This is a genomic window from Nocardia sp. NPDC004123 (assembly GCF_053603795.1).
Window position 1 is genome coordinate 1 of record NZ_JBSGGG010000042.1, and the last position, 55,386, is coordinate 55,386.

A 55,386-nucleotide genomic window follows, 5' to 3' on the forward strand; every position below is an offset into this window, starting at 1 on the left:
TCTTCGGCACCAATGCGACGCGTCGTTCGTCCGGGTTCGTTTCGCGAACCACTCCGACGCGCGCACCGCGGGGCGCAGCGGTCTGTGCGCTCTGCGTTGTGTCCACTAGTCAAACTTCCTTCTCGTGGTGAGCCCAGGTCACCCTCATGTCGGGGCCGCTTCACCGGTCCAACGGCGGGCCGAACTTACTCGGTAGTAAGTTCGTGAGAATTCTCGCAACTGTACCTGGTTCGGCGTGAGCGTAGCGGAGATGCCCGTCACATGGTGTGGCGAGAAAACCGGACAACTCCATGCTCGACGGGGTTCGATCGGCGACAAGTGCGAAGAATTCCGCGTGCTACTCATCGGTAGGTGCGTTGCTGGTTGTACCCACATCGGGGGCGTGTAGGGGGTGTCGCACATCACTTGTACGCCGTAATGTCTGCATGGTGAGTGGCTGCATGTTCTGCCGGATCGTCGCGGGCGACGCACCCGCGACCAAGATCTTCGAAGACGACACCCTGGTGGCGTTCCTGGACATCCGGCCCATCACCCGCGGGCACACCCTGGTGATCCCCAAGCGCCACGCCACCGATCTCGACGAACTCGACCCGACCCTGGGCGCACAGCTTTTCGCCTTCGGTCATCGCCTGGCCAAGTCCATGCGCCGCGCCGGCCTCGCGGCCGACGGCGCCAACCTGCTGATCAATGACGGCAAGGCCGCCTTCCAGACCGTTCACCACGTGCACCTGCACGTGATCCCGCGCCACCACGGCGACACCCTGCGCTTCGCCAAGGGTTTCGTACTGCGCCGCCCGCACGACACCGAGCGCACCGCTACGGCACTGCGTTCCGGACTGGACCGGCTCGCCGACGAAGAAAGAGAGACCACCGCATGACCGACACGGTGCCGGACCGCGCCGAGATCACGGCCCTCTTGTCCGACCAGTGGGACGCCCTTACCCGGCTGGTGGACGGCCTGGACGAGAACCGCTGGCGCACGGCCTCACCGCTGCCCGGCTGGACCGTGTTCGATGTGCTCGCCCATGTGATCGGCACCGAATCGATCCTGCTGGGCGAGCCGACCCCCGATCTCGCGGTGGCCGGCGAGCACATTCGCAACGACATCGGCGCGCTCAACGAGAAGTGGATCGACTCGCTGCGCCCGCTGGCCGGTTCGCAGCTGCTGGAACGGTTCCTGGACGTCACCGGCCGCCGGCTGAAGATGCTGGAGCAGACCACCGACGAGGCCTGGGCCGAACTCGTGCCGACCCCGGTGGGCATGGCCCCCTACGGCCGGTTCATGCGGATCCGCCTGTTCGACTGCTGGATGCACGAGCACGATATCGCCGACGCGCTCGGTGTGGCCGTCGACGAGGGCGGCAGCCGCGGCGCGACGGCCTTCACCGAACTACTGACCGTGCTGGGCAAGGCTGCGGTCAAAGGCGCGGGCGCACCGGACGGTTCGCGTATCACCTTCGAGCTCACCGGTCCGGTGCCGCAGACGCTGCACGTGGCCGTCGACGGCGGCCGGGCGAGCCTGGTGGAAACCCTCGACGCCCCGGCGGGTCTCGTGGTGACCATGGACTCCGACCTGTTCGCCCGCCTGCGGGGCGGCCGCACCACCGCCGACGCGCACGCGGGGGAGATCGCACTCACCGGCGACACCGACCTCGGCGCCCGCCTGGTCCGCAGCCTGGCCTTCACCATCTGACCCGTGCGACTGTTCCTGTCCAGCTACCGTTTCGGCGCGCACCAGCGGCGACTGCTCGAACTGGTCGGCGATCCCGGATCCGTGGCCGTCATCGCCAATGCCTGTGATGCCTGGCCCTCGGCCTGGCAGGGTGCGGTCACCAGCGACCTGGTGCCGTTGCGCCGCCTGGGTTTCCGGCCCGATGTGCTGGATCTGCGCGACTACGTCGGCCGTCCGGCCGAGGTCGAGCAGCGGCTGCGCGAGTATCCGATGGTGTGGGTGCGCGGCGGCAACACCTTCGTGCTGCGCGCCCAATTCGCCCGCAGCGGAGCCGATCTCGCCCTGATGACGCTGCTCGCGGAGGACGCGCTGGTCTACGCGGGCTACAGCGCGGGCGCCTGCGTCATGACCCCCGACCTGCACGGCATCGAAGCCATCGACGACCCGGACGAGGTCCGCACCGCCTGCGGCATCGAACCACGCTGGGACGGACTGGGTCTGGTCGATCACCGCATCGTCCCGCACCTGGATTCCCCGACCGACCCCGAGGGGTTGTCGCGGAAGCTGGCGCGCGAGTACGTCTCCGCGGGAATCCCGCACTGGGCGCTGACCGACGACCACGTCGTTGTTGTCGACGGCGATCGGACCGAGATCCTGACCTAGCGGTCCTCGGATAGAAAAAGCCCGCGCACGCCGACGGCGTGCGCGGGCTTTTCTGCCCGACAGATGGTCAGTGCCCCTTATGGCGGATGCCGTGGCCGAGAGCGACGGCGGCCGCACCGAACGCGCCGATGGCCAGCGTCGCGAAGCTGGCGACATACGCGCCCTCGGTCGGGACCGCGGCGTGCGGGCCGAGGTGCAGGACGTGGGCGGTCAGGATGGAGCCCGTGATCGCGCCGGCGATCGAACCGCCGGCGGTGCGCACCAGCGAATTGATGCCCGAGGCGATACCGCTCTCGCTCATCGGCACGTGCTGCACGGCCAGGGTGCCCAGTGCCGCGTAGCCGATGCCGAAACCGGTGCCCTGCAGCACATTCGCCATGATCATGTCGAACTTGTGATCGTGCGAGACGGCCAGCCAGCCCATGGACAGACCGGCGAAGGCCGCGCCGATGGCCAGGGTGTAGGCCGGACCGATCTTGGCGGAGATGCGGCCGGTGTTGAAGGAGAAGAAGGTCATCAGCGCCGCGCTCGGGATGCCGTAGAGGCCGACCGAGAGCACGGTGCCGGACAGGCCGTAGCCGACCTTGTCGGCCGGGGTCTGAATGAAGTTGGACACCAGCGAGAATGCGCCGAACATGGAGAACCCGAGCAGCGCGGAGGCCACATTGGCCGACAGCGACTGTGGTCCGACCAGCAGCTGCAGGCGCACCAGCGGCTGTTCGACCTTGAGCTCCACGAACACCCAGATGGCGGCGAGCACCGCGGCGGCGGCGAACAGCGTGATGACCGAGCCGGAGCCCCAGCCCCAGCGCGGGCCCTCGCTGATGCCCAGCAGCAGGCAGACCAGCAGGGCGGCCAGCAGCGCGGCGCCGACGAAGTCGGGCTTGCCGCCGTGGCGGACGCCATTGTTCCTGGCGCTCACCTGGATCAGCACGGTGGCGATCACGCCCAGGCCCGCGGTCAGCCAGAAGACCGGGTGCGGGTCGGTGGTGTGGTCGGCGATGACGCCGGTGGCCAGCAGGCCGATGGTGCCGCCGACGCCCATGGTGCCGGACACGATTCCGATTGCGCTGACCAGTCTTTCGCGCGGGAAGGTGTCGCGGATGATGCCGATGGCGAGCGGGATCATGGCGGAGGAGATGCCCTGCAGGGCGCGGCCGATGATGTAGACCGGCAGCGAGGTGGCGAAGGCGCAGACGACCGAGCCCGCGATGAGCACGCCCATCGCGACCATGACCATGGGCTTCTTGCCGTACATATCGCCGAAGCGGGAGAGCAACGGGGTGGCGACCGCACCGGAGAGCAAGGCGGCGGTGAACAGCCAGGTGACACCGGCGACGTCGGTGTGCAGCTGCGTGATGAAGCGCGGCAGTAGCGGAATCACGACGGTCTGCTGGAGCGACACGACCAGGCCGGCCGCGCACAGCGCGAGCAATGTCAGGCCGAGGTGGGCCTTCGAGTGGTCTGCGGGTTTGGTCCCGTCGACCTGACCGACAGCGGTCGTAGTCATGCAGCGATCCTTTGGTTTACTTACCAAAATTAAGTAAATGGGTTTCGTAAGATAACCACATGCCGCGACCGGAAGCCACTCCCGCCAAACAAGTTGATGCAGCTCACATAGTGGAACTGGAGCGTGCGCTGGCCCGAGTCGCCTATCTGCTGACCCGGGTCCGCCGCCACGATCAAGCCATGGTGCAGTGCGGGTTCACCATGGATCGGGCCAGTGTCCCGCTGCTGCGGCTGCTCGCCGACGCCGGCGAACCCATGCGCCTGGGCGAGCTCGCGACCCGCCTCGATGTGGAGGCCCCGCACGTGAGCCGCCAGATCCAGCGCCTGGAGAAGGCGGGCTACGTCGAGCGCGTCCCCGACCCGGACGACCGTCGCGCGCAACGGGTCCGCCCCACCGCCTCCGGCCGGCGCGCCGTCGAAGCCGTGCGCCAGGTCCTGCGCGGCTGGATGGCCGAGGCCCTGACCGACTGGACCACCGAGGACCTCCAGGCTCTCTCGGTCCTCAACCACCGCATGGTGGACGACTTCCTCGACCACGCCGAAATCATCGGCGACCTCGGCGCGACCGCGCGAGACCGGCCCAGCCGCACCGCCTGACCCCGCGGCTATCGGCCCGCAGGCGCTCGCGCGGGTGCGGCCACGGCGCGAGCGCCCCAGGCGCACAACAGCATCGCCACCAGCGGCACCGCCATCGCGGCGGTGAGCGGCATGGCCTTGTCGAGCCAGCCGATGATCGCCGGCCCGGCCAGCAAGCCCACATACCCGAGCCCGAACACTCGCGACATATCGGTGGCGGCGGTGCGCGAGCCCAGGTTCCCGGCGGCGGTGAACACCTGTGGCACGCCGCCGGACAGCCCGATGCCGCACAGCGTCCACCCCAGCAGCGTGAGCGGCAGCCACCCGGAGGCCACCACCAACCCGAAACCGATGGCCGCCAGCAGCGTTCCCCAGCGCACGATGGCCACTCGCCCGAACCGCCCGCTCACCCGGTCCGTGCCGAACCGGCCGAGCGTCATGGCCAGCGAGAACCCGGTGAACGCCAGCGCCGCCGTCCCGGCCTCCACCCCGAGCCGCCCCTGCACCTGCAGCGCACTCCAATCCGCGGCCACCCCCTCCGCCATCAGTAGCGCGAACGCGATCAAGCCGAGTGCCAGTACTTTGCGCCCGATCCGTGCGCCCGCCGGTGACCCCGGCCTCGGATGCTCGCCATCCGGCCCACCCGGGGCAACGACGGCAGCCTCGGTGAGTCCGCGGGGCAGAGTCGATTCGGTCCCGGGCGTCACGGCGTCATCGACCGCGCCGCGGACGGGCAGGCCATCCGCGCGCGGGTCGACCGGAGTGCTCGGGCAGGGCTGGGCCGCCGCAGGGTCGGCTCGGTTGCCTTCGGCTGCCGACACGTTCGGGACCGAGTGGGTCGCGGGAACGGTGGGCGGGAGCAGGCGCGGAATCGCGATGGCCACCATGGCGAGGCCGAAGGCACTCGACAGGGCGAAGGTCGTGTGCAGCGGCCAGTGGGCGTGCTGGGTCGCCGCGCCGAAGGCGGAGCCGAGGAAGCCGCCGCAGGAGAAGAAGGCGTGGAAGGCCGACATGATGGGGCGGGCGTAGGCGCGCTCGATGTGGACGGCCTGGGCGTTCATGGAGACGTCGATCGCGCCATTGGCGACACCGAAGGCGGCCAGGGCCAGTCCGAGGGTGAACGGGGAGGTGGCGTGGGCGGGGCCGAGCAGGGATAGGGACAGCAAGGTGGCGGCGGTGGCGGTGAGGGTGCGGCTGCCGAGCCGGTCCGCCAGGGGTCCGGCGGCCTGCATACCCAGGATGGCGCAGGCCGCCATGAGCAGGATCAGCATGCCCAGCGTGGTGGGTGACACGCCGGTGCGCCCGGTGACGGCGGGGATGTGCACGATCCAGACGGCCGAGAGCATCCCATTGAGGCCGAACACCGCGAACAGCGCCAGGCGCGCCTTCCGGATCCGGGGAGCGGGCGTCGTAGCGGCCATCGGTACGACGCTACCGGGTGTTGTCCCGGCATCTCCCTGGTTTCCGCAACCCCTCGCGGCTTCGTCGGCGCTCGGGGCTGCGATCCGATTCATCTGCAGTACAACCTGTTTGATATCGAGTGTAGGCGGGGGCACCGACAGGTTATGGGCTCGCCGCGACCGCCCAGGCGCCCGAGTTCGCCACCTCGCGCACATACTCGGCGAAATCGCGCGGCTCCCGGCCCAGCGCCCGCCGCACCCCGTCGGACAGCTGCGAATTCCGCCCGTCGAGCACCGTGCCGAACAGGTAGTCCAGCAGGCTGATCTCTTCGCCGGGCACCCCGTAGGAGGTCAGCGCGGCCACGAAATCGGTTCGGGTGAGCGGAACGTAGGCGATCTCCCGCCCGGTCGCCGCGCCGATCTCCGCCACCGCCTCGGCGAAGGTGAGCGCGCGCGGGCCGGTCAGCTCGTACACCTGTCCGGCGTGCCGGTCGTCGAGCAGCGCCGCCACCGCCACCTCGGCGATATCGTCCGCGTGCACGAACGGCTCCGGCACGTCCCCGGCGGGCAGTGCGACCTCACCGGCCAGGATGAAATCGGCGAACGCGCCCTCGCTGAAGTTCTGCGCGAACCAGGCGCACCGCACCACGGTCCACCCCAGGCCCGAATCCCGCACGATGGCTTCGCATTCCAGCGCCTCGGGCTCGCCGCGACCGGACAGCAGCACCAGCGTGCGCACGCCGGCGGCGACCGCCTGATCGCAGAACGCCTTGATATCCGCGGGCGCGCCCGGAACCGCCAGATCCGGCTGGTAGGCCAGGTACACGGCATCCACTCCCCCCAGGGCCGCCGCCCAGGTGCCGCGGTCGGTCCAGTCGAACGGGATTGCGGCCGTACGTGAACCGGCCCGCACCGGCACGCCGCGCGCGCCCAGCAGGGCGGCCACGCGATGCCCGGTCTTACCGGTCGCACCGAGCACGAGAACGGTGTTTGCGCTGTTCGAGGTGTTTTCGATGATCATGTAACGAGTACACCGGGATTCGGCGAGCACGAACATGGTTGAGAAGCGCACGGGCATTTGCCATCGTCTTCGGTATGGATGCGTTGGCCAGCCTGCTCGAAGGACCACGCGCGCGAGCCGCATTCGTGATGCGCTCGTCGGTCGACCCGCCCTGGTCCCTGCGCATCCGCGACGAGGCACCACTGACCGTGGTGGCGGTGGTGCGCGGCGGCGGGTGGGTGACACCGGAACCCAAGGGCGGCAAGCCGACTCCGCCGCGACAGCTGCGCACCGGCGACATCGCGATCTTCCGGGGCCCCGACCACTATGTCGTCGCTGACGATCCGGCCACGCCGCCGCAGGTGCTCATCGAACCCGGCAATATCACCACCACCATGGAGGGTGAAGTGCTGTGCGAGGCACTGAGTCTGGGGGTGCGGAGCTGGGGCACCAGCGTCGACGCCGAGACCGTGCTGGTCACCGGCACCTACGAACACGAGTCGGCGGCCAGTCGCCGGCTGCTGCGGGCGCTGCCGCCGGTCGCGGTGCTCGGCCGCGGCGAAGTCGATGCCCGGGTGCTGGATCTGCTGGTCGACGAGGCCGCCAAGGACCTGCCCGCCCAGAGCGTCATGCTGGATCGACTATTGGATCTGCTGCTCATCGCCGCCCTGCGCGCCTGGTTCTCCCGTTCCGACGCGCCCGCCTGGTATCACGCCTATGGCGATCCGCTGGTCGGCCGGGCATTGCGCCTGATGCAGCACAATCCGGCCCACCCGTGGACGGTGGCGTCGCTGGCCGCCGAGGTCGGCGTCTCCCGGGCCGCCCTGGCCCGCCGGTTCACCGAGCTGGTCGGCGAGCCGCCGATGGCCTTCCTCACCGACTGGCGGCTGGCCCTGGCCGCTGACCTGCTGCACGAATCCGACGCCACCCTGGAATCCATTGCCCGCCGGGTCGGCTACGGCAGCGCCTTCGCCCTGTCCACCGCCTTCAAACGCCACTACGGCATCAGCCCCCGCGACCACCGCGCCACCCCTGACGAACGCTCCGCCTGAACGCTCAACAGCCCTCGCGCTGAATGCTGAACAGCTCTCGCCGACGGAGCGGCTAAGGTTCGTTCTCGGCATGCCCTCACTCGAAGGTTCGCGGCCGTCTCGATTCTGGACTGACTGGAGCGGGGGAGCGAAGCGGAGGAGCGGAGGGAGGGAAGAATCGAGACCTCGGGGCCGCGAACCCGCCCGGAGCGAAGCGGAGGGCAAAAATGACTCAGCATCAGAGCTACCCGGTGCTCTGGCCGGTGCCGACGCGCTGGGCCGACAACGACCACTACGGTCACGTGAACAATGTGACGTACTACTCGTACTTCGATACCGCGGTGAATGCCTGGCTGATCAGCGCCACCGGTACCGATATCCGTGACCTGCACGCCATCGGCGTGGTGGCGCAGACCTCCTGCACGTTCCTCGGCTCGATCAGCTTCCCGGACATGCTGCGGGTGGGCATCCGGGTCGCGCGGCTGGGCACCTCCAGCATCAACTACGAGCTGGCCGTCTTCCGCGACGCCGGCGACAGCCTGGAGCTGGCCGCCACCGGCACCTTCACCCACGTCTACGTGGACGAGCAGACCCGCAAGCCGGTGCCGATCCCGGCGGTCATCCGCGCGGCGGCCGAGCCGCTGGTGGTCACCGCGCCCGCGGAGGGCTAGACCCGGCCGAGCAGGGTCAGCGGATCCTCCAGCAGGGCCGCGATGCTCGCCAGGAAGCGCGAGCCCTGTTCGCCGTCGATCATGCGGTGATCGAAGCTGAGTCCCAGGCTGGTCACCCAGCGCACGGCCAGCTCGTCGCGATGCACCCACGGGCGCTTGCGGATGGAACCCAGGCACAGGATGGCCGCCTCGCCCGGATTCACCAGCGGCACACCGGTATCCACGCCGAAGACGCCGACATTGGTGATAGTGAAGGTGCCGCCGGTCAGGTCGGCGGGCGTGGCGGTGCCGCTCCGCGCCTTGCCGGCCACCCCGGCGATCTCCAGGCACAGATCGCGCAGCGTGAACCCCTGCGCGTCCTTGAGATTCGGCACCAGCAGCCCGCGTTCGGTCGCGACCGCGATGCCCAGATTCACGTAGTGCTTGGTGATGATCTCCTGATTGGGCTCGTCCCAGGCCGCATTGATCTCGGGGAACTCGAGGAGCGCCGCCAGCGTCGCCCGCGCCACCAGCGCCAGCGGAGTCAGGGTCAGGCCGGTGAAGCTGGGTGTGGCCCGCAGATGCTCGAGCAGCTCCATCGACGCGGTGAAATCCGCGGTCACGAAGGCGCTGGCCTGGGGAATGTGCTGGGCGCTGGCCACCATGGCCGCGGCGGTGCGCTTGCGGATTCCACTGATGGGCGTGCGGGTTTCGCGTTCGACCGGGGCGGCGCGTCCGCCGGCCGCCGGATGCATGGGCAGCACCTCCGGCGCGGGATGCGGCGCCGGCAGCGCGTCGAGGGTGGCGGGCGGCGGCGGGGTGTGGATCGGAATGTGGCCCTTCCCAAGGGCTTCGGGCCGCATCCCGTACAGGTCCTCCGCGGTGACCGCGCCCTGCGGCCCGGTCCCGATCACCGCCCCCAGATCGATCCCGATCTCGCGGGCCAGTTTCCGGGCGGCGGGGGTGGCGGCGGGCCGTCCGGCCGGGGCCGAGCTGCCGAGCCCCTCGGGGCCGTCCGAGCCCATGGCGCGCAGGCTCGAAACGGTCGATGCGTCAGTCGTTTTCGCGGCGGCCCGGGCGGCGCGGCGGGACACCGGCTCGCTGTCGGGGCCGTAGCCGACCAGCACCGACCGCCGTTCTGCGGGCGGCTGCGCGCCGGTCTCATCGCCTGTCTCCGGACCGGCGCTCGGCGCCGCGGCGGCACCGGTCCGCACCGCCACGCCGATCCGGATGAGCGGCGCGCCGACCGGCACCGTGTCGCCCGGTTCCGCCAGTAGTTCCAGCACCTGGCCCGTGTACGGGCTCGGTAGCGCCACCTGCGCCTTGGCGGTCTCGACCTCGGCGATGATCTGGTTCAGGTCCACGGTGTCGCCGACCGCGACGGACCACGACACCAATTCCGCGTCGGCCAATCCCTCTCCGAGATCTGGCAAACGGAATTCCATGACCTGCTGCTGATCTTCCACCGGGCTTCCTCCGTGGCTTGACCGTTAGGCGGCGAGCGAGCGATCGACCGCGGCGAGAATGCGATCGGGGTCGGGCAGGTGGTGCCGCTCGAGTTTAGCCGGGGGATAGGGGATGTCGAAGCCACCGACGCGCAATACCGGTGATTCCAGATGGTAGAAGCAGCGTTCCGTGATGCGTGCCGCGATTTCGGCTCCCAGCCCGGCGAATACGGGTGCCTCGTGAACCACGATGAGCCGTCCGGTTTTCCGCACCGAGGTTTCGATGGTGTCGAAATCGATCGGGGACAGGCTGCGCAGATCGATCACCTCGATCGAATGTCCCTCCGACGCCGCGATATCGGCCGCGGTGAGCGCGGTGGCGACGGTGCCGCCGTAGGCCACGATGGTGGCGTCCTCCCCGCTGGCGCAGACCTGGGCCTGGTCCAGCGCCGGTCCGCCATCCTGGTCCAGCCGGTCGAAATCGACCTCGGCCTTGTCCCAGTACCGGCGCTTGGGTTCGAAGAAGATCACCGGATCGTCGAGGGCAATGGCCTGGCGGATCATCAGATACGCGTCGGCGGGATTGCTCGGCGAGACCACCCGCAATCCCGCGGTGTGCGCGAAATACGTCTCCGGTGATTCCGAGTGATGCTCGACCGAGCCGATGCCGCCGCCGAACGGAATACGAATGGTGATGGGCGCGATCACCTTTCCGCGCGTGCGGGAGTGGATTTTCGCGACCTGCGAGACGATCTGGTCGAAGGCCGGGTACACGAATCCGTCGAACTGGATTTCACAGACCGGACGAAATCCGCGCAATGCCATTCCGAAAGCCGTTCCCACGATTCCGGATTCGGCGAGCGGCGTATCGATGACGCGGTTGTTGCCGAAATCCTTCTGCAGCGTGTCGGTGACCCGGAAGACCCCGCCCAGCCGCCCGATGTCCTCACCCATCAGCAGGACCTTCGGGTCGTCCTCCAGCGCGCGGCGCAGTCCGTGGTTGATGGCTCCCGCAAAGGTGGTCTTCATCGCCCCACTCCCTCCAGGTAGGCGGCGTACTCGCGGCGTTCCTCCTCGATCAGCCGATGCGGGGTGGCGTACACGTGGTCGAACAGCTCCGCGGGTTCCGGATCGGGCATGGTGAGGGTGGCGGTGCGCAGCCGGGTCGCCACCTCGTCGGCGCGTACGGCGACCCTGGTCTCGAAGGCGGTGTCCCACAGCTCTTCTCGTTCGAGCAAGCGCCGCAGGCGGTCGATGGGATCGCGCTGCTGCCAGATCTCGAGTTCGGCGGCGGTGCGGTAGCGGGTGGGGTCGTCGGCGGTGGTGTGCGGGCCCATCCGATAGGTGATGGCCTCGATGAAGCTCGGCCCGCCGCCGGCCCGTGCGCGCAGCAGCGCCTGCCGGGTCACGGCCAGCACGGCGAGGGCGTCGTTGCCGTCCACCTGCACGCCGGGAATGCCGTAGCCGAGGGCGCGCCGCGCGATCGGGGTGGCGCTCTGTATCCGGACCGGCGCACTGATCGCCCAGTGATTGTTCTGGCAGAAGAACACCACCGGGACACTCCAGCCGGCCGCGAATCCGAGTGCCTCGGCGATATCGCCCTGACTGGTCGCACCGTCGCCGAAGTAGGCGATGGTGGCGATCTCGGCGCCTTCGAGGTGCGCGGCGTAGGCGTAGCCGGTGGCGTGTAAACCATGCGCCCCCACCACGATCGAGGGATTGGTCATCTTGACCGCGTCGGCGTCCCAGCAGGAGTGGGCGACGCCGCGCCACAGCCGGGTGAGGTCCTCGGGCGGCACGCCGCGGCAGTAGGCGACGCCCGCCTCCCGATAGCTGCAGAACACATAGTCGTCGGGGGCGAGGGCGTGGGCCGAACCGATCTGCGCGCCCTCCTGGCCCAGCAGTGGCGGCCACAGTCCGAGCTGTCCCTGCCGTTGCAGGGCGGTGGCCTCGGTGTCGATGCGCCGGGCCACCACCATGTCGGTGTACATGGCTCGGAGCCGGGTGCCGTCGATATCGGCGACGAGCGGGGCGTGTACGCGATCCAGTACGCGATGACCGTCGGGCTGTACGAGCTGCACCGGGTAGGTGTTCTTCTCGGGCATGGATATCGCCTCCTGACACCGGGTTACACCGCTGTCGCCCGGGGATTGTGTCCCGTGAGCAACCGATGTGTGTCCTGTACCACACAGCATCCTCCGTTGAGCGATGTGTGCAAGCATGGCGCGCCCAACTGTGCAGAATGCTCGGTCGACGGCGGGTCGCGGGTGTCATACTGATCCCCATGAGCAGCAGGGAGCCCCTTTCTGCCCCGCTGGACGCTACCGATGCCCGGCTGTTGCTGGAGCTGGTGGCCAACCCGCGCGCGACCGGTGTCGAATTGGCCGCTCGCCTGGGTCTCTCGCGCAATACCGTGCAGGCCAGGCTGGCTCGCTGGGAGGCGAGCGGGGTGCTGGCCAGCTTCGAGCGCCGGGTCGATCCCCGGGTGCTGGGTTATCCACTGGCAGCCTTCGTGGCGGTGGTGGTGGATCAGCATCGGCTCGACTCGGTGGTTGCCGAACTGGCCGAGATTCCGGAGGTCACCGAGGTCTGCGGCATGACCGGGCCGACCGATCTGACGGTCCGGGTGGTCGCCGCCGACGCCGATGATCTGTACCGCCTGACCGGCAGCATTCTGAAGATCCCGGGGGTGGAGCGCACCAATATGGCGCTGGTGATGCGCTCGCTGGTCGGGCCGCGTGTCACGCCGCTGCTGGAGCGGCTGGCACTGCAGAACGGGTCCGGGGGCCACCCGCAGGATGCCGACCGGTTCTGACTGTTTCGGTGAATTTCAGTCCAGTTTCGGAGGATTGGCCGCTGACCTCGGGGTGACTGGACCGCGACGATGACCCGATGAGCACCAGCGTCACCAGCACTCCGGAGGTCGGGAGTCCGCGCACGGCCGGGATCGGGCAGCCGATCGGGGCCGGAATCGTCACCGCGCTCGTCGGATTCACCAGCTCGTTCGCGGTGGTGCTGGCGGGCCTGACCGCCATGGGGGCGACCTCGGCGCAGGCGGCGTCCGGGCTGCTGGCGGTCTGCGTGACCCAGGCCGTCGGCATGATCGTGCTGAGCCGGCGGTACCGGATGCCGATCACACTGGCCTGGTCCACCCCGGGCGCGGCCTTGCTGGCCAGTACGGGCGCGGTGTCCGGCGGCTGGGCGGCCGCGGTGGGCGCGTTCGCGGTGGCGGGCGGACTCATCGTGCTGACCGGTTTCTGGCAGCGGCTGGGCGCGCTCATCGCGGCGATTCCGGTGGAGATCGCGCAGGCCATGCTGGCCGGGGTGCTGCTGCCCATGTGCCTGGCGCCGGTGAAGGCGCTGCCGGTGAGCCCGGCCGTGGTGGTGCCGGTCATCGCGACCTGGCTTGTGCTGCAACGCTTCGCGCCGCGCTGGTCGGTGCTGGCCGCCTTCGCGGTCGCGGCCGCCGGCGCGGGTGTCGACATCGCCGTCACCCATCGCCGCATGGACCTGTCGGCCATGGTGCCGCGGGTGGAATGGACTGTGCCGCACTGGAGTTGGCAGGCGGTGATCGGGGTCGCGGTGCCGCTCTACATCGTGACCATGGCCGCGCAGAACATTCCGGGTACGGCGGTCATGAAGACCTTCGGCTATCAGGTGCCATGGCGCGCGGCCATGACGGTCACGGGCCTGGGCACCATGCTCGGTGCGCCCGCGGGCGGGCACGCCATCAACCTGGCGGCCATCAGTGCCGCACTCTCCGCCGCGCCGTCCGCGCATCCGGATCCGAGGCGCCGGTGGATCGCCGCGTTCACCGCGGGCTGCATGTACCTGGTGCTCGCGCTGGCCTCGGGTGCGCTGGTGATGCTGGTGGCCGCGGCGCCGAAGGGCGTGCTGGAAACCGTTGCGGGCCTTGCCCTCATCGCCACCCTGGCGGGTGCGCTGACCGCCGCGTTGACGCCCGCCGCCCACCGTTCCGCGGCCGCGCTCACCTTCCTGGTGGCCGCTTCCGGAATCTCGTTGCTCGGCATCGGCGCGGCCTTCTGGGCGCTGGTCGCCGGCCTGCTGGCGCGCTGGTTCCTGCCCCCGTCGAAATAGCGGGCCGGGCAGGCTGCCGGGTGCGGCCGGCGGTGGCTAGGGTGGGGTGGTTCGGCTTCAACGGGCGATGAATCGGCGAAGAGGAGTTGGCTTGAGTTCGGTGCTGATTTCGGTTGCGGAGCTTGCGGACCTGCTGGGCCAGAGCGGCGGCCGGGTGCGATTGCTGGACGTCCGGTGGGCGCTCGGAGATCCGGACGGACCGCAGCATTATCTGGACGGCCATATTCCGGGCGCGATATTCGTCGACCTGGAAACCGAACTCGCCGATCCGCCCTCGGCCGCCAAGGGCCGCCACCCGATGCCGGACCTGGCGCACCTGCAGAAGTGCGCGCGCAGCTGGGGCGTGTCCGACGGGGACATGGTGGTCGTCTACGACGCCACCGGCGGCATGGCCGCCGCGCGGGCCTGGTGGCTGCTGCGCTGGGGCGGCGTGGCCGATGTGCGCATTCTCGACGGCGGACTGCCGGCGTGGGAGCAGGCCGGGGGCAAGATCGTCGCCGGTGACGAAACCGCCCCGCAGCCGGGCACCGTGGTCCTGTCCCCGGACAATATGCCGACCATCGACGCCGATGGCGCGGCCGGCTGGCCGGGTCTGCTGCTGGATGCCCGCGCGGGCGAGCGCTACCGCGGTGAGGTGGAACCCGTGGACCCGCGCGCCGGGCACATTCCGGGTGCGGTGAGCGCGCCCACCGCCGAGAACCTCACGGCCGCTGGGCAATTCAAGCCGCTCCTCGAATTGCGTTCCCGTTTCGACGGATTCGGTTCCGGGCCGGTCGCGGTGTACTGCGGTTCCGGCGTCACGGCCGCCCACCAGGTCGCGGCGCTGGCCGTCGCCGGCATCGACGCCGCGCTCTATCCCGGCTCCTGGTCGCAGTGGTCCAACGACCCCAAGCGGCCGGCCGCCACCGGCGCCGAACCGGCCTGATCAGCCGGGTTTGACGGCGGTGAGGACGCCGGTCGCGAACGGGCCGGTGCGGAATTCGACTGTCGTGAAACCGATGTCGGTGAGCACGTCGCGGTAGCGGCGGATGTCGACCGCCGACAGCGGATCTCCGGCCCCGTCGCCGTCGTGGGAGTGCCCCTGGCCGCCGGCGCGGTGCGCGGCCAGCCGGGCCATGGCGCGAACGGCGAGCCCGCGCAGGCCCGAGGTCGGATGGGTGTCGGCGAGCAGCAGGCGACCACCCGGGCGCAGGACGCGGAAGACGCCCGCCAGGGCGGTCTTTCGCTCGGATTCGGCGATGTGGTGCATGGCGAAAGTCGAGGTCGCCACATCGAACGAGGCGTCCGCGTAGGGCAGCGACTGGGCCGCGCCGAGGTCGAAGCTGCAGTTGGGGGCGGCGTGGGCGGTCGCGTAGGCGATCATCTGCGGAGACGGGTCCACGCCGATCGCCCGGCCGTCCGGTCCGGCCTGCCGGGCCAGCTCATTGGCCAGCCGCCCAGGGCCGCAACCGAGATCGAGAGCGTGATCGCCCGGGCGGATGCCGCTGGTCGTGGCGAAGTACCGCGCCAGGCTGCCCGCGCGGCCCAGGAAGTAGACGTCGGTGAGCAGCTGATAGCGGCGCGGCCAGGTGATGAGGGCCCCGACGGGCCGGGATTCGATATCGGACACTTGCTCGTGCTGGGTCATGTGATCAATCATCGAAGGATGGGAATGCCCAGGCCAGACGCAGTTTCGCGGGATGTGTACGATTCCGGACAGTCGGACGGAATCCGTCCGGGAACGGCCCCGGACGCCGTCTCGGAGACCATGAGGCCGGACGCTGAGATCATGAGGCCGGAGGCCGAGATCATCAGGCCGGAGGCCGACCGCCGCGTCCGCCGCACCCGCACGGCACTGCACCGGGCGCTCATCGAGCTCATGCAGGACCGGCCCTATGCCCGGATCACGGTGCAGGACATCATCGATCGTGCCGATGTCGGCCGCTCCACCTTCTACGCGCACTACCGCGACAAGGACGATCTGCTGCTGGTCAGCTGTATCGAGCATGTGCGGGGCGAGATTTCGGCGCAGCTGGCCCGCTATCCGGGAGAGCCGCCGCCGCTGGCCCCCGTCGAGATTCTGTTCAAGCTGGTCGCGGCGCATCCGGACGTGTACCGGCCACTGGTCCGGCAGCGGGCGAACACCATTGTGCTGCGGTCGATCCGGCAGATGTACGCCGAACTGCTGACCGAGCACCTGGGCCCGCGGCTCGGGCCGGACCCCGTCGCGGCGGGCGCGACCATCACATTTCTGTCCTGGGGTCTATACGGATTGCTCGAATCGGTCATGGATCCGCGCCAGGAGCTCACCGCCGATCAGGCCTACCGCCACTTCGCCACGCTATGGGCAGCCGCGGGTGACCCGCGCCAGGGCGTCCCGGTCGGCGGCGGTGACCGGTAGTCCGTACCGGTTCGCGGCCATCAGGTATTTGCCCGCGTAGAAGCAGCGGTTCGCGCGGGCGGGCGGCAGCCAGTCGCCGGGCGTGCGATCGCCCTTGTCCTCGTTGGTCTTTCCGTCCACCGCGAGCAGGTTGTAGTCGACGTCGTTGGCGAAGCGCACGCGCTGCGGCAGCGGCCATCCGGCCGCGCCCAGATCCCAGGCGGCCGCCAGCGGATACACGTGATCGATCTGCACGGCCTTGGCCGTGGCCCGATCGAAGGCGATGCGCTGCCCGGTATAGGGATCGTCGAGCGACCCGGCCACCACCACGCAATCGTTCCCGGGCCGGAAGGTCACCCGGGTGAGCTGCCTGGCCAGCACGGTATTGCGGCTGTCGCACCCGTCGCGACCGCCGGGCCCGTCGTGATCATCGGTCCACGCCGGTCCGAACACGCATCCCTGCCCGCTGCCGCAACCACGTTCGTAACCGCCCGGACGCGGCCGGGCGGGCACGGTGCGAACACCCGCGAGCAGCCGTTCGAGCTGGACGCGGGTGGGGCTGCCCGGCGCCGGGGTCACCTGCCCGAGGGACTCGCACCCAAGGACCACGAGCAGGACGACCACAGCGCCGAGCAGCCGGAGCAGGAAGGTTCCGCCCGTGAGCCACACGGCAATACGTGTACCGCACCAGCCGATCGGTGCGTGCCGTCACGCGGACTTCGCACTCCCGTTGGGCTTACTAGAGCCAGGCGTGCGCGAGGATGTCGTCCGCGGCGGTTTCGGAGAGCTGCGGCGGAAAGCGCGTTGCCGCAATGGAATCCACACACGCGCCGTCGTGGCCGATGAGCCACGAACCGCCCCGCTCCTCGCATTCGGCGATCTTGGCGAAAACGGTGAGCAGGAACGTGATGGAGTCGCGCGGGTCCGCCGTGCGGGCGAGGCGCTGCGACTCGCCGGGTCGGGACAGATCCAGCCACACCCCGGACTGCCCGTCCAGGCGCATCCCCACGATCTTGCTCGTGTCCACGAAGGTGAATTTCCGCCGTTCCCACTGTGTCGTGGGGGTGAAGCTCTGCTCGAGCACTTGGAGCAGAATCGTCATCGTCACGGCCTCCCTACGGTCTCGAAAGTGCCACGGCTCCGGGTTGAGTCGCGGTGGATTGTCGGGTGCGCCCCGCGCGGCTGCCGTCCGGGCACGACAATGTAGTGCAACGGACACAGCGGACACCGACGCGTGCGGTGACCTGCGGATTTATCCAGTATGTTCCGTATCCGATCAGAAATAAAGAGGGGCCGGCCGGCTTGTCGGGGGTGACTGATTGGATGGGCGGATGTTGCACGGGCTGTGGTCGCCGGGGTCCGGGTTGGTGCTGTGGCACGACCCGGGCGAGGACACGGCCGGGTATGCGGAGGGTTTGCCGGAACCGCTCGGTTCGATCGTGCGCGGGGCGAAGTGGCGGCATCGGGCGCAGGCGCTGGTGAGGGGGGAGTACGGGCCGGAGCAGACGCAGGTGCGGGCGCATGCGCTGGCACCGGAGACCGCTGCCCGGGTCCTGTCGCAGGAACTACCGGCGGGGGCGGTGGCGGGGGATCTGCGGTTTCTCGGGCATGTGGCGCGCGGGGTGCTGCGGTGGGTGCGGGCGGGGCGGGTGGTGCCGGAGGTGCGGCGGGACGACGGGGAGTGGTGGGTGCGGTGGCGGCTGGTGGGCGGACAGCGGCAGCGGGCCTGGCTGGCGGAGCTCGCGGTGGCCATGCCGGGTGCGTTGCAGGTGGCCGGGCGGCCTGCCGAGGTGCTGGAGAACCTTGTCGGTGAGTTGGCCGATCCCCTCCTGCGCCTGCACATTCCGGAGCGGCCGGATCGGGAATCGGGGTCGCATCCGCTGCTGACCGCGCTGGTCGCGGCGACGCCGCTGGAGACCGGATCGCATCGAGTGGCCTCGGTGCTGGACGACTGGCGGACCAGTCTCACCGCCGACGAGCCGGAGCTGGTGCTGCGGCTGCTGGAACCGGACGGTGAGGAACCGGGCGAACTGTGGCGGCTCGAGGTCTGCCTGCGCGAGGAAGGGGAGGCGCCGCAACCGGTGCTGCTGCCGGGGGATCCGCAGCTCATGCGGATTGCGGGGGAGAAGCTGGCGGCCGCCAAGCAGGCGTATCCGCGCCTGCGCGATCTGCCCGGCGATGCCCGCAGCATGGACCTGTTCCTGCCCACCGAGGTGGTGATGGATCTGGTCGCGCACGGGGCGAACGCGCTGCGGTCGGCCGGGGTGCGGCTCATGCTGCCGCGGGCCTGGCGGGTGGCCGCGCCCGCCATGAAACTGCGGGTGCAGAGCCCGGCCGCCACCGAAACCGCCGTCGGGCTCAAGGGTTTGGTGTCCTTCCGCTGGGAGCTGGCGCTGGGCGACACCGTGCTGACGCCCGCCGAGATGTCGCGGCTGGTGGACGCGAAATCGGATCTGGTGCGGCTGCGCGGGGAGTGGGTGCAGGCCGATCACCGCATGCTGGCCGCGGCCGCCGACTACGTCTCGGGCCGCGCCGACGAGACCGAGACCACCGTCGGCGGCCTGTTCGCCGAGCTGTCCGCGCATCCGGTGATCGGGGTGCCGCTGGAGGAGGTCACCGCGACCGGCTGGGCCGCGGAGCTTTTCGACGGTGAGCGGTCGGTCGAGCCCGTCCCGGATCCGGTCGGGCTGAAGGCTCAGCTGCGGCCGTATCAGCAGCGCGGCCTGACCTGGCTGGCGGCCATGAGCCGGCTCGGATGCGGGGCGATCCTCGCCGACGACATGGGTCTCGGCAAGACCGTACAGGTGCTGGCCCTGCTGGTGCACGAGCGTGAAACAGCCGCTGCCGCAAGTGAATCGGAGGCTATCGGGCCCACCTTGCTGGTGTGCCCGATGTCGGTGGTGGGCAACTGGCAGCGGGAGGCCGAACGCTTCGCCCCGGATCTCCGGGTGCTGGTGCACCACGGCGCCGGGCGGCGCTCGGGCGCGGAATTGGCTGTGGCGGTGACGGATTCGGATCTGGTGGTCACCACCTACGCGCTGCTGGCCCGGGATGTCGAGGACCTGAAGCGCCAGGACTGGCAGCGGGTGGTGCTCGACGAGGCGCAGCACATCAAGAACGCCGGGACCCGGCAGGCGCGCGCGGCACGGCTGGTGCCGGCCCGACACCGCCTGGCGCTCACCGGAACCCCGGTGGAGAACCGGCTCGAGGAGCTGCGCTCGATCCTGGATTTCGCCAATCCCAAGCTGCTGGGCAAGGCCTCCGAGTTCCATGCCCGCTTCGCGGTGCCGATCGAGCGCGAGCACGACGAGAACGCCGTCACCCGTCTACGCGCCATCACCTCGCCGTTCGTGCTGCGCCGGGTCAAGACCGATCCGGCGGTGATCTCGGATCTGCCGGAGAAGATCGAGATGACGGTGCGGGCCAACCTCACCGTGGAGCAGGCGGCGCTGTATCAGGCGGTGCTGGACGATATGTCGGCCAAGCTGAAGGCGGCCGAGGGCATGGAGCGCAAGGGCGCGGTGCTGGCCGCACTGACCCGGCTCAAACAGGTGTGCAACCATCCCGCGCATTTCCTCAGCGACGGGTCGGCGCTGCTGCGCCGGGGGCATCATCGGTCCGGGAAGCTGGCGCTGGTGGAGGACATTCTGGAGTCGGCGATCGCCGACGGGGAGCGGGCGCTGCTGTTCACCCAGTTCGCGGAGTTCGGAAACCTGCTGGCGCCCTTCCTGTCCGAGCGTTTCGGGGCGGAGGTGCCGTTCCTGCACGGCGGGGTGAGCAAGCAGCGCCGCGACGACATGGTCACTCGCTTCCAGGAGGAGGACGGCGCGCCGCTCATGCTGCTGTCGCTCAAGGCGGGCGGCACCGGCCTCAACCTGACCGCCGCCAATCACGTGGTGCACCTGGACCGCTGGTGGAATCCGGCGGTGGAGAACCAGGCCACCGACCGCGCCTTCCGCATCGGCCAGCGCCGTGATGTCCAGGTGCGCAAGCTGGTCTGCGTCGACACCATCGAGGAGCGCGTCGACGACATGCTGAAGGGCAAGAGTCAGCTCGCCGACCTCACCGTGGGCACCGGCGAGAACTGGATCACCGAACTCGGCGACGACGAATTGCGGGAACTGTTCGCTCTGGGATCGGAGGCGGTCGGCGAATGAGCAATGTCATCGACTTCAGCGAGTACGGCAAACGCCGCCCGGTCCGCGGCGGGGTGCAGCCGCGCAGCCGCCGGGGCACCGCGTTCGCCCGGACCTGGTGGGGCCGTTCGTTTCTGGAGGCGGTCGAGGGCGTCGCGGACGCCGGTCGCCTCGCCCGCGGCCGTTCCTACGCCCGCACCGGTCAGGTGGTGAACTACCGCCTGGAGCCCGGCCTGGTGAGCGCGGAAGTACAGGGCAGCCAACCCCGCCCGTTCATCTCGGTGCTGACCCTGCGGCAGTTGCGCGAGGACCGCCTCGACGAGCTGGTGGACCTGGTCCGCGCCACCCCCGGCATGCTGGGTGAGATCGCCGCGGGCACCCTGCCCCAGGCCCTCGGCCCGCTGCTGCTCCCCACCACGGTGTCGGAGCTGGACTTCTCGTGCAGCTGCCCCGATTCCGGCTGGCCCTGCAAGCATGCCGCCGCCGTCTGCTACGTCATCGCCGAACGCCTCGACGAGCGCCCGAGCGAACTGCTCACCCTGCGCGGCGTCGAACTCGACGCCCTCATCGGCAGCGTCCAGCGCGCCGATCCGCCCGCCGAATCCACCGACCTCTACGGCGACGACACGGCGCTCCCCGCCCTCCCCAAGCCCGAATTCCGCCCGGCCCCGGACGATCTCGACGCCGTCCTGCTCCGCCAGGCTCTGCGCATGACGGCCGAGGACGAGCAGTCCGTCGCCGCCGGTCTACGCGAACTCCGCGCCCTCTACCGCGCCCTCGACACCTGATCGCCTGATTCGCGGCCTGTTTCATCAGTAGCTGCGGACAACTCGAATCCCACAGTGGCCCAGCCGCTCCCGGACCGCTGGGAGTCAGTGCGGGTGCACGTCGGCCGTGGCCCCGCCGCTGCAGCGCTGACGGTCAGGCCGTGGCGGTGCGGGCGGCGGGACGGCCCGTCGTGCGGAGTTCGTCCAGGGACTCGAAATGGTAGTCGCGCAGGTCGAAATGGGCGGCGCGCCAGGCGGCTTCGGGGGTGCTCATGGCGCGCAGCGGGACGTCGCCGTTCTTGTCGAAGTAGTAGGAGTTGGCCAGGGTGCAGCTGTCCTGCCAGAAGACCTGGGTGCCGCGGCGGGCGAGCATTTCCTGGAAGTAGCGCTCGTTGGCCTCGGGGGTGACCTCGATGCGGGTGGCGGCGCGGCGGCGGGCATTGCGGAGCAGGCGCAGGATGTGGGTGGTCTGCATCTCGATGAGGGTGAAGTAGGACGCGCCGTTGTAGCCGTAGGGGCCGATGATGGTGAAGAAGTTGGGGAAGCCGGGCACACTGACCCCCTCGTAGGCCTGCAGGCGGTGAGTGTCCCACCAGTCCTCGAGGCGCAGGCCGCCGCTGCCGTGCAGGTCGAAGGTGGGCATATTGCCGGACTCCATGACCTTGAAGCCGGTGGCCAGGATGAGCACGTCGACCTGGTGGTGGCGGCCGGTGGTGCGCAGTCCGGTGGCGGTGATCTCGGTGATGGGATCGGTCTCCAGCGTGACGTTCTCGCGGTTGAAGGTCTTCAGGTAGTCGTTGGAGAACGACGGGCGCTTGCAGCCCAGCGCGTATTTCGGCGTGAGCTGCTCCCGGACGACCGGGTCCTGCACCTGGTCGCGCAGGTGGGCCAGCCCGGTGCGCTCGCCGAGCTTCACCATGGGCAGCACCTTGTAGTAGTGCGCCGAGAGCGGGAAGGTCAGCTCGACGAATGCCTGGCTGAGCCAGCGGGTGAGGAACTGCCCGCCGGGCAGCCGCATCAGGGCGCGCACCGGCGGCGGCAGGGGCGCGTCGGGCCGGGGCAGGCACCAGATCGGAGTGCGCTGGAAGACAACGAGTTCCGACACCTCCGGGGCGATCTCGGGAATGATCTGGATGGCCGAGGCTCCGGTGCCGATGATGCCGACCCGCTTGCCGCGCAGATCGATCCCGTGATCCCAGCGCGCGGTGTGCATGGTCTCGCCCCGGAACCGGTCCGCGCCGGGGATATCGGGCAGTTTGGGCCGGGTCAGCACCCCGGTCGCGCCGATCAGGAAGCGGCAGGTGAGCTCGTCGCCGTCGGTGGTGCGTACCCGCCACAGGTGCAGCACATCGTCGAAGTCGGCGCGGGCGATGGTGGTGCCGAACCGGATCCGCGGCCGCAGCCCGTATTTCTCGACGCAATGCTCGGCGTACGCCTTCAACTCCCGTCCGGGCGCGTACACCCGCGACCAGGAGCGCTGCTGCTCGAACGAGTACTGGTAGCTGAACGACGGAATGTCCACGGCGATACCGGGATAGGTGTTCCAGTGCCAGGTGCCGCCCACCCCGTCCGCCTCGTCGATCATGACGAAATCGTCGAAACCGGCCTGGTGCAGCGCGATCGCGGTCCCGATTCCCGAGAATCCCGCGCCCACGATGACGATCTCGTGGTCCACGACGGTCTTTGTCACGATGCGTCCTCCGCGTAGATGATGCAGTCCACCCGATGCTCGACCCCGTCCACGGTGCGAATCCCGAGCGGCGCGAGCCGGGCGATGGGCCAGCTGATGAGCCGGCAGTTCCGCTGCCGCAGGGCCCGGTAGTAGCGACTGTGCACCCGCACCGCGGCGGGCCGATCCGGCGTCAGCTGCCGCCGCTGCCACGAATCCCCGACCTGCGCACGCAGATTCGCCGCGGCCGCCCGCCGCAGCGCCTGCTGAGCGCACCAGCGCAGGACGCCCAGCCCTGAGACGCCCAGCGCGCTCAGGACGGGCCTCGGAGCTCCACTGGCAACCTCCCTGGATCGGGGATGCGGTCGACCGTCTGCGCGCGGCGCTCGTGTTGGACCGCGTTCCTCTGCAACCTTGTCGGCCGGCGCGGTGCTGTCTCCCTGGCGCCCGGCCCCACGCTCGTCCTGGCGTGCCGGATCTCCGGGCAACGGCGGCGCGGAGTCGCTGGGCAGCAGTCCCAATGCATCGGCGGGCAACTGGCGCAACAGAATTCCCACGCCGGGCACGGATGGGGTGGGCAGAATCCAGATCGGATCGTGCTGGAACACGGTTACCCTGCGCGCCTGGGCGACGATCGGCGGCACCACCCGGGCCAGTGCGGCGCCGCTGCCGATGACCGCGACGTGCAGGCGGTCCAGCTCGTGCTGGTCACGCCAGTGGGTGCAGTGAATCCGGGGGCCGGTGTAGGCGTCGCGGGCTCTGCCCGGGTCGCTCCGGCGGATCGGGGCGGTCATTTCGCCACCGGCTCGTAGGTCAGGGCCTTGGACCAGGAGGGGGTGTGGCGCAGGACGCGCACGGGAAAGTGATCGATGGCCTTGTTCAGGGCATCGTTGATGCCCTGGATCGGCTGCCAGTGGTTGATGGTGGCCATGCCGTGCAGCCGGACCACGTGGTAGAGCGGCATGCGCTTGATGTCCGGGCTGCGCTCACCGGCTTTCTCATAGCGCCGCACGGCATTCCAGAGCTTCTCCTCGTCCAGCCCCATCGCCATGATGTTGGCGGACATGCGGGACAGCAGTGGCGTGTACAGCAGCGCGCCGAGCAGGAAGGTGGGGCGCAGCGCGAAACCCGCTGTCTCGATGGCTATTCGCCGCAGCGGCCCCGCACCCAGCTGCTCGAGCACCTGGAACCCCACCGCCAGATGCCGGGACTCGTCGCTGTTGATGTGCCGGAACACCTCGTGGCACAGCGGATCCCGCACCTCGTCGAGCAGGAACTTCACCAGTGCCCCGTCCAGCGCGCACTCCAGCGAGGGGATCACGGTGCCGAGCACCGGCAGGGACAGATCGTCCCCGTACCGGTCCAGCCATTCGATGACGAGCCGGATGTTCTTGTTGGGCAGCGGCATCGCGTCCCCGTCGAGCATGCCCCAGCGCCGCATCAGGGCCAGTTCGGCATTGGCGTGCTTCTGCTCCTCGGCGTGGAAGTACCGGTAGATCTCCTTGAGCGGCCCGTCGGGCGCGCGCAGCGTGAGCGCCGCGAACCCGCGGGCGCCGACGTGCTCGATCCACACCAGATCGGCCATGAAGGCCGCGAGCGCGGGTCGCTGCTCATCGGTGATGAGCTCGGCTCCCGGTGCGTCCCAGTCGAGATCGGCCAGCGCCCACTGCCGATCCTGGACGACACCGAGCATGTCGGAATACGCGAACGCCATTGTTCAACTCCTTGCCGCTGTGGCTACCGCACCAGCCGCTCCAGCAATCCGGCGGCGCGGGTGTAGGTCTCGGGCAGCAGTCGCTTGGACTGCCAGATCGCCTTGGCCTCGAGCTGTGGGACCACGTACAGCTGACCGTGATCCACCGCGTCGAGGGTGGCGCGGGCGATGGACGCGGGCGGGCGACCGGTCCAGCGGAGGAGGCGGTCGCCCCAGAGCTGGATGGTCTCGTCGCCGATCTCCACACCTTCCAGAATGTTGGTCCGCACCCCGGTGGGGCACAGCACGGTGACGGTGACGCCGGTGCCGGACAGTTCCGCGGCCAGCGTTTCCGACAGCGCCAGCACCCCGGCCTTGCTCACGTTGTAGGCGCCCATGCGCGGCGCGGACCCGAAGGCGGCCGCGGAGGCCACGTTCACGATCGAGCCGTGCCCGCTCGCGCGCAGCCGGGGCGCGAAGACGTGGCAGCCGTGGATGACGCCCCACAGATTGACGTCGAGCACCTGATGCCATTCCTCGGGCGGGGTGTCGCCGATGAGCGTGCCGCCGCGCCCGATGCCGGCATTGTTGACCACCAGATCCGGGCTCTTGCCGAACCATTCCTCGGCGGTGTTCGCCAGCACGGTCACCTGGTCCAGGCTGCTCACGTCGCAGACGGTGTCGAAGGCCTTTCCCCCGGTGTCGCCGATCATTTCGGCGGTGTCGCGGGCGCGCCCGGCGTCGATGTCGGAGCAGACCACCCGCCCGCCGCGCTTGCCGATCTCGATCGCGAAGGCGCGGCCGATGCCGCTGCCCGCGCCGGTCACCACCGCGTCCGCCTGCTGGGTGCGGCGGGGTCCGCCGAAGGGGTTGAGTCGCATGGGAACTCCCGGGGCCGTGCCGTCCGGGCAGTCAATTGGTGGCGTGTGCCACCACTGGCCGCACCTGCCACCAATTAGGCTCCCGGTGCGCTATTTTGTCAACTATGGACGTGCCCGCACCGGCAGCCGCCGACGTGTCCCCGGGGCCCGCGCCGACCCGGCGCGGCGGCACCTGGGGCGGCCGCACCCAGGAGGAACGCCGCGCCGAGCGCCGCGAGCGGCTGATCGCGGCGGCGCTGGACATCTGGCTCGAAAACGGCTGGGCCGCAGTGACCATGCGCGGCGTGTGCACCCGCGCGGGCCTCAATGATCGCTACTTCTACGAGCACTTCGCCGATCGCGACCAACTGCTGGGCGCGGTCTGGGACGAGGTCGGATTCCAGGTGCTGGCGGAACTCTCAGCGGTGGTCGCCGAGAACCTCGAGCATCCGGCGCTGGGCATTCTGCGCCTGGCCATCGCCCGCGCGGTCGCCCTGCAGTCGGAGGGCCCGGCGCGCATCCTGTTCGGCGATCATGCCGGCAGCCGCATCCTCGAGGAGCGCCGCACCGCCATGCTCACCGAGGCCACCGACCTGCTGATCGCCACCGCCCGCCCCTACCTGCGGCCCGGTGTCGACGAATCCGACCTGCGCATGGGCGTTCTCATGGGCATCGGCGGTTTCATCGAACTCCTGACCGCCTGGCGCACGGGCGCCATCGACGCCGACGCCACCCGCATCGTCGACCACGTCAGCCGCACCGCCGATCTACTCGGCGCGCAGTACCTCGCTCTGCCGGGTTAGCGGCTACTTCACCGCCCAGACCATGGACTCCGGCCCGGCGAGGTGTTCGGTCTGCGGGTCGCGGAAACCGGTGTCGGCCAGCCAGGTTCGCAGGTCCGCGGCGGTGTAGTCGAAGCCGCCGGGTGTCTCGATGAGCATGTTGAGGCTCATCAGCAGACCGGAGAGATTGGTGCGGCGGTCGTCGTCGATGAGCGACTCGTAGACGAGGATGGCGCCGCCGTCGGGGAGGGCGCGGTGGGCCTTCTCCAGCAGCATGAGCTTGGTGGGCAGGTCCCAGTCGTGCAGGATGTGGCCGAAGACCAGGACATCGGCCTCGGGCAGCTCATCGCTGAAGAAGTCGCCGGCCTGGAAGATGGCCCGATCCGCCACCGGCGCACTGTATTCGGTGAAGATCGGCTCCACCGCCGCCAGGTCGTAGCCGATGCCGTGCAGGTGCGGATTGGTCTCCAGGACGGTGCGCAGCAGCGCGCCCTGGGCGGTGCCGATATCGGCCATCGACTTCCAGCGATGCCACGGGAACACCTCGGCGAGGGCGTGCGCACTGGGCAGCGACAGCCCCGTCATGGCGCGCTGAAAGTCGTAGAGCCGCTGCGGATCCCGGTAGAGCGTGGTGAAGAAGTCGCCGCCGTCGCGGGCCTCGTTCTGCGGCTGCCCGGTGCGCAGGCCCTCGGTGAGCCGGCCCCAGAACGGGTAGAGCCGGGCCGCGGCCATCTCCAGGAAGCCGCCGATGTACTCGCTCCCGGTGCTGTCCAGATAGGTGGCGGTGTCAGCGGTATTGGCGTACCGATCGTCGGTGCGCCGCAGCATCTCCATGGCCACCAGCGCGTCGAAGAAGTCACGGGCGGACCGCGGATGCAGGCCCAGTTCGCGCTGTAGCTGTTCGGCGGTCAGTTGCCGATGCCCGAGCACCGTGAACACGCCGAGTTCGACTGCGCTGAGCAAGGTCCGGGACTCCCAGAAACCCATTCCGATCCGCAGGATCCGTTCCATGGCGCATCACGATAGCCACAGCGACCCTCCGGCAAAGGCAGACGCGGCAAATCCGTCCCGGGGAGTGGGCTCAGCGCAGGTCGATCCCGTACACCCGTTCGGCATTGCGGCGGAAGATCTGCTCGATGGCCTTGTCGTCGGCCCCGTGCCCGGCCAGCGCGCCGGCCACCGCCTGCGCGGCATTCGGGATGCTCGTAATCGGCTTGTCCACCGGGAAATTCGAGCCCCAGATGAGCCGATCGGCCCCGAACACGTCGAGCGCGTGCTCCAGCATCGGCGAAATCCGTTCCAGCAGTACCGGAACCGGGGTCGGCTGACCCCGCCGCGGCACCGGATGCCCGAGGATCGGCATCATCAGGCCGCTCACCTTGGCCACCACATTGGCGTGCTGGGCGAGCGCGGTGAGGTCGTCGCGCCAGCGCACGAACAGCTCACGCCGCTGCCCGGGATTGCGCCCGGAGTTCCGCCCGACCGGCCCGAAAATGCCTGCGGGCGTGGCGAGATGGTTGAGCACGATGGTGGTGCCGGGATAGCGCTCGGCCAGCGCGGCCACCTCGGGCAGCTGTCCCGAGTACACCCACGCCTCGAACGCGAGCTCGCGGTCGGCGAGCGCGCCGAAGCCGTCCAGGAAGGCGGGGGAGGTGAGCAGGCCCGGTGTCTTGCAGGTCGCGCGCACGTCCGGGTCCGGGTGGTATTCGACGCGGGCGCGAATGCCCCGGAACAGCGGCGAGGCGGCCCGGTGCGCGTCGAGCAGTTCGGCGAACTCGGCGGCGGTGGGGTCGCCCGCGCCCATGATCGCCCCGAGCGCGGGGGTGTCCACGCCGAAGGGCAGGCTGCTCACCCATCGGGTTTCGTCGGCGGGCCCGAGCGGACCCTTGCCGACCCACTCCACCTCGATGTGCACGATGGCCTCGACCGGCACGTCTCCCGCGTCTTCCTGGTAGTCGCGCGGCAGGTACGGATGGATGACAGGTGTTGGATCCCCGACGAATTCGCGGTCGCGCCGCGGCGCCAGCCGTTTCGCCAGATCGATCGGCACCGGCACATAGCGGAACAGCTTCGCCAGCCCGCTGAACTCACGTGGCGTGGTGAGCGGATCCCACTGGTGAATGTGGGCGTCCACGACAGTCATTCCCGCGAGGTCCATGAGGTCCCTTCCGTCTGGGTCAGCCTGTTCGGATTGTTCCACGCCCATCCGTTCGAGCTCGCGTGTTCGGACATCGAAGCACGCCACGTCCTCGCCGCCCCGGAGACACCGCCGCGGTCGTCGCCCGGCCGGTATCCCGGCGGGTCGGTAGACGACTGTGCCGCGCCCGGCGAGGTGGGCGCGGCACAGTTGTTGTGCGGTGGTGCGATTCGCGGTTACGGCAGCACCTGCGGGATGATGCTGGGGTCGAGGATGCCGACCAGGGCGCCGATGCCGCCGCCGATCAGGGCGCCGAGGGCCGAGCCGCCGATCATGCCGGGGACGGAGCCGACGACCGATCCGAGGGCCGCGCCGCCCGCACTGCCGGTGAGCGCGCCCGCGGCCGCGCCGTTCACGGCCGGGTCGGGGAACTGGGCATTCGGGTCGGTGGTCACCGGGGCCAACGGGACGCCGTCGGTGACCGGGGTGGCCTGGACCGGCTGTACCGCCGGGGCCGGCGCGCTGTCCGGCGCTGCCGCCGAGGCCACGCCCGCGAACAGGGTGGCGGCGGCCGCGACGGGCAGTGCGACGGCGATCAGTCTGGCGGTGGTTCTCCGGGTGGTGTGACGCATCATGGTCTTCCTGTCCTCCCCGACCCCGATTCCCCGATCTGAATCGAATGTCAGCTGTGATCGAACCGAATGATTCAGATATAGCTGAGAAATTGCTATCGATCGGAAATCGGCACGCGGCAGAATCGGACGTTTTAATCAGACATTGCGCCGGTACTGGCCGCCCACCGTGAAGAAGGTGTCCGTGACCTGCTGGAGTGTGCACACTCGCGCGGCATCCATCAGCACCTCGAAAACATTCTCGTCGCTCGCCGCGGCGGCCGCGAGCCGGGCCAGCGCCGCCGGCGCCGCATCCCGGTGCCGATCGGTGAATTCGCGGACTCGTTGCAGCTGAGACTGCTTTTCCGCCTCGGTGCCGCGGGCCAGTTCCAGTACCCGAGGCGCTTCCTCGTGCCCATTGCGGAAGGTATTGACCCCGATGATGGGCAGGCTGCCGTCGTGCTTGCGGCGCTCGTAGAGCATGGACTCGTCCTGGATCCGCCCGCGCTGATAGCCGGTCTCCATGGCCCCGAGCACCCCGCCGCGCTCGCTGATCCGCTCGAACTCGCGCAGCACCGCCTCCTCCACCAGATCGGTCAGCTCGTCGATGATGAAGCTGCCCTGCAGCGGGTTCTCGTTCATCGCGAGCCCCCACTCCCGGTTGATGATGAGCTGGATGGCCAGCGCCCGGCGCACCGATTCCGCGGTCGGCGTGGTGACCGCCTCGTCGTAGGCATTGGTGTGCAGGCTGTTGCAGTTGTCGTACACCGCGATGAGCGCCTGCAGTGTGGTGCGAATGTCGTTGAAGCTCATCTCCTGTGCATGCAGTGACCGCCCGGAGGTCTGCACGTGGTACTTCAGCTTCTGCGACCGCTCGTTGGCCCCGTACCGGTCGCGCATGGCGATCGCCCAGATGCGCCGCGCCACCCGGCCGATCACCGAGTACTCGGCGTCCATGCCATTGGAGAAGAAGAACGACAGGTTGGGCGCGAAGTCGTCGATGTCCATGCCCCGCGCGAGATACGCCTCCACATAGGTGAAGCCGTTGGCCAGCGTGAAGGCCAGCTGGCTGATCGGGTTCGCCCCGGCCTCGGCGATGTGATAGCCGGAGATGGACACCGAGTAGAAGTTGCGAACGCCGTTGCGCACGAACCACTCCTGGATGTCGGCCATCATGCGCAGGCTGAACTCGGTGGAGAAGATACAGGTGTTCTGGCCCTGGTCCTCCTTGAGGATGTCGGCCTGCACAGTGCCGCGCACCGTGGCCAGGGTGCGAGCGCGCAGGCCGGCCGCCTCGTCGGGGGTGGGCTCGCGGCCCTGCTCGGCCGCGAACTCCGCCACTGCCTGATCGATGGCGGCATTGAGGAAGTAGGCCAGAATCGTCGGCGCGGGACCGTTGATGGTCATGGACACCGAGGTGGCGGGCGCGTCGAGGTCGAAGCCGTCGTAGAGCGCCTTCATATCGTCGAGGGTGGCGATGGACACCCCGGAGGTGCCGACCTTGCCGTAGATGTCCGGCCGCTCGGCCGGGTCGTGCCCGTACAGCGTGACCGAGTCGAACGCGGTCGAAAGCCGTTTGGCCTCGGCGTGTTCGGAGAGCACCTTGAACCGGCGGTTGGTGCGGAAGGCATCGCCCTCGCCCGCGAACATGCGTGCCGGATCCTCGTTGTCCCGCTTGAACGGGAACACCCCGGCCGTGAACGGGAAGCGTCCCGGCAGGTTTTCCGAGCGCAGGAACCGCAGCAGCTCTCCGTGATCGGTGAAGCGGGGGAGCGCCACCCGGGGAATCGAACTGCCGGACAAGGTCTCCCGGCGCAGTGCCGTCCGCAGCTCCCGATCGCGGACCCGCACCACCTGTTCGTCGCCCCGGTACGATTCCGCGACTGCGGGCCATTCCGCCAGCAGCGCAGCGGTTTCCGGCGTCTGGCCGGCGCGAGCCTGCGCGAGTAGCCCGCGCAGCACCTCTCCGGCGGCATCGGAGGCGACGGCATCGCTGGTGGTCGCGCTCGCCGGGGCGGCCGGGAGCGCGCCGTCGCCCGGCAGCTCGGCGAGTACCTGCTCCAGGCGCTGGATACGCCGCGCGGCTTCCATCTCGCGCGCGGTGCCGGCATGGTAATCCCGCACGGCTTCCGCGATTTCGGCCAGATAGCGCACGCGGGCGGGCGGAATGATCTGGGCGAAGCGGGTGGAGGTGCGGGTGGCCACTCGCGGCAGCACGCCTTCCTGCAAGGGCAGCCCCTGCTCGGCGAGCAATCCGCTCAGGTGCTGGTAGAGCGCCGTCACCCCGTCATCGTTGAAGGTCGCCGCGCTGGTGCCGAAGACCGGCATGTCCTCGGGCGTGGCGTGGAACTCCTCCCGATTCCGCACCAGCTGCCGCGACACATCGCGCAACGCGTCCTCGGCCCCGCGCCGCTCGAACTTGTTGATGGCCACCACATCCGCGTAATCGAGCATGTCGATCTTCTCGAGCTGGGAGGCCGCGCCGAACTCCGGCGTCATCACGTACAGCGACACGTCCACGTGCTCGGCGATGGCCGCGTCACCCTGGCCGATGCCGGGCGTCTCCAGGATCACCAGATCGAATCCCGCTGCCTTGCAGGCGATCACCATGGTGTCGATATCGTGCGGCAGTTCCCGCTCGCCCCGGGTGGCCAGCGACCGGAAGTAGACCCGTTCGCCGTCGAGGGCGTTCATCCGGATCCGGTCGCCCAGCAGCGCACCCCCGCCGCGCCGCCGGGTCGGGTCCACCGCCAGCACCGCGACCCGCAGCTTGTCCTGCTGATCGGTGCGCAACCGCCGCACGAGTTCGTCTGTGAGCGAGGACTTTCCGGATCCGCCGGTGCCGGTGATGCCCAGCACGGGCACATGCCGCACCGCCGCCGCGGCCGTCAGCGCCGCTCGGTCCGCCTCCGGCAGCGTCCCCTGCTGCAGGCAGGTGAGGGTCCGCGCCAGCGCCGCCCGATCCCCGCTCAGCACCGCTTCCACCGCCGCGGGCGTGTGGGAAAGATCCACGTCGCAAGCCGAAATCAGGTGGTTGATCATCCCCGGCAGCCCGAGCCGCTGCCCGTCCTCCGGCGAGAAGATGGTCACCCCCGACTCGGCCAGCCGCGCGATCTCCTCGGGAATGATCACCCCGCCGCCCCCGCCGAAGATCTTCACGTGCTCGGCCCCGGCCTCTTTCAAGGCCTGCGCCAGGTACTCGAAGTACTCGATGTGCCCGCCCTGATACGAGCTGACCGCGACGCCCTGCACGTCCTCGGTGACGGCCGCGTCCACGACCTCGCGCACGGCCCGGTTGTGCCCCAGATGAATCACCTCGGCTCCCTGGGCCTGCAGGATTCTTCGCATGATGTTGATGGCCGCGTCATGGCCGTCGAACAGCGCCGCTGCGGTCACGAACCGCACTGGGTGGGCCGGAACATGCAGGTCGGACATGAGACGTCCTTTGCGCGAGATTCTATCGATATCTAAATAGTAGGACGTCAAAACAACCTTGGAGTGATTTCCGGCACATCGCCATGGTTACGCCCATCCGCCTGTGAGCTATCGCACATCCAATACTCGGATGTCCAACTATATGATTGCCACGTACCGCGCGACTGCGCGATCGGAGACACAGACAGGACTGGCATGGTTCGCGAACTCACCCACTTCATCGGCGGGCAGCACGTGCCCGGCGCCTCCGGCAAGTTCGGCGACGTCTTCAATCCCAGTACGGGGCAGGTGCAGGCACGGGTGCCGCTGGCGACCAAGTCCGAGGTCGAAGCCGTTATCGCCAATGCGGCCGAGGCGCAGCGAGGCTGGGCTGCCACCAACCCGCAGAAGCGGGCGCGCGTGCTCATGAAGTTCCTGGCCCTGGTGCAGGACGAGATGGACTCGCTGGCGGCGCTGTTGTCCTCCGAGCACGGCAAGACCATTCCCGACGCCAAGGGTGACATCCAGCGCGGGCTCGAGGTCATCGAATTCGCGGTCGGCATTCCCCACCTGCTCAAGGGCGAGTACACCGAGAGCGCCGGCACCGGCATCGATGTGTACTCCATGCGGCAGCCGCTCGGCGTGGTCGCGGGCATCACTCCATTCAACTTCCCGGCCATGATCCCGCTGTGGAAGGCCGGACCCGCGATCGCGTGCGGTAACGCGTTCGTGCTCAAGCCTTCCGAGCGCGACCCCTCTGTGCCGCTGCGGCTGGCCGAGCTGTTCCTCGAGGCCGGCCTGCCCGCGGGCGTCTTCAACGTCGTCAACGGCGACAAGGAGGCCGTGGACACGCTGCTGAACGACGAGCGCATCAAGGCAGTCGGCTTCGTCGGCTCCACCCCCATCGCGCAGTACATCTACGAGACCGCCACCGCCAACGGCAAGCGCGCGCAGTGCTTCGGCGGAGCCAAGAACCACGCCATCGTCATGCCGGACGCCGATCTGGACGATGTGGCCGACCAGCTGATCGGCGCTGGCTACGGCTCGGCCGGTGAGCGCTGCATGGCCATCTCGGTCGCGGTGCCGGTAGGCGAGGAGACCGCGGATCGGCTGCGCGCCAAGCTGATCGAGCGGATCGGCAAGCTCAATGTCGGGCTCTCCGACGACCCGGGCGTGGACTTCGGCCCGCTGGTCGGCCGCGACGGCGTTGACCGGGTGAACAACTACGTGCAGATCGGCGTCGACGAGGGCGCCGAGTTGGTCATCGACGGGCGTGGGCTGGTGGTCGAGGGCGGCGAGGACGGATTCTTCGCGGGCGCTTCGCTGTTCGACCAGGTCACCCCGGAGATGCGGATCTACCGGGAAGAGATCTTCGGCCCGGTGCTGATGCTGGTGCGCGCCAAGGACTACGAAGAGGCGCTGCGCCTGCCCAACGAGCACGAATACGGCAATGGCGTCGCCATTTTCACCCGCGACGGCGATACCGCCCGCGACTTCGCCTCCCGCGTGCAGGTCGGCATGGTCGGCATCAATGTGCCGATCCCGGTGCCGATCGCGTACCACACCTTCGGCGGCTGGAAGCGCTCCGGCTTCGGCGACCTCAATCAGCACGGCCCGGACTCGATCCGCTTCTATACCAAGACCAAGACGGTGACGCAGCGCTGGCCGGAAGGGCTGCGGAACGGAGCTGCGTTCGCGGGCGGCTCCGCCAGCTCCGCCGCCAACGCCTTCGTCATCCCGACCATGGACTGACCTGATGTTCGTACTTGACGAGGACGAGAAGGCGATCGTCGAGACCGCCCGCTCCTTCGCCGACGAGCTGCTCGCGCCCAATGCCCTGGAATGGGATGAGCGCAAGCACTTCCCGGTGGATGTGCTGCGCAAGGCGGGCTCGCTCGGCCTGGGCGGCATCTACGTGCGCGAGGACGTGGGCGGCTCGGAGCTGCGGCGGCTGGACGCCGTGCGCATCTTCGAGCAGCTGGCCACCGGCTGCCCGGCCGTGGCCGCCTACATCTCCATCCACAATATGGCCACGTGGATGATCGACACCTACGGCGATGCGGCGCAACGCAATCGGTGGCTGCCGGGGCTGAGCTCCATGGACCTGCTGGCCTCCTACGCGCTGACCGAGCCGGGCGTCGGCTCCGACGCGGCGGCGCTGAGCACCAAGGCCGTCCGTGACGGCGACGACTACCTGCTCACCGGCGTCAAACAGTTCATCTCCGGCGCGGGCAGCACCGACGTGTACGTGATCATGGCGCGCACCGGAAGCGAAGGGGCGCGCGGGATCTCGGCCTTCATCGTGCCGGCCGATACGCCCGGGCTGTCCTTCGGGGCCAACGAGAAGAAGATGGGCTGGAACGCGCAGCCCACCCGGCAGGTCATTCTCGACAATGCCCGGATCCCGGCGGCCAACCTGCTGGGCGAGGAGGGCAACGGCTTCCGCATCGCCATGAACGGGCTCAATGGCGGACGGTTGAACATCGCCGCCTGCTCCATGGGCGGGGCGCAGGCCGCGCTCGATCGGACCGTGGCCTATATGGCCCAGCGCAAGGCGTTCGGCTCGCGACTGCTGGACAACACCGCTCTGCAGTTCGAGCTGGCCGATATGCGCACCTCGCTGGAGGCCGCTCGCACCCTGCTGTGGCGGGCCGCGGCCGCGCTGGACGCCGACGCCCCCGACAAGGTGGAGCTGTGCGCCATGGCCAAGCGGTTCGCCACCGACGCCGGGTTCGAGGTGGCCAACAAGGCCCTGCAACTCCACGGTGGCTACGGTTACCTGGCCGAATACGGCATCGAGAAGATCGTCCGCGACCTGCGGGTGCATCAGATTCTCGAGGGCACGAACGAAATCATGCGGGTGGTCGTCGCCCGCTCGGTGGTAGGGGCGGCGTGAACGGTCAGGGTCCGGAGGCGGCAGCCTGCGTAACCACGGAGGACCCCCGTTCGCGCCAGAAAGGAAACAGCATGAGCGCTGAGGCATCGAAGAGCACGGTGCACGAACCCGAGGTGTTGATCGAGCGGCGCGACGGCCTCGGCCTGATCACGCTCAACCGGCCCCGGGCCATCAATGCGCTCAATCACCCGATGGCGCTGACCATCCTGGACGCGCTGCGGGCCTGGGCGGACGACGACGAGGTGCGCGCGGTCGTGCTCACCGGCGCGGGCGAGCGCGGGCTGTGCGCGGGCGGCGACATCGTCGCCATCCACAACGACGCCGAGCACGCTGTGGCCCAGGGTGATTCGCCCGAGGTGGCCGCGGATTCCCCGAGCGGCACGTTCTGGCGCGACGAGTACATCCTCAATGCCCTCATCGGCCGCTATCCGAAGCCGTATGTCGCGGTCATGGACGGCATCGTCATGGGCGGCGGTGTCGGCCTGTCCGGGCACGCCTCGCACCGCATCGTGACCGAGCGGTCCATGGTCGGCATGCCCGAGACCGGCATCGGCTTCATCCCGGACGTCGGCGGCACCTACCTGCTGGCGCACGCGCCCGGCGAGATCGGCACCCATGTCGCGCTCACCACCGCGCGCATGTCCGCCGGCGACGCCATCGCGGCCGGGTTCGCCGACTATTTCGTTCCGTCGGAACACATTCCGGCGCTGCTGGAGGCACTGACCACCGCCGAGGTCGACGTGGCCATCGCCAAGTTCGCACAGCCCGCACCGGTCTCGGAGTTCGTGGCACAGCAGGAGTGGATCGACTCCTGCTACAGCGCGGACACCGTCGAGGAGATCGTGCACCGGCTGCAGCTCGACGGCCGGGCCGAGGCCGCCAAGGCCGCCGCCGACGTGCTGTCGAAATCGCCGGTGGCGCTGAAGGCCACGCTGCGCTCGCTGCGCGATGCGCGCCGGGCCGCCGACCTCGAGACGGCGCTGAACCAGGAGTACCGGGTCTCCGTCGCCTCCCTGAACACCCACGACCTGGTGGAGGGCATCCGCGCCCAGGTCATCGACAAGGACCGCAACCCGCAGTGGTCGCCCGCCACCCTGGCGGACGTCACCGAGGCCGACGTGGACGCCTACTTCGGCGCGCTCGGCGATCGCGAATTGGGTTTGGCCGCACCTGTTTCAGGCGTATAGAGCATTGAAGGACGAGCAATGAGCACTAATACCAAGGTCGGGTTCCTGGGGCTGGGCCACATGGGCGGACCCATGGCCGCCAACCTGGTCGAGGCCGGATACGACGTCCTCGCCTTCGACCCGGTGCCCGCCTCACAGGATCAGGCCCGCCAGGACGGGGCGACCGTGGTCGCCACTGCCGCGGAAGCGGTTTCGGCCTCCGACATCGTGATCACCATGCTGCCCAACGGTCGCATCGTGCTCGACCTCTACGGCGAGATCCTCCCGGCCGCCAAGCCGGGCACCCTGTTCGTCGACTGCTCCACCATCGACGTCGCCGATGCCAAGCAGGCCGCGGAACTCGCTGCGGCAGCGGGACATCGGGCCCTGGACGCGCCGGTCTCCGGCGGCGTGGCGGGCGCGGCGGCGGGCACCCTCACCTTCATGGTGGGCGGTGCGGACGCCGACTTCGCCGACGCGCTGCCACTGCTGGAGGTGATGGGCGGCAAGGTCGTGCACTGCGGCGGCGCGGGCGTGGGTCAGGCTGCCAAGATCTGCAACAACATGCTGCTGGGCATCTCCATGATCGGCCTCTCGGAAGCCATTGTGCTGGGCGAGAAGCTGGGGCTCACCCACGACAAGTTCTTCGACGTGGTGTCCACCGCCTCGGGGCAGTCGTGGGCGCTGACCTCCTATTGCCCGGTGCCGGGACCGGTTCCGGCCAGCCCGGCCAACAATGACTACCGGCCCGGCTTCGCGACCGCGCTCATGTCCAAGGACCTGGGTCTCGCGGCGAACGCGCTGCGGGCCAATGGCGTCGACGGGCAGATCGGGCAGCTGGCGGCGGAGATCTACAGCCGCTTCAACCAGGAGGAAGCGGGCAAGGACTTCTCGGCTATCGTCACCGATATCCGCAAGCGATCGGGAGAGGAACCGGCGTGACAGACTTCGAGACCATTCTGCTGGAGCGCAAGGGGCGGGTCGCCCTCATCACGCTGAACCGGCCGAAGGCCCTCAACGCGCTGAACTCGCAGGTCCTGGCCGACATTTCGGCGGCGCTGGACGAGCTGGAGAACGACAACGAGGTCGGCGCGGTCGTGCTGACCGGGTCCGACCGGGCCTTCGCGGCCGGCGCGGACATCAAGGAGATGCAGTCCAAGTCCTATATGGACATGTTCCTGACCGACCACTTCGCCGGTTGGGACCGACTGGTCGCGTTCCGTAAGCCCATCATCGCCGCGGTCGCCGGCTACGCCCTCGGCGGCGGCTGCGAACTCGCCATGATGTGCGACATCCTGCTCGCCGCCGACACCGCCAAGTTCGGGCAGCCCGAGATCAAGCTCGGCGTGATCCCCGGCATGGGCGGCTCCCAGCGCCTCACCCGCGCCGTCGGCAAGGCCAAGGCCATGGACCTCATCCTCACCGGCCGCAATATGGACGCCGAGGAAGCCGAACGCGCGGGCCTGGTCTCGCGCATCGTGCCCGCCGCCGACCTGGTCGCCACCGCCATGGAGGTCGCCGAGACCATCGCGTCCATGTCGCTGCCGTCGGTCATGATCGCCAAGGAAGCGGTCGACCGCGCCTTCGAAACCACCCTCACCGAGGGCCTGCGCTTCGAGCGCCGTGTCTTCCACTCGCTCTTCGCGACCGAGGACCAGAAGGAAGGCATGGCCGCCTTCGTCGAGAAGCGCCCGGCGAACTTCACCAACAAGTAAGCGCCGCAACCCCTCTCGGAACTCTCGTGCCCCGCTGCCTCAAGGCAGCGGGGCACGGTGACGAGAGGGGGCGGGTATTGCTCGGCGGACCTCGTGCTCGAGGTTATCGGCGCGGGTGCTGGCGTCAGGCGTGTTCGGCGGACCTCGTGCTCGAGGTTATCGGCGCGGGCGCTGGCGTCAGCCGTGTTTCGGCGGGCCGACCACTTCGACGGTCGGGGGCTTGCCGTCGGGGTGTTCGCCGCCGTCGCGGTTCATGGCCAGCGCGCCGACGATGGTGCCGCCCAGGGTGGCGGTGACCGCCACTGCCGCAACGAGTTTGCGGCGGGAGACGGGGGAGTGGGCAGGGGTCTCGTGGGAGGTGGCGGCCTGGGGCAGGCGCACACTGCGGATGCTGCGGGCCGATGGCCGTTCGGCGGCCAGCAGGACCGCGCCGCGGGTGGAGACGAATTCGGGTTCGGGGTCGTAGATGAGCGGATAGCCCAGCTGCTGTTTCAGCTCGTCCCGGATGCTCTTGGTGCGGGTGCAGCCGCCCAGCAGCGCCATTCCGGCGGGCTGGATGCCGGTCTCGTCGATCATGTGGCGGACGAAGGACGCCGAGTGATGAATGCCCGCTTCGACCAGTTCGGCGAAATCACTGCGGGTTACCACGGTGCGCTGCCCGGTGATCGGGTCGCAGACGGCCAGGACGCGCTCGGAGGCCAGCGCCTCCTTCTGGCGGCGGGTGGTGGCCAGATCCACGGTGACCCCGGCGCGGGTGAGCAGCCAGCGCAACAGCGCGTCGTGGCCGTCACCACCCAGGACGGTGCTGCGCTTGGTGGCGAGGACGGCATCGTTGCGGCAGTCGATCTGAGTGAGGGTCAGTCCCGACGCGCCCAGGTCGTAGAGCAGGACCGAACCCTCGCTCGGTAGCTTCCGGGTGAATCGGAGATATCGGAGCTGGGCCACCGGCTCATCGATGACCGTGAGGCGGTTGCGGCCCGCGGCGGTGCGAATGGCCTCGGCGTGGGTGGCCGAGCGGCAGGTCACGGCGATGCCGGTAATGAATTCGTCGCGCTCGGCGGCCGACTTGCGCATCTGCTGGATGGCCTCGAAGACGGGGTCCTCCATACCGCGATCACCGGCCCGGCGCAGGACCTTGCAGCGGTCGATGGGAGGCAGGTGAGGCTGGTCGGAATGGGTGAGCATGGCACGTGCGCCAGCAGCGCCCGCCGACACCCCGAGGACCAGCACCATGCGCTCAATGGTGAACCTTTTGCGAGCCGAATCCAAGACTATGACGCAGGAAAATGGCTGCTGGGTCGCTGACCGGTTACTGACCGGCCCATAGTGTCGGCGAGCTACCCGGATCGAAGTCGCCGGCGCTCTGCCGGAACTCCGACAGCAATTGCAGCAGCAATTGCAATCGTTCCGGCGGCAGTCCGGCCTCGGCGAAAACTCGCCGGTTCAGCTCGGTGGTGGCCCTGGCCACCAATTCTCTTCCGGCATCGGTGATTTCGATGAGCGTCGCTCGCCGGTCACTGGGATGCGGCACACGCTTCACCAAGTGCGCCGCCTCCAGCCGGTCCACGGTGTTGGTGACGGAGGTGGGGTGCACCTGCAGGCGGGCGCTGGCCACCGCCATCGGCAGCGCGCCGGTTTTGCTGAAACTCAGCAGCATCAGTAACTCGTACCGGGAAAAGGTCAAACCGGACGGCCGCAGGGCTTCGTCCACCCGCGCCATCACGATCTGCTGCGCCCGCACCAGCGACGTCACCGCCGCCATTCCGTCGGCCACGTCCCCCCAGCCGTGCTCGGTCCACTGACGGTGCGCCTCCTCGATCGGGTCGAGTGGCAGTGGACGTGGTCGAGACATGACCCGATCATCGCACGTCGCGAACCGGTAGGTCGCAGCGCCGAGCCGATCCGCGGGGCGCATACGAATCACGGTGATTCAAACCCTCGGCCGCAGGCGCGATTCGCCGCACTATTGGGTACACCCTGCGGCTGTGTCCGAGTTGGTCAGGAGCAGGCCTGCAAAGCCTGTCACACGGGTTCGAGTCCCGTCGGTCGCTCCATCGGAGAACGCCTCCCATACATGCGGGAGGCGTTCTCGTATTCAGCTCGCGATCACGCCGGAGAGGTCGCGCGACACCACGAAATTGCGGTCGGCGGTCGTGCCCAGCGTGTATTCGGGCAGCAGACCGAAGTATTCGCCCCGCGACCGCGTGCTCCAGCGCCGCGCGGCTTCGGTGCGGGTCTTGTAGAAATTCAGCATGTAGCCGCCCTCGTAGAGGCGCAGCAGCGTGTAACCGCCCGGATATTCCTTGGCCGCCGCCACTTCCAGGAATTCCACCGGAATGGGCAGATCGGGCCGGGTACGGCGGTTGCGATGGGTGTGCCCCGCATGGTGCAGGAAGACGCCGGGCGCGGAGCGGTAGATCGATTGCAGCTCGGCGGCATTCGCGGCATCGAGAATGAAGCTCGGTCCGGCCAGATTGGACCAGCCGGACTCGGTGGTGATCGGGTGATGACCGAAAACGAGTGTGGGACGGTCCGGGTCGCCGGTGAGCCGGTCCCGCAGCTCGTCGAGCTGGGACCGGTCCACAGTGCCGCCCGGGGCGTCGAGCTGGGTGGTGTCCAGGGCGATCAGGCGCAGCTCGCCGACCTCGTAGGCCGCCAATTGCTGTCGGGCGGTGAAGGAATCACCCCAGCAGTCGTAGTGGTCGAGGTACGGGCTGCAGTCCGCGTAGTCCGAACCCAGGTGCGGGCGGTCGTGATTACCGCGAGCGGCGAACCAGTCCCGGCCCGGCGCACCCCAGTTCGCGAGGTGGGTGTGGACGCCGCGCACCTGGTCCGGGGTGGCCTCGGCGGTGAGGTCACCGGCGAGCAGCAGATGGTCGACGGCACGGTCGGGCCGGTGCATATCGTCGAGCAGCGCGGTCAGCATGACCTCGGGATACGGTGCGAGACCGGGCTCCTGGCGCACGCCGGGCGGCAGGCCCGCGGTGATGAGCCCGCTGACCTCCTCGCCGAAGTGAATGTCATTGGACAGGGCGAGGGTTCGCAGCAGCCGGCCCGGCGGCGGCACCAATGTGGCGAAGACCCCTTGCGCCTCCGGCGTATTCGGTTGGCGGGTGGCGACATTCAGCGCGGGTGCGGCCGCGATGCCCTGCGAACGCGCCTCGAACCGATAGGCGCGCCCGGGCTCCAGCCCAGTGACCTCGGCGTAGTGATAGGCGGTCGGCTGCGGGTCGCCGAAGACCTGCCGCAGCCCGGTCCCGTCCGCGGGGCCGAGCCAGACCTCGGTGCCGGTCTCCACCGGAACAGGGTTGCCGGCCGCGTCCGGGCCCAGCGTCGTCCAGGTGAAGACGGCCGACTGCTCGGTAATGGTGACGACCTCGAGATCGGTCGCCACCAGTGAACCCGGCTGTGCCCGAGCCGGACTCGGCGCCGCCAGCGGTAGGGCCGCGGCCGCCGCCAGCAGGCCCAGCAGCTGCCGGCGGTTCGGGCCGCAGCAGCTCATGACCGTCCTACTTCGCGTCGGTGGAACAGACCTTCCATACGCCGTCTTCCTTGCGCAGGTGTTCATCGGTGGAACGCTTGCTGTCGGCGGTGCCGGGCAGGGTGAGCGTGCCCAGGGTGACAGCCGTGGCGCGGTCGCCGGTGATGGTGATGCCCTGCACCGAATCGACCTTCATGGAGATCTTGCCCTGGTCCATGGCCTTGCGCTGGGCCTCGGGCAGCGCGTCGTACTGGGCGCGGTCGCCGGCGCAGGTCTTGCCGACGGCCTGCGACGCGCCGCCGGCGGAGAGCGCGTCGTAGAAATCGCGCACCGCGGTCTCGACGCGCTTGTCGTCGCTCGGTCCGGAGTCCTTGCCGTTCAACGTCACCGCGGTGGCGATGCCACCTCCCACGAGCACCACGGCGGCGACGCCGAGTCCGATGGTCAAGGGGGTACGCCGCTGCAAGCTCATCGAGATCCTTCGACTCCGGCCGATCTTCGGTTGCTGTCTGTCCGGGGCCGTCCCCGGAACGCACGCAGACTACAGCGATTCCGTGTCGATTGGTGGGGTGGCATTTGAACCCGTGACATGGGACGGTACGTTGGTTAGGCAAACCTCATAGACGAGGCTGGGCAAGCGAAAGGACGGTCATGACGGCGGCTCGATGGAAACTGGTGTCCGGCGCACTGGCGGCGATCGCGGTGCTCGGCGCGACCACTGCCTGCTCCAGCTCGTCGAAGAACGACAACGAGATCCTGGTCTACAACGCGCAGCACGAATCCCTCACCAAGGAGTGGGTGGACGCGTTCACCAAGGACACCGGCATCAAGGTGACCCTCCGCAACGGTGGTGACACCGACCTCGGCAACCAGATCGTGGCCGAGGGCAAGAACTCGCCCGCCGACGTCTTCCTCACCGAGAACTCCCCGGCCATGGCGCTGGTCGAGAACGCCGGCCTGTTCTCCGACGTCGACAAGGACACCCTGGCCCAGGTGCCGGACCAGTTCCGCCCCTCCACCGGCAAGTGGACCGGAATCGCGGCCCGCTCAACTGTTTTCGTCTACAACACCGCCAAACTGCCCGCCGACCAGCTGCCCAAGTCGCTGCTCGACCTGCAGCAGCCGCAGTGGAAGGGCAAGTGGAGCGCCGCCCCCGCGGGCGCGGACTTCCAGGCCATCGTGGGCGCGCTGCTGGTGCAGAAGGGCGAGGACGTGACCCGGGCCTGGCTGAAGGGCCTGAAGGACAACGCGGTCATCTCGCAGAACAACACGACCGTCATGAAGGGCGCCAACACCGGTCAGTTCGACGGCGGCGTGATCTATCACTACTACTGGTACCGCGACCAGGCCAAGACCAAGGAGAACAGCGGCAACACCCAGCTGTTCTACTTCAAGAACCAGGACCCGGGCGCCTTCGTCTCCACCTCCGGCGGCGGCGTGCTGAAGTCGAGCAAGAAGCAGGCCAACGCCCAGAAGTTCCTGAACTTCATCACCTCCAAGCAGGGGCAGGAGGTGCTGCGCGACGGTGACTCCATGGAATACCCGGTGGCCTCGGACGTCGCGGCCAACCCGGCGCTGCCGCCGCTGGCCTCGCTCGACGCGCCCAAGATCGACCCGAGCAAGCTGGACGCCAAGAAGGTCACGCAGCTCATGACCGAGGCGGGTCTGCTCTAACCGTGGCTGTTCGGACCGCTGTACCCACCCGGGCGGCGAAGGACCTGCCCAGCAGGGTCTCTCGGGCTCTGACCAGGATGGTCCCGAGTACATCGGCCATCCGGCCCGGCGCGATCGTCACGATCGCCGCCCTGCTCATGGTGGCGGCCACCTTCGTGCCGCTGGGGTACATCGTGTCCACCCTGGTCTCGACCGGATGGCACGAGACCGCACAGCTGGTGTTCCGCCCGCGCGTGGCCGAATTGCTGCGCAACACCGCCGAACTGGTGGTGCTGACCGTGCCGATCTGCGTGGCGCTGGGCATCGGCCTGGCCTGGATCGTGGAGCGCACCGACGTGCCGGGCGCGGCCTGGTGGGGCCCGATCTTCGCCGCCCCCCTCGCGGTTCCGGCCTTCGTCAACAGCTACGGCTGGGTCAGCGCCATCCCGTCGCTGCACGGGCTCTGGGCGGGCGTGCTCGTCTCGACGGTCTCGTACTTCCCGCTGGTGTACCTCCCGGCGGCGGCCACCCTGCGGCGGCTGGATCCCGCCGTGGAGGAATCGGCCCGGGCCCTCGGCTCCGGGCCCCTCGCCGTCTTCGCACGCATCGTGCTGCCGCAGCTGCGGCTGGCGATTCTCGGTGGCGGACTGCTGATCTCGCTGCACCTGCTGGCCGAGTACGGCGCCTTCGCCATGATCCGGTTCGACACCTTCACCACCGCCATCTTCCAGCAGTACCAGTCCAGCTTCGCGGGTGCGGCGGGCAGCACGCTCTCGGGCGTGCTGGTGGTGCTGTGCCTGGTGCTGCTGGCCGGTGAGGCCACCGTGCGCGGCCGGGCCCGCTACGCCCGCATCGGCGGCGGCGCGCAGCGGGGCGCGAACCGGATTCGCCTGGGCCTGGCCAAGATTCCCCTGTTCGCGCTGCTGGCCGCCGCGCTGGCGGCGACGCTGGGCGTACCGCTGTGGACCATCGGCCGGTGGCTGAAGATCGGCGGCTCGGCGGTGTGGAACACCACCGATATCGGCGAATCCCTCGGTCAGACCATCGGTTTGGCCGCCACCGCCGCGGTGATCACCACCCTGTGCGCCTTCCCGGTGGCCTGGGTCGCGGTGCGCTCCACCTCGCGGTTCGCGCGGATCATCGAGGGGGCCAACTACATCACCAGTTCGCTGCCGGGCATCGTGATCGCGCTGGCGCTGGTGACCGTGTCGATTCGCTGGCTGCCCGCGCTCTATCAGACGGCCGCGACCATCCTGGCCGCCTACACGCTCATGTTCCTGCCGCGCGCGCTGGTGAGCGTGCGTGCCGGGCTGGCGCAGGTGCCGGTGGGACTGGAGGAGGCCTCGCAGGCGCTCGGAAAATCCCCGGCCGCCACCTTCTTCCGCGTCACCCTGCGGCTCACCGCGCCCGCGGCGGCCGCGGCGGCGGCCATGGCGTTCGTGGCCGTGGCCACCGAGCTGACCGCCACCCTGCTGCTGGCCCCCAACGGCACCAACACCCTCGCCATGCAGTTCTGGCAGCTGTCGGGCGAATTGGACTACGCGGCCGCCGCGCCGTACGCGCTGATCATGATCATCGTCTCGGTGCCGGTCACCTATCTGCTGTTCACCCAATCCAGGAAGGCGGCGGGACTGTGAGTCGTCTTGTCGTAGACCAGGTTCGCAAGACCTTCGGACAGGCGCCGGTGCTCGACGGCATCAGCCTCGACGTCGCCGACGGCAGCGCCACGGCGGTGGTCGGATCCTCCGGATGCGGCAAGACCACGCTGCTGCGGGTGATCGCCGGATTCGAGAACCCGGACGCCGGATCGGTGTCCGTCGGCGGGGAAACCATTACCCGCCAGGGCTTCTCGGTGCCGTCGCACCGGCGCAGAATCGGCTACGTAGCCCAGGACGGGGCACTGTTCCCGCACCTGACGGTGGGGCAGAACATCGCCTACGGGCTCGGCGGGGGACTGGGCGCGCGGCGCAGGCACCGGCAGCACGTCGCCGAACTGCTCGACATGGTCTCGCTCGACCCGTCCTACGCGGATCGGCGGCCGCATCAGCTCTCCGGCGGCCAGCAGCAGCGCGTCGCCCTGGCCCGCGCCCTGGCCCGCAAACCCGATCTCATGCTGCTGGACGAGCCCTTCAGCGCCCTGGACACCGGACTCCGCGCCGCCACCCGGCAGGCCGTCGCCGAGACCCTGCGCGCCGCGGGCATGACCAGCATCCTGGTCACCCACGATCAGGAGGAGGCACTGTCCTTCGCCGATCAGGTCGCGGTCATGTGCTCGGGCCGCTTCACCCAGGTCGGCACCCCCGAGCAGGTGTACGCGGCCCCCGCGGACCTGTTCACGGCCGGATTCCTCGGCGACACAGTGCTTCTCGACGCCACCATCGGCGCGGAGACCGCCCAGACCGTGCTCGGCCGCATCCCGGTGCAGGTGAACGCGCCGACCGGTGCGGGCGCGGTCATGATGCGGCCCGAACAGCTGCTGGCCCGGGCGGCCACCGACGGTCACGCCGGCTGCGCCACCGTGCGCGCCCTCGAGTTCCGGGGTGCGGATGTCCTGCTCACCCTCGATCTCGACGGCTGCCCCGAACCTGTCCAGGTGCGCCGGGTGAGCGTGGACGCGCCCACGGTCGGCGACCGGGTCGAGCTCGAAGTCCTCGGCGCGGCAGTCGCTTTCACCGCCGAGCAGTGCGCCGCCGCCGGCCGGACAACCGGCGCGGCCGCCGTGAGCCGGGTCGGCGCGGTCTCCGCGGTCTGAGCGATCGGCCGGTCGGAATGTGACCGATCGGACCGGGGAGTCCCTATAGTGGCGCGGAGGCCGAATCGTCGGCCGCGGAGGCGAACTGCCTCAGCTCGTCCCGAAGGAGACAAGGTGCGCCGCACGCTGCTCGTCACATCCGCTCTCGCCGCCGCGTGCGCCCTGGCCCCGCTCGCGTCCGCGGAACCGCCCGCCGATCCCGCGGTGAAGGTGCAGGCGGTCTACGGCCCCGAGCAGTTCCCCATGGCTGGCGTGGCCGCCGACATCGCGCCCTGCGGCGGCGGCGCGAATGTGGCGACTCTCACCACCGGCGTCGACGGCACGGCCGTCTACAACGGCGCGCTCGGCTGCTACCGGGTTCAGGTCAGCACCCCGATCGGCTGTGCGCTGGACAGTGATCCGGCCGTTCAGGTCACCTCCGCGCCGGGCGTCACCCCGCCGGCGATCTTCCGTTTCCGCTGCGCCTGACGGTGTCGCGGGCCCGCTCCCCGGCCCGCCGAAGGACTGTGACCGACTCCACTTCTCAGGGTTCCCACATACCGTAGCTGTTAATGTCGCGAGAGATAGCTGCTCGTTATTGCTGTAACGCGGAAGGCGTCGCATCACCGAGGGAGTAGGTGACGAGATGGGCGCGAGGTTCGCGTTGGCAGATCCGCCGGGCAGGACGGCGCCCCTGGCGCTGCGACGCTACGCGGTTCCGATCGAGGCGATGGCCGCCCTGCTGGGCGCGGCGGTGGCCGGACTGCTGCTCATGGCCCCCCTCGATCTGGGCTGGACCTCCGAAGGCCCGGTGCTGCAGCTGGATCTGCTGGTGCTGAACATGCCGCGCGCGGCCGCCGCCGGCGCGGCGTTCGCGGTGGTCTCGGCGGCGCTGGTGGTCGCGCTCGGGCACAAGACGGCGTGGATCGTGTCGAGCGGCAGCGCGGTGGTGCTTCTGATCGACCAGCTGTGGAACCGCGACGCGGCGATCCCGGGAAATCTGACGACCGCCAACTACATCGATTCCATCTTCAGTGGCATCCTGCTCGGGGCGCTCGCGGTCGCGGTGTTCGGCAAACCCATCGCAACGGGCGCGTACCTGATCGGCGCCCTGTCCGCGATCCTGATCGCCGACCAGACCTCGCTGCCGCCCGCGGGCGGCCGGGGCAATCCTCTCACCGCATGGGCGTCGACCGGAACGCCACCGGTGTGGCTGCTCATGCTGGCCGTTGCGATGCTGGTCGCGGGTATCGCCGTCCAGCAGCCGGAACCGTCGGGCGAACACGAGAACACCGATTTGGCGATGGGCCCGATCCTGTCCGCGCTGATCCTGGTCACCGCGACCACACTGTCGACGCAGTGGTTCGTGCAGCATGCCGGCACCGTCGCGCAGGCTGGGGTGGCCGCGGCCATCACCATCGGCGCGGCGCTGGTCGCGGCGCTGCTGTTGCCCGGGCGCGAGGGCACCCTGGTGCTGCTCGCGGTGGCGGTGGCCAATGCGGGCAGCGCGATCATCGCGGTGCCCCGGCCGGATTGGACCGCGCCGTTCCCGGTCCTGGCCGTGGTGGCCGGGCTGGCGGTGGGACGCCGATGGCGTGCGCCCTGGATCGCGCTGGCCGCGACCGCCGGGCTGGCGGTCTTCGCGGCGGGCACCGCGGGCATCGCGCACCAGTACGCGGTGATCCCGGTGCTCGGTGTGATCCTCACCGCGCTGGCCATCGGCTTCTGCTTCGGCGCGGCGGTCCCGAAGACCGCCGGCAGCGCCGTGGTGGCGCTCGCCGTACTGGTGGTGCCCTGCCTGGTGGTGGCGCTGCGGGGCAGCAGCTTCGGCCGGGTCGCCTATTCGCCGCGCTGGTATCGGGATCCGCACGGGGCGGTCTCCGCGGTGCCCGGCATGGTGGCCCTGGTGATCACCCTGGGCTGTGCGGCCGGGCTGTACCTGCTGTGGCGGATCCGATCCCCGCGGGCCGTGGCCGCGCCGGAACCCGCTCTCCCGCCACGGGTGATCGTCATGCCCGATGGAGCGCGGAACGTCTTGCCGCAGGGCTAGTCTGGCCGCATGGCCGACAAGTCACCGGTGGACCCGACGATCGATCTCCTGGAACGGGCCGTCGCCCAGATGGGCGATGTCATCGCCGCCGTCACCCCGGACCGGACAGCCCTGCCTACTCCGTGCGAGGACTGGCACGTGCGCGGGCTGCTGGAGCACATCGTGGGCCAGATCCTGCGCGACTTCACCATCGCCGCGCGCGGCGAGATGCCCGACTGGGGCGCACCGCCCGACCCGGTCGGCGCGGACTGGGCCGCCGAGTTCCGCACCCGCGCGCAGCCGCTGCTCGAGACGTGGCGCGCCGCCGATCCGGAGCGGCTGGTGCCCGGCATGGGCGGGGAGGCCCCGCTGCGCGGTCGCGCCGATCAGCAGATCACCGAATTCGCCATGCACGCCTGGGATCTCACCCGGGCCACCGGTCAGGGCCGCACCCTGGATCCGGAGCTCGCCGAGCACGGCCTGGCCTGGTCCAAGCAGCTGCTGAAGCCTGAATTCCGCGGTCCCGGAAAGGCTTTCGGGCACGAGGTGCCGATCGCCGCCGACGCGCCCGCCTACGACCGGCTGGCCGCCTGGTTCGGCCGCGATCCGGGCTGGATGCCCGCGGCCTGACCGCCTACCGGCCGAACCGGGTATCCACCCAGGCCAATGCGTCATTGAACGACGCGTCGAGCACGCCACGGTGGTCCGCGCCCGGATAGCTGTGGTACTGCACCGGCTGACCGCCCGCGCGCTGCTGCACCACCATGGCGTCGGTGGCGAGCGCCGGCACCGTGGTGTCGGCGCGGCCCTGCAATACCAACAGCGGCTGCGTGAAAGTCAGTGCGCTGGGGTAGTTTTCGTTCAGCACCCGGATCAGTGCGGAGATGTCCCCGTCACGGTTGAAGACGTCGTCGGCGGTGAGGCCGCCCCACGAATCCTGTTGCCGTAGCTGGCCGATGCATCCGGTGTCGGCTTGGGCGAGCATGGATTGCGCACGAGGGGTGAGGAATCGGGCCGGATCCAGCGGCGTGACCGTCTGCGCGCCGCGAATGATCAAGGGCAGGAACGATACCGCGCTGCCGGTGAGCGGGGACAGGGCGCCCGCCACGCCCGCCGTGGTGGCCAGCTGCGACGCCTGCAGTCCGATGCCCTGATGGGAGGCGGGCGCGAGCGCTACCGAACCCAGCAGCTGCAGCTCCGGGGCCCACTGCTGGGCCTGGGCAGCGGTGAAGATGGCGGCCTGCCCGCCCTGGGAGTGGCCCACGGCCACCCAGCGGACCCCGATATCCGGGTCGACTTCCCGTGCGGCCCGGGCCATATCGGTAACGGCACGCTGTTCGGCAGTGCCGATCAGATAGCCGTGCGGACTGGGCGTGCCCAGCCCCTGATAGTCGGTCTGGGCCACCGCGTACCCGGCCGCGACCCAGCGCTCCTGCAGGCGGCGCACCAGCGAGGTGTAGTCGTGGGCGGGGAAGCCGGGGGAGGTGTCCTGGGAGGGCGCGCAGGCATCGGCGACGCCGGTGGTGCCGTGCGCCCAGGAGATCAGCGGCCAGCCACCCGCCGGCGGGGTGCCGTCCGGGACCGCGAGGGTGCCCGACACCGCGACCGGATTGCCCTGCATGTCGACCGAGCGGTACAGCACCAGGTAGTTGCGCGCGCCCGCGAGAGCGGGATCGCCTGTGAGCGGCCGCAATTGGATGACCGATCCGGGGATGCCCGGGACCCGATCCGCGGCCGGGAAATAGAACGACGCCTCGGTCTCCTCCTCCGGCGCCACCGGGGTGGCGGCGACCGGCGCGACCAGGCTCAGGGCCGCGGTCGCGGCCGCCAGGACCGTGGTGAATCCCCCGGCGAGCGAGCGTGAGACGCGACGCTGCGGCTGTTCTGCACGGGCGCTCTCGTTGTCCGACACTTCTCAGAACATACCGGCCCGTTCGTGTTTCACATGAAAAGCAGGGCCGCTCGCAGTGCGAAGGAGTCGGCCGGGTGCGCGGTGCGCACAGCGGGCGTATCGGGGATCGATCGAAAACGGATCGCGGATTGCCATCGGCATCGTGCTGTACTTCACCGGCGCCATCATCACCATCGTCCGCGCCAAGTCCTACGGCCACGTCCCGTTCCCCATGCTCTACATGGTCCCGGTGATCGCGGCGATGGCGCTGGAATACGCGGCCTGACCGCCCGATGCGTCGCGACGTCGTGCCGGCGGCGCGAGCTCGTACTCGACCGTCACCGGCACCAGGCCCCCGGGCTATTACCGAGATCGATTCCAGTGCAGGAGAATTCGACATCATCCTGGCTAGAAAACGCGCTCGCGGTGTCCGGCTGCCTCCTGCACAACCGGACACCGCGATGCACAGCTACTACCTTTGCTCCCGAGTCCTCGAATCGGAATCCCAATCGGTCACGATGGCACGATAAGTCAGTCATTCGGTGCCGAAACGGCCCGCCGCCTCCGCGAACGAGTAAGGCCCCGACCGTGATCCACGGTCGGGGCCTTACTGTGGTGCCCTCGGCAGGATTCGAACCTGCGGCCTTCTGCTCCGGAGGCAGACGCTCTATCCCCTGAGCTACGAGGGCGGGGATGGTCCCGTCCGGTCTCCCGGTCGGGCTGGGACAGCGTATCGCATCGCTCGCGCTGCGCCAAAAACGAACACGGACCGGGCGTTTCTGTGCCCGGTCCGTGTTCGTCGGAGGTGCTGGTTCAGTTCATCGGCAGGGGTGCGACCTTGCGCTCGGCCAGCATCTGGGTCATGAGATCGGCCTCGCTCTTCTGGGTCTTGGCCATGCTCTCGGCCAGCGAGCGCACCGCGTCGGTGTCCGCGCGCTGGGCGGCGTACTCGATCATCGGCATGCCGCCCTGGTGGTGGCGCAGCATCAGCTGCAGGTACAGCGCATCCAGTGCCGGGCCGGTGGCCTGGCCCAGGGCGGCCATCTCCTGATCGGACGCCATGCCGGGCATGGTCTGGACCGCGCCGGAGTGCATGGCGGTGCCGGAATGCTCGTGCGTGGACATGTCCGTCATCCAGCCCATGTAGCCGTCGGGGGAGATGAGCGGTTTGTCCCACTGCTGCAGCCAGCCCTGCATGCGACCGGCCTGATTGGCCTGCGTGGTGAGGATGTCGTAGGCGAGCCGCTTCACCGCCGGGTCCGTGGTCCCCGACAGTGCGATGCCCGACATCTGCACCGCCTGCGCGTGATGCACCGACATGTCCTGGGAGAAGCCGACATCCACCGCGCCCGGCGTCTCCGGGCCGTGGTGCATGGCATTGCCCACCAGCAGTCCGGCCATGAAACCGATGAGCAGCACCGCGACCACCCCGATCGCGAGCAGAGCGGGCTGCTGATTGCGGCGTGTTTGCGGCACCGGTTCGGCGGCGGGATCGGGCTCGGAGCTGCGATCTGGGATATCGGACATGAACGGCGGCACTACTGGGTCGGAGCCGGCTGCTCCGGCTGGGTCGGGCCGTCGGTCGGGGCCGGGATGGACGGGATGCCGCCGGGCAGGCTCGTGCCATCGGTGGGCAGACCCGGCACGCCGTTCGGGAGACCCGGGATACCGCCGGCCGGCATGCCCGGAATGCCGCCGCCGCCACCCAGCTCGCTCGCGTCCTGCTGCAGGCCCTTGCCGTCCATCGGCACCGCGTCGGGGCCGGGCGGGGTCGGGTCGAAGGCCGGCGGGTTGTCGGTGTTGAAGGTCGGGTTCGCGCAGTCCGCGCCGACCTCCGGGTAGGCGTACTGATTCAGGCGCAGCGCGGTGATGAACTCGCCGACGCGCTTGTCGTCGGCGCTGTTCAGCTTCAGCTGGTGACCCCACGACTGCAGGGAGATCGGGGTGTCCAGGCCGGGATAGGGCGACATCAGGCTGTAGGGCTTGCCCTTGACCTTCGACTTCAGGGTGTCGATGCCGGCCTGATCGACCTTGTCCGGGTTGTAGGCGATCCAGATCGCGCCGTGCTCGAGCGAGTGCACCGCGTTCTCGGTGCGGATCGCCTTGGCGTACACCACGCCGGTGCAGGCCGCCCACGAGCCGTCGTGCGGACCGCCGAAGGGCGGGGACTGGTCGTAGTTCACGCGCTGGGTGGCCGCGACGTGCATGCCCGCCGCGTAGTCCTTCTTCACCACGCCCGGAATCTGATCCGAGGGATCCTTCTTCTGGGCGGACGGCGTGTACTTGTCCTGCTCCTGCTTGTCCTGGATCTTGGGCACCAGCACCCAGGCGATGCCGCCGATGAGGGCGAGGATGCAGACCACGGCCCCGATCATGAGCCACGGAATCTGACGCTTACCGCCCAGGCTGCCGCCGCGACCGCCCTTCCTGGACGATCCGGCCGACTTGCCCGCGGCCTTGATGGCCTTGGCCGACTTGGCACTGGTCTTGCTCGGCATGCTTGTTGTGCTCTTTTCGACGTGTCGGACAATCAAACGACGCGGCCGCCTCGTTTGCTGGGCACCTGCCCGGTGGTGCCCGCTCGCGGCGTTCACCTGCTCAGACCATAGGATAGTGACTCGTGACTCCAGCTGACCTTGCAGATCTCCTTCGTGCTACCGCAGCGAAGGTACTTGTCGAACGCGGATCGGACCCTGCGATCCTGCCCGACGAGGTCAAGGTGGAGCGTCCCCGCAACCCCGAGCACGGTGACTATGCCACGAATGTGGCCATGCAGGTAGGCAAGAAGGCGGGAATGAACCCCCGCGATTTCGCGACGTTGCTGGCCGAGGCGTTGTCGGCCGCCGAGGGCATCGAGGCCGCCGAGGTCGCGGGACCGGGCTTCCTGAACATTCGCCTGGCCAAGGCCGCGCAGGGCGCGATCGTCGAGAAGATCCTCGAGGCCGGTGCGAAGTTCGGCACCGGGGACGCTCTCGGGGGCACGAAGATCAACCTCGAATTCGTCTCCGCCAACCCGACGGGCCCGATCCACCTGGGCGGAACCCGCTGGGCCTCGGTCGGCGACGCGCTCGGCCGGATCCTGGCGGCCCAGGGCGCGGACGTGACCCGCGAGTACTACTTCAACGACCACGGCGCGCAGATCGACCGCTTCGCCAACTCGCTGGTGGCCGCCGCGCTGGGACAGCCGACCCCCGAGGACGGTTACGCGGGCGCGTACATCAACGAGATCGCCGACACCGTCGTGAAGGCCAACCCGGGTGTGCTGGAACTCCCGGAGGCCGAGCGGCACGAGCTGTTCCGCCGCGAGGGCGTCGAGCTCATGTTCGCGCACATCAAGCAGACGCTGCACGACTTCGGCACCGACTTCGACGTGTACTTCAACGAGAGTTCGCTGTTCGCCTCCGGCGCGGTCGAGCAGGCCATCGAGACGCTGAAGGCGTCCGGCAAGCTTTACGAGAAGGACGGCGCCTGGTGGATCGCCTCCACCGAATACGGCGACGACAAGGACCGCGTCGTCATCAAGAGCGACGGCAAGTCCGCCTACATCGGCGGTGACATCGCCTACTTCCAGAACAAGCGCTCGCGCGGTTTCGATCTGTGCATCTACATGCTCGGTGCGGACCACCACGGCTACATCGGCCGTCTCAAGGCCGCCGCGGCCGCGTTCGGCGACAACCCGGACACCGTCGAGGTGCTCATCGGCCAGATGGTGAACCTGGTGAAAGATGGTGCCGCCGTTCGCATGTCGAAGCGCGCGGGCACCGTCGTCACCCTCGACGACCTGGTCGAGCAGATCGGCGTGGACGCGGCGCGGTACTCGCTGGTGCGCTCCTCGGTGAACTCCAGCATCGACATCGACCTGGACCTGTGGACCCGGCAGGACAGCGAGAACCCGGTCTACTACGTGCAGTACGCGCACGCGCGCACCAACCAGATCCTCGGCAACGCGGCCGCGTTCGACTACGCCTCGGTCACACCGGATTTCGCGCTGCTGACCGATGACCGCGAGGGCGCGCTCATCCGCACGCTGGGCGAGTACCCGCGCGTGGTGGCCACCGCCGCCGAGATGCGGGAGCCGCACCGGGTCGTGCGCTACCTCGAGGAACTCGCCGGGGCCTACCACCCCTTCCAGTCCGAAAAGACGCTGCGCGTCATCCCGCAGGGCGACGACGTGGTCACCCCGCTCAATGCCGCTCGCCTCGAGCTGGTCAAAGCCACCCGTCAGGTTCTCGCCAACGGCCTCGGCCTCCTAGGCGTCAGTGCACCGGAGCGTATGTAGATGAGTGCCCACCCCGCAGGACCCCGCCATGCGGACATCCCGCACGCGCCCACGCTCGCCGAGCGGCCCAGCGCACCCGCGCAGATGATCGAGCTGCCCGCGAATGTGTGGCCGCGCAACGCTGCTCGCGACGCCGACGGCGTGGTACGGCTGGCGGGCGTGCCGGTGCACGAGCTGGCCGCCGAGTACGGCACCCCGCTGTTCGTGATCGACGAGGACGACTTCCGCTCCCGCTGCCGGGACATGGTCCGCGCCTTCGGTGACGGCGCGCGAGTCCACTACGCCTCCAAGGCCTTCCTGTGCGGCGAGGTCGCCCGCTGGATCCGTGACGAGGGCCTGCACCTGGACGTGTGCTCCGGCGGCGAGCTGTCGGTGGCGCTGCACGCCGGCTTCCCGGCCGAGCGGATCGCCCTGCACGGCAACAACAAATCGGTGCCCGAGCTGGAGATGGCGGTCGGGGCGGGCGTCGGCGACGTGGTCGTCGACTCGCTGATCGAGATCGAGCGCCTGGAGGCGGTGGCCAAGCGCGCCGGCAAGGTGGTGGACGTGCTGATCCGCGTCACCGTCGGCGTGGAGGCCCACACCCACGAGTACATCTCGACCGCGCACGAGGACCAGAAGTTCGGCTTCTCCATCGCGGGCGGCGACGCCATGCAGGCCATCGCCCGGGTCTTCGAGTCCGACAATCTGCGCCTGGTCGGCCTGCACTCGCACATCGGCTCGCAGATCTTCGAGATCGACGGCTTCGAGATCTCCACCCGCCGCATGCTGGGCCTGCTGCGCGAGGTCGCCGACAAGTTCGGCATGGAACGCGCCGAACAGATGCGCGTGCTGGATCTCGGTGGCGGCCTGGGTATTTCGTACCTGCCGCACGAGGATCCGCCGGCCCTGGACGGCTTCGCCGCCAACCTGCGCCGCATCGTGGCCGAGGAGGCCGAGCGGGCCGGGCTGCCGGTGCCGACCATCGCGGTCGAGCCGGGCCGCGCCATCGCCGGTCCCGGCACCGTCACCCTCTACGAGGTCGGCACCATCAAAGATGTTGTGCTCGACGGTGGTAATCGCCGACGCTATGT

The 55,386-nt window shown here is 69.3% G+C and carries 50 protein-coding genes, 2 tRNA genes and 1 pseudogene (1 of these 53 only partly in view); 28 read left to right on the top strand and 25 right to left on the bottom strand.

Annotated elements, in window-relative coordinates:
- Window positions 1–428: 428 nt before the first annotated feature.
- Genes ACWEQQ_RS41800 through ACWEQQ_RS41810 form a run of 3 tightly spaced genes read left to right on the top strand, consistent with a single transcriptional unit; the run spans window position 429 to window position 2,335 of the window.
- Window positions 429–878, top strand: coding sequence for an HIT family protein (locus tag ACWEQQ_RS41800; protein WP_452344179.1), 450 nt, complete (start codon window positions 429–431; stop codon window positions 876–878).
- On the top strand, window positions 875–1,693 hold the full coding sequence (locus tag ACWEQQ_RS41805) for a maleylpyruvate isomerase family mycothiol-dependent enzyme (protein WP_452344175.1): 819 nt from the start codon (window positions 875–877) through the stop codon (window positions 1,691–1,693). Before ACWEQQ_RS41800 ends, ACWEQQ_RS41805 begins: the two co-directional genes overlap by 4 nt.
- Before the next feature lie 3 nt (window positions 1,694–1,696).
- Window positions 1,697–2,335 carry a Type 1 glutamine amidotransferase-like domain-containing protein gene (locus tag ACWEQQ_RS41810; protein ID WP_452352131.1) on the top strand — a complete coding sequence of 213 codons (639 nt, stop codon included), beginning with the start codon at window positions 1,697–1,699 and terminating at the stop codon, window positions 2,333–2,335.
- 67 nt (window positions 2,336–2,402) lie between these two features.
- On the opposite strand, the gene ACWEQQ_RS41815 is transcribed toward ACWEQQ_RS41810, so the two are convergent.
- Window positions 2,403–3,845: an MFS transporter gene (locus ACWEQQ_RS41815; protein ID WP_452352132.1), complete on the bottom strand. Its 1,443-nt coding sequence runs from the start codon at window positions 3,843–3,845 to the stop codon at window positions 2,403–2,405.
- A gap of 59 nt (window positions 3,846–3,904) precedes the next feature.
- On the opposite strand from ACWEQQ_RS41815, the gene ACWEQQ_RS41820 reads away from it, so the two are divergent.
- On the top strand, window positions 3,905–4,441 hold the full coding sequence (locus ACWEQQ_RS41820; protein ID WP_452344172.1) for a MarR family winged helix-turn-helix transcriptional regulator: 537 nt from the start codon (window positions 3,905–3,907) through the stop codon (window positions 4,439–4,441).
- Between the two features lie 8 nt (window positions 4,442–4,449).
- On the opposite strand, the gene ACWEQQ_RS41825 is transcribed toward ACWEQQ_RS41820, so the two are convergent.
- Window positions 4,450–5,841 (bottom strand): MFS transporter, encoded by a 1,392-nt coding sequence (locus ACWEQQ_RS41825; RefSeq protein WP_452352133.1) that lies wholly within the window; start codon window positions 5,839–5,841, stop codon window positions 4,450–4,452.
- Window positions 5,842–5,983: 142 nt separating this feature from the next.
- Window positions 5,984–6,841, bottom strand: coding sequence for an NAD(P)H-binding protein (locus tag ACWEQQ_RS41830; protein WP_452352134.1), 858 nt, complete (start codon window positions 6,839–6,841; stop codon window positions 5,984–5,986).
- Between the two features lie 74 nt (window positions 6,842–6,915).
- On the opposite strand from ACWEQQ_RS41830, the gene ACWEQQ_RS41835 reads away from it, so the two are divergent.
- Both ACWEQQ_RS41835 and ACWEQQ_RS41840 read left to right on the top strand, forming a co-directional pair.
- Window positions 6,916–7,872, top strand: coding sequence for a cupin domain-containing protein (locus ACWEQQ_RS41835; RefSeq protein WP_452344169.1), 957 nt, complete (start codon window positions 6,916–6,918; stop codon window positions 7,870–7,872).
- Window positions 7,873–8,078: 206 nt separating this feature from the next.
- Complete coding sequence (locus tag ACWEQQ_RS41840) at window positions 8,079–8,522, top strand: acyl-CoA thioesterase (protein WP_452344168.1); 444 nt, start codon at window positions 8,079–8,081, stop codon at window positions 8,520–8,522.
- Here the strand turns inward: ACWEQQ_RS41840 and ACWEQQ_RS41845 are convergent.
- From ACWEQQ_RS41845 to pdhA, 3 genes are read right to left on the bottom strand one after another with little or no spacing between them, the layout of a single operon-like run.
- Window positions 8,519–9,946 (bottom strand): dihydrolipoamide acetyltransferase family protein, encoded by a 1,428-nt coding sequence (locus tag ACWEQQ_RS41845; protein WP_452352173.1) that lies wholly within the window; start codon window positions 9,944–9,946, stop codon window positions 8,519–8,521. The two genes, ACWEQQ_RS41840 and ACWEQQ_RS41845, sit on opposite strands and share 4 nt — an antisense overlap.
- 45 nt (window positions 9,947–9,991) lie before the next feature.
- Window positions 9,992–10,975: an alpha-ketoacid dehydrogenase subunit beta gene (locus tag ACWEQQ_RS41850; RefSeq protein WP_452352135.1), complete on the bottom strand. Its 984-nt coding sequence runs from the start codon at window positions 10,973–10,975 to the stop codon at window positions 9,992–9,994.
- A complete protein-coding gene (gene pdhA, locus ACWEQQ_RS41855; RefSeq protein WP_452352136.1) occupies window positions 10,972–12,051 on the bottom strand; it encodes a pyruvate dehydrogenase (acetyl-transferring) E1 component subunit alpha in 1,080 nt (359 codons plus the stop codon). The genes ACWEQQ_RS41850 and pdhA overlap by 4 nt, the downstream gene beginning before the upstream one ends.
- A 179-nt stretch (window positions 12,052–12,230) precedes the next feature.
- Between pdhA and ACWEQQ_RS41860 the strand changes: the two genes are divergently transcribed.
- The 3 genes from ACWEQQ_RS41860 to ACWEQQ_RS41870 all read left to right on the top strand — a co-directional run bounded on the left by ACWEQQ_RS41860 (window position 12,231) and on the right by ACWEQQ_RS41870 (window position 14,969).
- Window positions 12,231–12,761, top strand: a complete 531-nt coding sequence (locus ACWEQQ_RS41860; RefSeq protein WP_354849423.1) for an Lrp/AsnC family transcriptional regulator — start codon at window positions 12,231–12,233, stop codon at window positions 12,759–12,761.
- Window positions 12,762–12,838: 77 nt separating this feature from the next.
- Entirely contained in the window at window positions 12,839–14,044 is a 1,206-nt protein-coding gene (locus tag ACWEQQ_RS41865; protein ID WP_452352137.1) for a benzoate/H(+) symporter BenE family transporter, read from the top strand.
- 67 nt (window positions 14,045–14,111) lie between these two features.
- Entirely contained in the window at window positions 14,112–14,969 is an 858-nt protein-coding gene (locus ACWEQQ_RS41870) for a sulfurtransferase (RefSeq protein WP_452344164.1), read from the top strand.
- Here the strand turns inward: ACWEQQ_RS41870 and ACWEQQ_RS41875 are convergent, their stop codons facing one another.
- On the bottom strand, window positions 14,970–15,671 hold the full coding sequence (locus ACWEQQ_RS41875; protein WP_452352138.1) for a methyltransferase domain-containing protein: 702 nt from the start codon (window positions 15,669–15,671) through the stop codon (window positions 14,970–14,972). It lies immediately after the preceding gene.
- A 141-nt stretch (window positions 15,672–15,812) separates the two neighbouring features.
- Here ACWEQQ_RS41875 and ACWEQQ_RS41880 point away from each other — a divergent pair, with 141 nt between their 5' ends.
- The gene (locus ACWEQQ_RS41880) at window positions 15,813–16,424 is read left to right on the top strand and encodes a TetR/AcrR family transcriptional regulator (RefSeq protein WP_452352139.1); all 612 of its coding nucleotides are present in this window, start codon (window positions 15,813–15,815) and stop codon (window positions 16,422–16,424) included.
- Here ACWEQQ_RS41880 and ACWEQQ_RS41885 read toward each other — a convergent pair.
- Window positions 16,365–17,072, bottom strand: a complete 708-nt coding sequence (locus ACWEQQ_RS41885) for an HNH endonuclease family protein (RefSeq protein ID WP_452352140.1) — start codon at window positions 17,070–17,072, stop codon at window positions 16,365–16,367. The genes ACWEQQ_RS41880 and ACWEQQ_RS41885 overlap by 60 nt on opposite strands.
- Before the next feature lie 70 nt (window positions 17,073–17,142).
- Window positions 17,143–17,505 (bottom strand): hypothetical protein, encoded by a 363-nt coding sequence (locus tag ACWEQQ_RS41890; RefSeq protein WP_357009907.1) that lies wholly within the window; start codon window positions 17,503–17,505, stop codon window positions 17,143–17,145.
- A gap of 229 nt (window positions 17,506–17,734) precedes the next feature.
- Between ACWEQQ_RS41890 and ACWEQQ_RS41895 the strand changes: the two genes are divergently transcribed.
- The gene (locus ACWEQQ_RS41895; RefSeq protein WP_452352141.1) at window positions 17,735–20,560 is read left to right on the top strand and encodes a DEAD/DEAH box helicase; all 2,826 of its coding nucleotides are present in this window, start codon (window positions 17,735–17,737) and stop codon (window positions 20,558–20,560) included.
- The gene (locus ACWEQQ_RS41900) at window positions 20,557–21,327 is read left to right on the top strand and encodes an SWIM zinc finger family protein (RefSeq protein ID WP_452352142.1); all 771 of its coding nucleotides are present in this window, start codon (window positions 20,557–20,559) and stop codon (window positions 21,325–21,327) included. Before ACWEQQ_RS41895 ends, ACWEQQ_RS41900 begins: the two co-directional genes overlap by 4 nt.
- Before the next feature lie 133 nt (window positions 21,328–21,460).
- On the opposite strand, the gene ACWEQQ_RS41905 is transcribed toward ACWEQQ_RS41900, so the two are convergent.
- The 4 genes and pseudogenes from ACWEQQ_RS41905 to ACWEQQ_RS41920 all read right to left on the bottom strand — a co-directional run bounded on the left by ACWEQQ_RS41905 (window position 21,461) and on the right by ACWEQQ_RS41920 (window position 25,549).
- On the bottom strand, window positions 21,461–22,996 hold the full coding sequence (locus tag ACWEQQ_RS41905; protein ID WP_452352143.1) for a flavin-containing monooxygenase: 1,536 nt from the start codon (window positions 22,994–22,996) through the stop codon (window positions 21,461–21,463).
- Window positions 22,997–23,007: 11 nt separating this feature from the next.
- A pseudogene (locus ACWEQQ_RS41910) lies at window positions 23,008–23,247 on the bottom strand (4-hydroxyacetophenone monooxygenase); the annotation flags it as partial.
- A 518-nt stretch (window positions 23,248–23,765) separates the two neighbouring features.
- Entirely contained in the window at window positions 23,766–24,689 is a 924-nt protein-coding gene (locus ACWEQQ_RS41915) for a ferritin-like domain-containing protein (protein WP_452352144.1), read from the bottom strand.
- A gap of 23 nt (window positions 24,690–24,712) precedes the next feature.
- Window positions 24,713–25,549, bottom strand: coding sequence for an SDR family NAD(P)-dependent oxidoreductase (locus ACWEQQ_RS41920; RefSeq protein WP_452352145.1), 837 nt, complete (start codon window positions 25,547–25,549; stop codon window positions 24,713–24,715).
- A 104-nt stretch (window positions 25,550–25,653) separates the two neighbouring features.
- Between ACWEQQ_RS41920 and ACWEQQ_RS41925 the strand changes: the two genes are divergently transcribed.
- Complete coding sequence (locus tag ACWEQQ_RS41925; RefSeq protein ID WP_379441199.1) at window positions 25,654–26,331, top strand: TetR/AcrR family transcriptional regulator; 678 nt, start codon at window positions 25,654–25,656, stop codon at window positions 26,329–26,331.
- 3 nt (window positions 26,332–26,334) lie between these two features.
- On the opposite strand, the gene ACWEQQ_RS41930 is transcribed toward ACWEQQ_RS41925, so the two are convergent.
- The 4 genes from ACWEQQ_RS41930 to icmF all read right to left on the bottom strand — a co-directional run bounded on the left by ACWEQQ_RS41930 (window position 26,335) and on the right by icmF (window position 32,493).
- A complete protein-coding gene (locus ACWEQQ_RS41930; RefSeq protein WP_452352146.1) occupies window positions 26,335–27,321 on the bottom strand; it encodes a methyltransferase in 987 nt (328 codons plus the stop codon).
- A gap of 70 nt (window positions 27,322–27,391) precedes the next feature.
- Window positions 27,392–28,468, bottom strand: coding sequence for an amidohydrolase family protein (locus ACWEQQ_RS41935; protein ID WP_452352147.1), 1,077 nt, complete (start codon window positions 28,466–28,468; stop codon window positions 27,392–27,394).
- A 215-nt stretch (window positions 28,469–28,683) separates the two neighbouring features.
- Window positions 28,684–29,079: a hypothetical protein gene (locus tag ACWEQQ_RS41940; RefSeq protein ID WP_452352148.1), complete on the bottom strand. Its 396-nt coding sequence runs from the start codon at window positions 29,077–29,079 to the stop codon at window positions 28,684–28,686.
- Window positions 29,080–29,217: 138 nt separating this feature from the next.
- Window positions 29,218–32,493 carry a fused isobutyryl-CoA mutase/GTPase IcmF gene (gene icmF, locus ACWEQQ_RS41945; RefSeq protein ID WP_452352149.1) on the bottom strand — a complete coding sequence of 1,092 codons (3,276 nt, stop codon included), beginning with the start codon at window positions 32,491–32,493 and terminating at the stop codon, window positions 29,218–29,220.
- Window positions 32,494–32,688: 195 nt separating this feature from the next.
- Between icmF and ACWEQQ_RS41950 the strand changes: the two genes are divergently transcribed.
- From ACWEQQ_RS41950 to ACWEQQ_RS41970, 5 genes are all read left to right on the top strand, one after another.
- Window positions 32,689–34,224, top strand: coding sequence for a CoA-acylating methylmalonate-semialdehyde dehydrogenase (locus tag ACWEQQ_RS41950; RefSeq protein ID WP_452352150.1), 1,536 nt, complete (start codon window positions 32,689–32,691; stop codon window positions 34,222–34,224).
- A 4-nt stretch (window positions 34,225–34,228) separates the two neighbouring features.
- Entirely contained in the window at window positions 34,229–35,368 is a 1,140-nt protein-coding gene (locus ACWEQQ_RS41955; protein ID WP_452344149.1) for an acyl-CoA dehydrogenase family protein, read from the top strand.
- 71 nt (window positions 35,369–35,439) lie between these two features.
- A complete protein-coding gene (locus ACWEQQ_RS41960) occupies window positions 35,440–36,555 on the top strand; it encodes an enoyl-CoA hydratase/isomerase family protein (protein ID WP_452352151.1) in 1,116 nt (371 codons plus the stop codon).
- 18 nt (window positions 36,556–36,573) lie between these two features.
- Window positions 36,574–37,476: a 3-hydroxyisobutyrate dehydrogenase gene (gene mmsB / locus ACWEQQ_RS41965; RefSeq protein ID WP_452352152.1), complete on the top strand. Its 903-nt coding sequence runs from the start codon at window positions 36,574–36,576 to the stop codon at window positions 37,474–37,476.
- Window positions 37,473–38,249, top strand: a complete 777-nt coding sequence (locus tag ACWEQQ_RS41970; protein WP_452352153.1) for an enoyl-CoA hydratase — start codon at window positions 37,473–37,475, stop codon at window positions 38,247–38,249. The genes mmsB and ACWEQQ_RS41970 overlap by 4 nt, the downstream gene beginning before the upstream one ends.
- A 177-nt stretch (window positions 38,250–38,426) precedes the next feature.
- Here ACWEQQ_RS41970 and ACWEQQ_RS41975 read toward each other — a convergent pair whose 3' ends face one another.
- Together ACWEQQ_RS41975 and ACWEQQ_RS41980 are read right to left on the bottom strand one after the other, a co-directional pair.
- The gene (locus ACWEQQ_RS41975; protein WP_452352154.1) at window positions 38,427–39,482 is read right to left on the bottom strand and encodes an Hsp70 family protein; all 1,056 of its coding nucleotides are present in this window, start codon (window positions 39,480–39,482) and stop codon (window positions 38,427–38,429) included.
- 76 nt (window positions 39,483–39,558) lie between these two features.
- Window positions 39,559–40,101 carry a MarR family winged helix-turn-helix transcriptional regulator gene (locus tag ACWEQQ_RS41980; RefSeq protein WP_364623257.1) on the bottom strand — a complete coding sequence of 181 codons (543 nt, stop codon included), beginning with the start codon at window positions 40,099–40,101 and terminating at the stop codon, window positions 39,559–39,561.
- A 127-nt stretch (window positions 40,102–40,228) separates the two neighbouring features.
- Between ACWEQQ_RS41980 and ACWEQQ_RS41985 the strand changes: the two genes are divergently transcribed.
- A tRNA-Cys gene (locus ACWEQQ_RS41985) sits at window positions 40,229–40,303 on the top strand.
- A 41-nt stretch (window positions 40,304–40,344) separates the two neighbouring features.
- Here the strand turns inward: ACWEQQ_RS41985 and ACWEQQ_RS41990 are convergent.
- Both ACWEQQ_RS41990 and ACWEQQ_RS41995 read right to left on the bottom strand, forming a co-directional pair.
- The gene (locus tag ACWEQQ_RS41990; protein ID WP_452352155.1) at window positions 40,345–41,751 is read right to left on the bottom strand and encodes a metallophosphoesterase; all 1,407 of its coding nucleotides are present in this window, start codon (window positions 41,749–41,751) and stop codon (window positions 40,345–40,347) included.
- A 7-nt stretch (window positions 41,752–41,758) separates the two neighbouring features.
- Window positions 41,759–42,202 carry an Rv0361 family membrane protein gene (locus ACWEQQ_RS41995; RefSeq protein WP_354849484.1) on the bottom strand — a complete coding sequence of 148 codons (444 nt, stop codon included), beginning with the start codon at window positions 42,200–42,202 and terminating at the stop codon, window positions 41,759–41,761.
- A gap of 179 nt (window positions 42,203–42,381) precedes the next feature.
- Between ACWEQQ_RS41995 and ACWEQQ_RS42000 the strand changes: the two genes are divergently transcribed.
- The 6 genes from ACWEQQ_RS42000 (at window position 42,382) to ACWEQQ_RS42025 (ending at window position 48,773) form a co-directional block, all read left to right on the top strand.
- Complete coding sequence (locus ACWEQQ_RS42000) at window positions 42,382–43,404, top strand: iron ABC transporter substrate-binding protein (RefSeq protein ID WP_452344143.1); 1,023 nt, start codon at window positions 42,382–42,384, stop codon at window positions 43,402–43,404.
- Window positions 43,405–43,481: 77 nt separating this feature from the next.
- Window positions 43,482–45,020 (top strand): ABC transporter permease, encoded by a 1,539-nt coding sequence (locus ACWEQQ_RS42005; RefSeq protein WP_452352156.1) that lies wholly within the window; start codon window positions 43,482–43,484, stop codon window positions 45,018–45,020.
- On the top strand, window positions 45,017–46,135 hold the full coding sequence (locus ACWEQQ_RS42010; protein WP_452352157.1) for an ABC transporter ATP-binding protein: 1,119 nt from the start codon (window positions 45,017–45,019) through the stop codon (window positions 46,133–46,135). The genes ACWEQQ_RS42005 and ACWEQQ_RS42010 overlap by 4 nt, the downstream gene beginning before the upstream one ends.
- Window positions 46,136–46,249: 114 nt before the next feature.
- Entirely contained in the window at window positions 46,250–46,603 is a 354-nt protein-coding gene (locus ACWEQQ_RS42015; RefSeq protein WP_452352158.1) for a hypothetical protein, read from the top strand.
- A 157-nt stretch (window positions 46,604–46,760) separates the two neighbouring features.
- Window positions 46,761–48,164, top strand: a complete 1,404-nt coding sequence (locus ACWEQQ_RS42020; RefSeq protein ID WP_452352159.1) for a hypothetical protein — start codon at window positions 46,761–46,763, stop codon at window positions 48,162–48,164.
- 9 nt (window positions 48,165–48,173) lie between these two features.
- On the top strand, window positions 48,174–48,773 hold the full coding sequence (locus ACWEQQ_RS42025) for a TIGR03086 family metal-binding protein (protein ID WP_452352160.1): 600 nt from the start codon (window positions 48,174–48,176) through the stop codon (window positions 48,771–48,773).
- Window positions 48,774–48,777: 4 nt separating this feature from the next.
- On the opposite strand, the gene ACWEQQ_RS42030 is transcribed toward ACWEQQ_RS42025, so the two are convergent.
- A complete protein-coding gene (locus ACWEQQ_RS42030) occupies window positions 48,778–50,055 on the bottom strand; it encodes an alpha/beta hydrolase family protein (protein WP_452352161.1) in 1,278 nt (425 codons plus the stop codon).
- Window positions 50,056–50,197: 142 nt separating this feature from the next.
- Between ACWEQQ_RS42030 and ACWEQQ_RS42035 the strand changes: the two genes are divergently transcribed.
- Window positions 50,198–50,320, top strand: a complete 123-nt coding sequence (locus tag ACWEQQ_RS42035) for a hypothetical protein (protein WP_452352162.1) — start codon at window positions 50,198–50,200, stop codon at window positions 50,318–50,320.
- Window positions 50,321–50,647: 327 nt separating this feature from the next.
- On the opposite strand, the gene ACWEQQ_RS42040 is transcribed toward ACWEQQ_RS42035, so the two are convergent.
- The 3 genes from ACWEQQ_RS42040 to ACWEQQ_RS42050 all read right to left on the bottom strand — a co-directional run bounded on the left by ACWEQQ_RS42040 (window position 50,648) and on the right by ACWEQQ_RS42050 (window position 52,532).
- Window positions 50,648–50,723: transfer RNA gene (locus ACWEQQ_RS42040), tRNA-Arg, on the bottom strand.
- A gap of 124 nt (window positions 50,724–50,847) precedes the next feature.
- Entirely contained in the window at window positions 50,848–51,561 is a 714-nt protein-coding gene (locus ACWEQQ_RS42045; RefSeq protein ID WP_452352163.1) for a DUF305 domain-containing protein, read from the bottom strand.
- Window positions 51,562–51,572: 11 nt separating this feature from the next.
- Complete coding sequence (locus ACWEQQ_RS42050) at window positions 51,573–52,532, bottom strand: DUF3105 domain-containing protein (protein WP_452352164.1); 960 nt, start codon at window positions 52,530–52,532, stop codon at window positions 51,573–51,575.
- Window positions 52,533–52,654: 122 nt separating this feature from the next.
- On the opposite strand from ACWEQQ_RS42050, the gene argS reads away from it, so the two are divergent.
- Both argS and lysA read left to right on the top strand, forming a co-directional pair.
- Complete coding sequence (gene argS / locus ACWEQQ_RS42055; RefSeq protein WP_452352165.1) at window positions 52,655–54,313, top strand: arginine--tRNA ligase; 1,659 nt, start codon at window positions 52,655–52,657, stop codon at window positions 54,311–54,313.
- Window positions 54,314–55,386: the 5' portion of a diaminopimelate decarboxylase gene (lysA, locus tag ACWEQQ_RS42060; RefSeq protein ID WP_379390882.1), read on the top strand. 349 nt of this gene lie beyond the right edge of the window; the window shows 1,073 of its 1,422 coding nt (coding positions 1–1,073); it begins with the start codon at window positions 54,314–54,316; its stop codon lies beyond the right edge, outside the window.

What these genes read in the sequence shown, in the direction of transcription:
- ACWEQQ_RS41860 (WP_354849423.1), top strand. Translation starts at nt 12,231, where the DNA reads ATGAGCAGCAGGGAGCCCCTTTCTGCCCCGCTGGACGCTACCGATGCC.
- ACWEQQ_RS41805 (WP_452344175.1), top strand. Translation starts at nt 875, where the DNA reads ATGACCGACACGGTGCCGGACCGCGCCGAGATCACGGCCCTCTTGTCC.
- ACWEQQ_RS41960 (WP_452352151.1), top strand. Translation starts at nt 35,440, where the DNA reads ATGAGCGCTGAGGCATCGAAGAGCACGGTGCACGAACCCGAGGTGTTG.
- mmsB (WP_452352152.1), top strand. Translation starts at nt 36,574, where the DNA reads ATGAGCACTAATACCAAGGTCGGGTTCCTGGGGCTGGGCCACATGGGC.
- ACWEQQ_RS41895 (WP_452352141.1), top strand. Translation starts at nt 17,735, where the DNA reads ATGTTGCACGGGCTGTGGTCGCCGGGGTCCGGGTTGGTGCTGTGGCAC.
- ACWEQQ_RS41980 (WP_364623257.1), bottom strand. Translation starts at nt 40,101, where the DNA reads ATGTCTCGACCACGTCCACTGCCACTCGACCCGATCGAGGAGGCGCAC.
- ACWEQQ_RS41950 (WP_452352150.1), top strand. Translation starts at nt 32,689, where the DNA reads ATGGTTCGCGAACTCACCCACTTCATCGGCGGGCAGCACGTGCCCGGC.
- ACWEQQ_RS41835 (WP_452344169.1), top strand. Translation starts at nt 6,916, where the DNA reads ATGGATGCGTTGGCCAGCCTGCTCGAAGGACCACGCGCGCGAGCCGCA.
- ACWEQQ_RS41875 (WP_452352138.1), bottom strand. Translation starts at nt 15,671, where the DNA reads ATGACCCAGCACGAGCAAGTGTCCGATATCGAATCCCGGCCCGTCGGG.
- ACWEQQ_RS42000 (WP_452344143.1), top strand. Translation starts at nt 42,382, where the DNA reads ATGACGGCGGCTCGATGGAAACTGGTGTCCGGCGCACTGGCGGCGATC.
- pdhA (WP_452352136.1), bottom strand. Translation starts at nt 12,051, where the DNA reads ATGCCCGAGAAGAACACCTACCCGGTGCAGCTCGTACAGCCCGACGGT.
- ACWEQQ_RS42050 (WP_452352164.1), bottom strand. Translation starts at nt 52,532, where the DNA reads ATGCCGAGCAAGACCAGTGCCAAGTCGGCCAAGGCCATCAAGGCCGCG.
- ACWEQQ_RS41815 (WP_452352132.1), bottom strand. Translation starts at nt 3,845, where the DNA reads ATGACTACGACCGCTGTCGGTCAGGTCGACGGGACCAAACCCGCAGAC.
- ACWEQQ_RS42005 (WP_452352156.1), top strand. Translation starts at nt 43,482, where the DNA reads ATGGTCCCGAGTACATCGGCCATCCGGCCCGGCGCGATCGTCACGATC.
- ACWEQQ_RS42020 (WP_452352159.1), top strand. Translation starts at nt 46,761, where the DNA reads ATGGGCGCGAGGTTCGCGTTGGCAGATCCGCCGGGCAGGACGGCGCCC.
- ACWEQQ_RS41955 (WP_452344149.1), top strand. Translation starts at nt 34,229, where the DNA reads ATGTTCGTACTTGACGAGGACGAGAAGGCGATCGTCGAGACCGCCCGC.
- ACWEQQ_RS41840 (WP_452344168.1), top strand. Translation starts at nt 8,079, where the DNA reads ATGACTCAGCATCAGAGCTACCCGGTGCTCTGGCCGGTGCCGACGCGC.
- ACWEQQ_RS42045 (WP_452352163.1), bottom strand. Translation starts at nt 51,561, where the DNA reads ATGTCCGATATCCCAGATCGCAGCTCCGAGCCCGATCCCGCCGCCGAA.
- ACWEQQ_RS41900 (WP_452352142.1), top strand. Translation starts at nt 20,557, where the DNA reads ATGAGCAATGTCATCGACTTCAGCGAGTACGGCAAACGCCGCCCGGTC.
- ACWEQQ_RS41850 (WP_452352135.1), bottom strand. Translation starts at nt 10,975, where the DNA reads ATGAAGACCACCTTTGCGGGAGCCATCAACCACGGACTGCGCCGCGCG.
- ACWEQQ_RS41975 (WP_452352154.1), bottom strand. Translation starts at nt 39,482, where the DNA reads ATGGTGCTGGTCCTCGGGGTGTCGGCGGGCGCTGCTGGCGCACGTGCC.
- icmF (WP_452352149.1), bottom strand. Translation starts at nt 32,493, where the DNA reads ATGTCCGACCTGCATGTTCCGGCCCACCCAGTGCGGTTCGTGACCGCA.
- ACWEQQ_RS41930 (WP_452352146.1), bottom strand. Translation starts at nt 27,321, where the DNA reads ATGGAACGGATCCTGCGGATCGGAATGGGTTTCTGGGAGTCCCGGACC.
- ACWEQQ_RS41830 (WP_452352134.1), bottom strand. Translation starts at nt 6,841, where the DNA reads ATGATCATCGAAAACACCTCGAACAGCGCAAACACCGTTCTCGTGCTC.
- ACWEQQ_RS41915 (WP_452352144.1), bottom strand. Translation starts at nt 24,689, where the DNA reads ATGGCGTTCGCGTATTCCGACATGCTCGGTGTCGTCCAGGATCGGCAG.
- ACWEQQ_RS41865 (WP_452352137.1), top strand. Translation starts at nt 12,839, where the DNA reads ATGAGCACCAGCGTCACCAGCACTCCGGAGGTCGGGAGTCCGCGCACG.
- ACWEQQ_RS41940 (WP_452352148.1), bottom strand. Translation starts at nt 29,079, where the DNA reads ATGCGTCACACCACCCGGAGAACCACCGCCAGACTGATCGCCGTCGCA.
- ACWEQQ_RS41870 (WP_452344164.1), top strand. Translation starts at nt 14,112, where the DNA reads ATGAATCGGCGAAGAGGAGTTGGCTTGAGTTCGGTGCTGATTTCGGTT.
- ACWEQQ_RS41820 (WP_452344172.1), top strand. Translation starts at nt 3,905, where the DNA reads ATGCCGCGACCGGAAGCCACTCCCGCCAAACAAGTTGATGCAGCTCAC.
- ACWEQQ_RS41920 (WP_452352145.1), bottom strand. Translation starts at nt 25,549, where the DNA reads ATGCGACTCAACCCCTTCGGCGGACCCCGCCGCACCCAGCAGGCGGAC.
- ACWEQQ_RS41935 (WP_452352147.1), bottom strand. Translation starts at nt 28,468, where the DNA reads ATGGACCTCGCGGGAATGACTGTCGTGGACGCCCACATTCACCAGTGG.
- ACWEQQ_RS42025 (WP_452352160.1), top strand. Translation starts at nt 48,174, where the DNA reads ATGGCCGACAAGTCACCGGTGGACCCGACGATCGATCTCCTGGAACGG.
- ACWEQQ_RS41825 (WP_452352133.1), bottom strand. Translation starts at nt 5,841, where the DNA reads ATGGCCGCTACGACGCCCGCTCCCCGGATCCGGAAGGCGCGCCTGGCG.
- ACWEQQ_RS41990 (WP_452352155.1), bottom strand. Translation starts at nt 41,751, where the DNA reads ATGAGCTGCTGCGGCCCGAACCGCCGGCAGCTGCTGGGCCTGCTGGCG.
- ACWEQQ_RS41880 (WP_452352139.1), top strand. Translation starts at nt 15,813, where the DNA reads ATGAGGCCGGAGGCCGAGATCATCAGGCCGGAGGCCGACCGCCGCGTC.
- ACWEQQ_RS41845 (WP_452352173.1), bottom strand. Translation starts at nt 9,946, where the DNA reads ATGGAATTCCGTTTGCCAGATCTCGGAGAGGGATTGGCCGACGCGGAA.
- ACWEQQ_RS41890 (WP_357009907.1), bottom strand. Translation starts at nt 17,505, where the DNA reads ATGACGATTCTGCTCCAAGTGCTCGAGCAGAGCTTCACCCCCACGACA.
- ACWEQQ_RS41995 (WP_354849484.1), bottom strand. Translation starts at nt 42,202, where the DNA reads ATGAGCTTGCAGCGGCGTACCCCCTTGACCATCGGACTCGGCGTCGCC.
- ACWEQQ_RS41925 (WP_379441199.1), top strand. Translation starts at nt 25,654, where the DNA reads ATGGACGTGCCCGCACCGGCAGCCGCCGACGTGTCCCCGGGGCCCGCG.